Here is a 57,671-nt window from a genome sequence, read left to right on the forward strand (position 1 = left end):
GCCATGCGCAATCCCCCCTATTAGTACTCCACGCCGACCTCCTACCGCGTTCATGAAAATACCTGCTGTTCCACCAGCAAAGAAATTTGTCAACATACCGGGTAAAATCATTGCCAACCCAAACCACGGCAGAACAAACATGGCAATAACCGTTCCGATTGTTGTTGTCACGAAACCAGCCGTTACAGCGTTTGGTGCATATGGAAAGAGGACCGGGCAGTCTAAAGCAGGTTTGGCATCAGGGACAACCTTAAGCGCAATCCCTCTAAAAGCAGGTACAATCTCGCCTAATAACAGACGAACACCAGAAAGTAACACATAGACACCGACAACGAATTGAACAGCCTGCAAGAAAGCATATACGATGTAATTAACATCACCAGACAAAGCCGTGCCAAACTCTGATCCGGCGAAAGCAGCTGTGATGACATATAAAGGCATCATGACGATCGCAACGGAAAGATACGTATCAGATAGAAAGCCCAACCCCTTTGGAAATTTAATATTTTCTGTGGAATCTGAACCCTTACCGACTACTTTCGCTATACCCGCTGCAAACAAATAACCAATTGTACAGAAATGACCTAAGGCAATATCATCACCACCGGTAATTTTTTTGACGATCGGCTGTGCAATGGCAGGCATCGCTACTGCAAAGATACCGCCGACAAGTCCACCAACTAGAATAAGTCCTATTCCTCTAAAACCAGCCGCACTTCCAAAAACAGTAGTGATGGTCGCCATCCATAAAAGCGCTTGTCCAGTTAAGAAGATATATTTCCATTTAGTCAGCCTCGCCAATAATATGTTAAAGATGAAGATAGCTAGAAAGGTCAGTGCAATTTGATTAGCTAACCCTAACTCATTCATTGCCTGGCCATTAATTGCCTCAATTGAAGGAACAATTCCCTCCATGCCGAACCCTTCTGAGAAGATCTCTCCAAAATAAAGCAACGAGCCAACGATAATGGATGATCCAGCCGACAGCACGAGAAAACCAAGCATCGTTTTAAAGCTTCCAGACATTACCTCTCCAAAAGGCTTTCGTTGCAATAAGAGTCCAGCAAAAGCAATTAATGCAATCGTGATTGAAGCCTGTGTCAAGATACTATTAATAATAAAATCAATAAATCCCATTCCACTACCTCCTTATTTATAGTGCTCCTTTAGCCTTTAAAACCGGGACGAGCTTTTCTTCAATTTCCGCTTTATCCACTAGACGTTCCAGGAAAATCAGATCCATTGGCAAATCATAACGTTGAAATTGTGATTCAAAATTTTTGCCCGAAATAATAATGTCGGCTCTCGTTCCAGCTGCTGACGAAATATCTGAATGATCTAAATCGGCTTTCACACCGATATCTTGCAGGACGCTTTCTACACTCATCTGACAGGCAAAGCTACTCCCTAAGCCTGCTCCGCAGACAACTAATATTTTCAACACATTCTCACCTCCCTTCCATGATCACCTTATGATTATATTCAGCTACTTCAACCGTCTGTGGGTGAAGGGTGTTTAGTGAGGCTTTTAAATCCTGATAGGCTTTCGCTATAACTTGATCATTTGTCACGCCGATCATTTGACCAAATTGTTCCTCCATCATACATTGCACGGCCTTTGCCCCCATCTTGACAGCTAAAGAAGCATCTCTGAAAGATGGCCGACCAGCTCGGATATAAAAGCCGGCGATTGTTTTTCTTACCCGAATACCAGTTGCCTCTTCTATTGCATTTGCAATATCAAAAGACACACCCTGTTGTCCCGCTTTATAGTCCTTTTTCTCATAGGCAGATTCAGAGCAAACAATAATTAAGGATTTTTGATTGACAAGCTTTTGCTTCACGACACGGGTAATGTCACTCAATTTTGTTGAATATTCCGGGATAATAGCTAAATCTGCCGCCCCAGCAATGGTGCTTTCTAGTGCCAGATTACCTGATGATCCTCCCAGTACCTCAACTAAAAAAATTCTACCTGGCATGTTAGCCGCGGTATCATGAAACCCATATAATAGATCAAGCAATTTGTTAAGCGCGGTGTCATAGCCAATGCTATGCTCGCTGCCTATGACATCGTTATCGACTGTCATCGGAATAAACAAAGTGTCCATCCCTTCTTCATACAAAAGCTCAGCTGCTTTTTGCGAACCATTGCCACCGCATACAATTAAACATGAAAAGCCGGCTGACTGAAGCTTATTCTTGAGTTTATTTCTTCCTTCTGTTGTGTAGGGGAGATCACTTCTGCCCGTTTGTACATAGTGCACGCCCCCAAGTGCCTGATGCTGAATAACCGCTTTGGTAAGTAAAATCGGCTCACCTGTCAGAATGCCTTGGTAGCCACCATTAAAGCCATACAGGTTAATATCCGGATGCTCAGCGATGATATTAATGGCGGCATTTACACCTGCTCCATCCCCTCCACTGGTAATTAAAGCAACCTTTTTCATGGCTGTTCCTCCCTTATTAAATAATTTAGATCAGCTAGTGAATTTATTTGTGAAATTTGATCGATAAGTCCTTTCTCAACAATCTTAACGATGACTTTAATAATATTGAGGTGCTTCTCACTATCAGTCGCAGAGAAACTGATCATTACTTTAACGGGTTCTTGCGTATCTTTAAAAAACACAGGCGTCTTCAACGTGATGAGGCTCATCCCTACTTTTAGCGCCCCATTCTCTGGTCGCGTATGAGGAATGGCTATGCCTGGTGATAACACAATATATGGACCAAACTCATTTACATTGTTAACTACCGCTGTTGCATAATGCTCATTGACACATCCATTCTTCTTCAGCAATGCCACACCTTTGTATATGGCGTCCTCCCAATCTCTCGCTTCCACATTAAATGCAACATTTTCTTCGGTAAAATAGATTTCTTTCATAAACTCTTCTCCTTATACTTACTTAGGTTTCTTATGAAATCATCATAGGAATACGTCGATATTAATTTTGTAATCCCCAACTCTTCTATTAAAAAGAGATACAACTGTCTAAATAACGTCTCCCAAGTTTTCTGCTGATGTTTAGGTACACTTAAAACAATAACAACCTGAACTTTTTCTCGATCCCATCTGATTGGCTTTGCTAATACACACACCGCAATGCTAGACGCTGTCATACTGTTATCAAGCGGATGGGGAATAGCAAGTAGGTTGCCAAGCTCTGTTGAAGCCATCACTTCTCGCTCATAGATCGATTGCTTTGTATACGAATCAATGTAACCTTTTGCAGTCATTAAATCTGTTAAATAATGTAATACATCAGTTTTTGAAGACAGCTGTACATCTTTTATAAATAAGTCCTTTTTGAAAATAGAATGAAAATGAATGACTTTTGAATCATGCTTATCCCGAAAAATACTTTGCTTGAGTGCTCTTAGATCATGAGAGCTCAACACAGGGCTAATCGTGAGAATTTTATCGGATTCAATTGCGATAGGCACCGTCGTTACAATCATATCTACCTGATTAATCAGGTTCGCTTGAAATTCATTGAGACTTATCGTTTCTACCACACTCACCTGATCCCCATAGTGACTTAACAGCTTCTCTCTAATCAGAGAGGCCGTGGCTACTCCTGATCCACACACGATAATGATCTTTTTTACATCCTGCTTGTTTAACCCTTTTTGCTCTAAAGCAACGCCAAAATGAATCGCTAAAAACCCTATTTCATTTTCATCAACATTTAGCCCCGTTAGCTCGCTAATTTTGTTACTTGCAATAGCTGCAAGCTGAAAAGCCAATGGATAGTTGTTCTTAATACTGCTTAAAACATCATTCCGGCTGTTCATTTGGTATTCAATTCGCTTTAGTGCCACACTAAGGTGAACGATCAAGCCATCGATCAGTTTTGAGTCATTATACAAATGAAGTGACGTCTTTCTTTCTATTTCACCAAAAACCTCATTGAGTATGTCTGCTATTTTACTGTATTCCTCCTTCACAATATCCTTCATGTGGAGCCTGCTACTAGCAAGCAGGTGCTGCGTCAGATAGAAAATCTCACTTTCAATATCAATCGCCAAGACTTCCTTTATATGATCAACCATTTCGCGAGCAACTTTATACTCTTTTGTCTTCATCAAATTCTCGGTGACATGCACATGATAGTCAGACAATCTATTCTTCATAGCTCTTCTTATTGTAATTTCAATGTGAATAATTAAGTTTTCTAAGGCTACATCCGTTAATTGCAATTGGTGACGCAGGAGAATGCATAGCGTCAGATCCTTGAGGCGTTTTATTTCATTGTCAGGAAAAATATCATTATAGACCCCAATACTTTGATGATTGAAAAGGTATTGGGAAATACAGAACCTAATTTTGTCTTCACTACCCGTTACTTTAATGCCCGTTAATCGATCGGTGATGAGCACTAAATCATATGCGGCTATTTTTGCTTTAATTGAAGTTAAGTAGCTCTTCAAAGCCGAAAGACTAATAAACAGTTCTTCTGCCAATTCCTCCTGATAGATACTGGTATCTGTTAAACAATTCATCAGTATTTTCTTTATAATCTGTTCCTCTATCTCATTTTCAGATCTGACGCCTGTCATAATCTTGTGGTTTTTAATTAGTGATAAGTGACGACTATATAATTGGTGGAAAATATCACCCTCCCGTATCTCCAACTCATAACCCTTTCCTTTATAAGCTATGATTTCTGCGCCATATTTGGAGATCGTTGCATTTAACTTCTTAACATCATTCCTAATTGTCCGCGGCGTAACACCTAACAACAGGGCTAGGCTTTTTCCCGTTTGCAGCTCCTTACTGTTACGTAACAAATGAAGAATTTCTACTTCTCTTTTCGTTAGTAGCTCCATTTTCCATTTGCTCCTTTCTATTTATAGTATAAGAAAGCACTTACATTTTATTAAGCTGGATTTTTTCCTATGAAGCGGAAACCCTACCACAACTAATTATACGCTAATTAGCAAATACGACGATAACCAGAGATCATCACCGTTAACAAATGATGTTATGCATAAACCTTTACAAGTCAGGGAAATTCATTTACCATAATCACCATAAAATGAATAGCGAAAATTGCACTAGGGGTGCCGTACAAGATGGCTGAGAGGAACAATTATGTTCTAACCCTTTGGACCTGATCTAGATCATACTAGCGTGGGGAAGTGCAGTCGAACAGGTCTATAACTAAAAGGATAAATTCGACTGCATGCCCATGGGCGTGCAGTTTTTTTGCATTTAAGGAGGCAACCGTTATGAACAAGTTTATTTGTGGAAGTAACCGAATCGCAGGGTGTAGCTTTTCAATCCATCCCATGCGTGATGACTTTATTGAGATTATTATGGGTGCACTGAAAAATGTCGATACCTCGAAGGTTTGGATGCAGACCGATGAGGTGACCACCTTAGTGAGAGGAAGAATTCCACATGTTTTCGATGTGACTAAGGCGATTTTTCTCCATGCCGCAAAAACAGGAGCTCACGTCGCATTTGAAGCTACCTATTCAGTCGGCTGTACTGGCGATACGGCTGGTGATGTCTATATGGCAGAAGATGACAACGTGCTGAACAAGAAAAACGTTGACGTCATCAAACAAGAAGCAGCGACTAAATTCGCTTTATATCCATTAGGCGGTGGTGATTACATGGAGCAAATCTATACGCAAATTGAAGCGATGAAACAACATGGCGTTGAGGTTAGCGGGACCCATTATGCCACTCGGCTAGACGGTGAAGTTGTTAATATCTTTAATGGATTAGAGAAGGTGTTTATTGATATGGAAGAAAGCGGATCTTCACATACAGTGATGACAGTGTCAATGTCAGCAAATAGTCCTTCAGCAAAAAATTGAAACAGGAATGAATGACCGTAGTAACCATCCCTTCATGTTTAGCTCGTATAGCGCAGGGGTAAGACTGTAAGTTATCCCTGCCTATAAACTTATAACGCGTTTTCAATGCTGTTCAAGATAGGTAACAAACAAAAAGATGCATAGTCATTTTTATCTCCACCACTTAACGCTTTGTTCACTTTTTTCCATTGTATGTATTAAATCCTTTTCCACAATGGATTTTTCCATTTGCGTTTCGAAAATAACAACAGAAAACTGATACCAAACAGACATATACTTAGCTAATAAGTAAGCACAACTATGGAAAAAATAACTTTGTTTTTTCTAAATGTAGCAAAAGTATCTATAATTTCTCTAAAACCATAAAGAAAGCGCTTTAGTTTCCGATATATATTATGTGAACATGATTGTGAAGCGACAAACTTTCACTAATTGACAGCTAATCATCAGCTGAACAAAAGATAGGGTGGGGAATATGAAAAATATCTTTAAACGAACAAAAAAACTTAGTAACAAAAGGGCTAGACAGAAGAGGAGGAGAGGAAGTTTAAATAATATCCAATTAACATGGAAGTACGCATCCGTATTTAGTTTTATTATTTTATTATTCTTCTTATCATCGATGTTTGTATTTCTGACGTTAAGAAATGTGCAAAATGACTTAAAAAATCAGGAACAAAGTGTTGATCGCTCTATTATGCTGTCACAAATGAATTATCTTTTTGAGGAGAAATATAGCATTGTCATGCAATCATTAGCGGAACCTACTGAAGAACTAGCACTTTCTTTCGCCGAAAACGAAAGCGCTTTCGATGAAATGTTGGATACGGTTGAACCTCATTTTAATACTGAGGAAATGAACAACCTATTAGATATCATAAGAACCCATAGTGAGGAACTAAACCATATGTTTCACGACCTTGAACAGCCCCTTTTAGGTCAACAAGAAAATGTTGATAATCAATTTAGGTATTTTCGAAGGGTGATAGCATCAGCAGAGAGTCTAAGAAATCGGACTAATTTCGCCTTAGACCAGTTACTTCTTAATGTGAATAACGAACGTCAACAGGCAGTAAGTGCTACCAACGATAGTTTGCAATCTTCTTCTAATACATTAGTTCTGTCCTTTATATTGTCTCTGGTCCTTGCCATAATCATGTTATTAATCATTCATTTAGGTATCAAAAAAAGACTATCAAAAATAATTGAATTTAGTAAGCAATTAACATCTGGAAATTTACATATCACTAATATCGAGGATGTTGGAAAAGATGAGTTAGGCACCATCTCCAACACATTAAATGACATGAAAAATAGGCTATTAGAGACCATGAGCCAAATTTCGACCGTTTCTGAAACCGTTGGGGAGAAAACTGAGTTTCTATCTAAGTTCACTGAAAGAATAAGAGAAGGCAGTAATAGTGTGTTTGTTAATATGCAACACTTAATGGCTGGAATGGAGGAGCAATCTAGCACGCTAACCGGTGTTTCTGATTCCGTTAAAGACTTTACTGGCTATTTAGGTGAAATCAACAAAAGCAGCCAGACAATGAATGATTCTGCTTCCTTCATTCAGGAAATAACATATAAAGGCAATGAAAAAATGAATAGCTCGAAGAAAACGATTCGTCTATTAAGTCAAACAGTGACAGAATCAAATGAAAAAATTCTTTTACTTCACGAGAGGACAGATCAGATTACTCGATTCATACAAGTCATTAAAGAAATTGCCGAACAAACCAATTTATTAGCCTTGAATGCTTCCATTGAAGCGGCTAGGGCAGGTGAATATGGAAAAGGTTTTGCCGTTGTAGCTTCAGAAATACGAAAACTATCTGACCAGGTAGAGGAATCCGTTACACAAATTGCCCATATTGTCTCTAGTATAAACGATGAAACGAAGCGTGTGACAGAGACGTTGGAAAAAGGAAAATCAGAAGCAAAGGAAAGTGTTGCATCAATAAATGATTCCGGAGAATACTTTAGTGAAATATACAGTAATATTCATGAGATGACGGAAAAGGTGAAGGCTAATTCTGAATCTATCAACGAAATGGCTACTAAAAACGCCATGATACAAACGGCGATTCATGAAACAGCAGCAACTTCTGAAAGTGCAGTATTTAATGTAGAAGAAGTCACCTTAACAATAGAAAACCAGCAAAAACAAGTAGATGACTTAACTACAAAAACACAGGAGTTAAAGTCCATTACAACTCAACTGAATGCATTTGTGAAAAAATATTAAAATATAAATAGCAAACCACTTATTTAAATAACACCCAAACGTGAGTTAACACATGTTTGGGTGTCTGTATTCAGGGATAGCCTATGTATGCCATAAGTCAGAGAAATGGAGCTTACTTGCCGGTTCTGACTTATTTATATATCTATCACAGCTTACCGTCCCTAGAACGCCATTGATTGAAGGCTCGTTTTATGATCCCTTCCATTTTTTACAGGACTCTCTTTTGATCAGCGTTGCATTTTCCTTTTCTACAATCCCACGTTGTTGCTCTTGTTCTATTGATTCAATAAGAAGTGTTGTTGCTCTTTTAGCCATTTCAGAAAACGAGATGTCAATGGTTGTTAACGGTGGATTTAGATAAGGTGAAAAAAAAGAATTATCAAATCCAATAATTGATACATCTTCAGGAATACGTAACCCTAACTCAGTTATGGCTCTATATGCACCAACTACCATCGTATCATTACTTACAAAAATAGCTGTTGGCGGGTTAGCCGTTCTAAAAAAATACTTTATCCCATCGTAACCACTATTCTCTGTAAAATCACCTTGATAAATCATCTTGTCTGTCATCTCTATCCCATGTTGCATTAGCGTTGTTTCATAACCTGCTAATCTTTCTTGCGCAGACAATTTATTTAAATTTCCCGTAATAATACCAATAGAACGATGACCAAGTTCTAGTAAATAGGACACCGCCTTTACACTGCCCTCATAGTTATCTGCATTAATATATATCGCATTATGATTAGCGTTATTCACTTCACTCGTATCAATCATAGCAATCAAATGGTTTTGTTCAATGAGACTAAAGATAAGTTCATTTTCCGCTTCTTGTGTTCCTACAAAAATAGCTCCATCAATTAGCTTTTGTTGAAAAATACTTTGAACCTTTCTTAAATCATCTTTTGTATATGAAATTGAGACAAGGACGTAATGATCCATTTTATTCGCCTGGTCGATCACTGCGTTAACAATCGGAGAAAAAAAAGGATTATCATGTATTAATGTATGCTCTGATACTTTTATATGATGACCTTCCTCATTATCTTTTACATCTAATAAAATGAGGGCAATCATTTTATTTTTCACTCCAGCTAACTTTCGCGCTGAGGCATTGGGCGCATAATTATATTCTTCAATTGCTTTCCAAACCTTATCTCTTGTTGTTTGGGGTATATCTGGATAATTATTTATAACTCTTGATATCGTACTTCTGGATAACCCTAAAAGTTTAGCTAAATCCTCACTACGCATAAAGTCTCCACCTATTAAATGATATTTATACTATTATATCAGAAAACGCAGAACGTTATATGTTTGAATTTTTATTATCTTTCCTCTCATAGAAAGCGGCTGTCTCTTGGGCATCGTAGCCTTTTCGACAACCGCTTTTATACCACAATCCACCTATTACTTAAAGGTCGGAGTGCTTTTGCTTTGTACAACTTTGCTTTTATTCGAAACGCTTTCGATAAGATACCACCGCGAAGCAAACCGCCCCAACAAGTAAAGTTAGGAATCCAATTAACAGCATGGTATGGATGTTTGTTGCTGTACTTGGAAGTTTTTCTCCATCTCTATCATCCTCTTCACGATCTTCATCTTCTAAATGGTCTTGATCTTCGCTTTCATCTGGATCTGTTATTGGACTTTGATCTTCGTCTGGATCTGTTTCTGGTATGACTATTTCTGGATCGTCTAATTCTGAAAGTGGTGTATACCTCACCCAATCGTATTCTGCAACTAACGGAATATCGTCATCATCGAATGCTCCTGTCCAGTCATCAACACCAATTCCAGGCCATAGATTCATCATGATTTTTTGTGGTGTTTGTGGAATGTTTTCTGTTGCTGTGTAAACAGCTTCACCGTTTACATACCATGTAATAGAGTCTTCTCGCCAATCAAATCCATATGTGTTAAATGATTGAGATGCATCAAAGCCTAAATCATGATAATACTCATTACCGCCGACACCATCAGTGAAATAGTTGAATTGTATTCTTGTTGTATCCTTACCTAAAAATTCGATATCAATTTCATCCCAAGGATCATTGTCCCAATCCCATTCACCTGTGTACGTAAAGAAAGATGAGACAGTTCCCTCTGACGCTACAGGCCTCATACTTACTTCGTAAAAACCATAGTGATAGAAATCATTTGTACGGAGTTCACCAGACTTATATGGTATACCCGTTTCCGAAGCGTTCTCGTCATGATCAAGCGTTAATTGCATTTTATCATCATCGAACGTTACTTGTTCAGGATACCACGTTGTATTAAACATATCCCCGTTTGTCCAAACGCCTGCCATTGACCATCTTTCTTCATCATGGAAATGAAATTCTTCAAAGAACGACTCACCCATTGGTCTCTCTGCCGGCGTATCTGGATCTTCATTGTCTGGATCGTCTGGATCTGGATCTTCATTACCCGGATCATCTAAGTCCGGATCCCCAACCTCGACCTTTCTGACAATAACATTGTCAATAAATATATCATGTTCTTCATCAGGAGTTAGCCCATCCGCATCTTTTCCTAAAGCAAAACCAAACTTAGCTATAGGGTCAGATGGTTCTGTCATTTCAAAAGAATAATTAAACGTTTGCAATTGATCGGTTAGCGATGCGGTTTCATCAAAGTATTCAGTCCATACATCATCTTCTTCACCGTTGCGTTGAATTTGAACACGTAATGGTCGGTCCACTGTTGATCTTGCATCAAAAGAAACCTCATAAGTAGCACCTTGTTCCATTTCAATCCCGTGTTGGAATAATTGAATATTCCAATCCGATTCACCACTATTAGTAATAGAAACTTTAGCTTGTCCATCCTCTTCAGAGAAAGTTGCTTCTCCTGGACTATAGGCTTCTCTTCTCCAACCTGATAAAGAATCGAAGGTACCGTTTTCTAGAAGATTCTCTGATTCTATATCTAATTGAAGTCTCTCTAAAAATACATTGTCAATGTAAACATCATTGTTATTTCCACCCATGTTAAATTGAAGCATAGCATTATTATCATGTTCAGCTTCCATAGTAAATTGTACAGTATACTTTTCTGTATCTGTTGTTAAGCCAATTGTTTCTTCATAAACAACGTCAGCATGTGAGTTTGTAAAAGCGACTTGAATATCTCTCTCAGCTTCTGAACTTGCCTCAAAAGTTAATTCGTATATTCTGCCATTCTCTAACCTAAAATCACTTTGTGTTAACTGGACAGCATTTACATTAGCGCCACCATTGGTAATTAATGCGTCGAATCTACGTTCATTTATTGCACTTCCAATATAATAAGTGGCATCCGCCGTTGCATCGGTATGGAATTCCCAGAATCCCATTCTCCCTTCCCCTTGATCAAACGTACCATTATAAATGTAATTTCCAGTTGGAAGGGGACCTCTTATCGTATCAGCAGGGTCTGGTTCAGCAATTTTCTCTAATTTAACATCTGTAAGTGAAACATTGCTATCGTCTAATCCCATATTAAATTCATATCTTGCTTTTACATCCGTTAAGTCTTCCATCTTAAACTCAAATTGATAATCTTCCCAAGAAGTAGAAAGAGTAAAGGGCTCTTTTCCGGCATAATCAGCCCAACCAGCATCGCCATCTCCCCCTATTTTTACTTTTAACGGCCTTTCATTCTCCGCTTTTGCACGAAAAGAAGCTCTATACATTGCACCTTCTACGAGATGTATTGGGGATTGAAGCACCTGAATACCGTGTTCGACCGTTCCACCTGATTCGATTTGAACATCTAACACACCGTCATTAACTTCAAGGGTAGCATCACCGCCATCAGCTTGTAGAAATGTCCAATAATCTGTATGCGGCACACCCTCTATTCCATCGATTTCAGGATCATTACTGCCAAAGTTCCCATTATATACGTAGTTCCCATCTTCTAAAGGTGCTCTTCCTTCACCTGCTTCCGCACTTTCAGGCTTTTCATGGACTGGATATTCATCTTTCTCGTAGAACCTTACATAATCAACAGCCATTTGTTGTGGAAATACAGTTGTTTCATCAGGATTTCCAGGCCATCCACCACCAACAGAAATATTTAAAATTAACATAAATGGTTGATCGAAAGGAGCAGGGTAAGTGTAGTCATCTGCATGATCAGGATGTTTAGTGAACCAATCATTTGCCGTGTGATAATGAACATCATTGACATACCACCTTATTTCTCCAGGTTCCCATTCTATACTAAACACATGATAATCTTCAGCAAAGGTCGTACCATCTTCCAATCTATATGTCCCTTCTATTGAGCGATGTGGTGCACCGAAGTGGACAGCCCCATGAACCGTATCAGGTTCATGACCTAACAACTCCATAATATCAATTTCTCCACTTACTGGCCACGTTCCATAGAATGGCTCATCATTTGGCATCATCCAAATTGCTGGCCACATGCCTTGTCCCTCTGGTAATTTGGCTCTTACATCCACTCTACCATAAGTCAATGTTTGCTTATCTTGGGTCCATAGCTTAGAAGAAGAGTAATGATATACTTGACCATCTTCCTCTGTAATATCTTCTTCTCTAGCCTCAATAATTAAAGAACCATCTTCAACCCATGCATTATCCTCTGTATATGATTGTATTTCATCATTCCATCTCCCATTTGTTGGTTCATCAAAGCTCCAATTATCCATATTTATTTCGTCACCATCAAATTCGTCTGACCACGTTAACTTCCAACCATCTGATTCTGGATCTGAGCTTCTGTCAACATTTGAACTACCTTCTGCGAAAACACTACCTATACCTAAATAACTAAAGTTGGAACTAACTAGAATTACTGCGATTAAAACAATCAATGCCTTCCTAAACTTCATACTAAATAACCTCCATTTTTTTATGAATAGTGTTGTAAATGTAACGACGTATCACCCTCCTAAAAGTAGCTGATAGCGATTGTGAAGTGAGATAATGTAAAATACTGCGATTAATTCCTTCTCTTTCATCACCACTTACTAGCACTCAAACTAACGCGCGTTAGTAAGTGATTAAAAAAAATAGATTTCACCATCATATACCTTATTAGATGCCGTATACGACCTTCTGTTGTAATCATTATATAGAAAGCGCTTTCAAAGACATTTTAAATGATCTTTGTAAATAAATCAATCTTTTATAAGAAGGGATTTTCTTAAACTGACATTCGTATGCTTTTCATTCGACTTTTATGTAGATACAATACGTAACGATGTTTACACTGCCCAACATTAATGGTAGTATACCGCTAAAAGAAGTAGGATACTTTTATTCAATTTATGAAAACCCATACAAAAAAATCCCATTTTACGGTCGATTATCAGTGATTAAAGTAGATAAGGAGTATTTTATGAAGAAAATATATGAAAATATAAGTATTGATAGAAATACACAAATGAATCTTTTTAAGTTTAAAGCTACAGACATTGACCGAATCATACCGATGCATTTTCATAATGAAATAGAATTAATATATTGTGTTAAGGGTCAATTAAAAATTTGGCACGAAGGTAAGAACAGTATTATGTCGAAAGGTGACCTCCTTTTTATCAATAGTGGAATGCCTCATTTGAGTCAAAGTACGTCAAAAAATGAAGTGATTGTCATTCATTTACCCGAAACATTATTTATACAAGAAAAATTATATATAAAGCTTGATACTGTCAATGAGGATATACCAGAGCGTATAAAAAAACAGATCACAAATATAATGACTTCACTGTATGAACTTCACTGTTCTTATGGGGAATTCTCTTTTTTAAAAGAGCAGAGTCTTGTTTTAGATTTAGAATATATCTTAGTCACCCAGCTTGCTTGCCAATTGAAAAACGAAAAAGAATTTTATTCAAATCAACAAAAAAAGATTAAAGAAATCATCCATATCGTTAAAGAACATTATCGGGATAATATTAGCTTAAAAGAAGTAGCGTCACTATGTGGGTATTCACCAGCTTATTTATCTAGAATGTTTCATCAGCATGTCGGACAATCTTTTGTTGAGTTCAAACAAATATTAAGTTTGGAAAAAGCCATCGAATTGATGGAAACCACCGATAAGACTTTTGAACAAATTTCTATGGAAACAGGGTTTTCAAATGAGAAGTCTTTTAGAAAGGTGTTCAAACAAGTGATTGGTAAAACACCACGCGAATATAAAAGCAGTAAAAAAACGACCGAAATTAAGTAAAATAAAACCTCTTATTGTAACCGCAAACATGATACGCTTACACTACGTTAATCATTTATACAAATACAGAAAGGATGTAGGATTATGAGTATTGATAAAGCATACACTTCCATCGTTCAACAATTGATAGAAGCAGTCGGAGGAAAAGATAACATTATTTCAATGGCTCATTGTGCGACACGATTAAGGTTGATTGTCAAAAATAGAGATATTATTGATGATGACAAAGTAGACAATATTGATAAAGTAAAAGGCTTCTTTTTTACATCGGGACAATATCAGATTATTTTTGGAACAGGTACTGTAAATAGAGTTTATGAAGAAATGGTGAATCAGGGGGTATCAGCCACGTCAAAGTCTGACTTAAAAGAGCTTGCTTCAGAGGAAGAAGACAACGCGTTCAAAAGAATTATTCGTATATTTGGCGATGTGTTTGTTCCGATTATTCCAGCATTAGTAGCTACCGGATTATTTATGGGTTTAAGGGGCTTAATTACGCAACCAGAAATACTCTCTTGGTTCGGTTTAACGCCAGCTGACATTTCACCAAATTTTATAATGCTAACACAAATTTTGACCGATACTGCTTTTGCATTCCTACCAGCTTTGGTTTGCTGGTCAGCATTTAAAGTATTTGGCGGATCACCACTTCTAGGAATTTTGCTAGGATTAATGCTCGTTAGCCCGTTGTTACCGACTTCATGGGATGTTGCACAAGGTAACGATGAGCCGTTATTATTCTTTGGTTTTATAAAAGTCTCTGGTTATCAAGGATCTGTTTTACCAGCATTTATTGTTGGGGCAGTTGGAGCCACATTAGAAAAAAGAATAAGAAAGATAGTACCAGAAGCACTAGACCTTATTTTAACGCCTTTACTTTCCCTTCTGATCATGATGTTACTCGCTTTCTTTATTATTGGACCGGTTTTTCATGAGGTAGAAGGATGGATGCTAGCACTGGTAAATGTATTAATAGGCCTTCCTTTCGGTATTGGTGGACTTATATATGGAGCAATCAATCAGGTTATTGTCATTTCGGGGCTTCATCATGCGCTAAACTTAATTGAAATTGACATGTTAGCGGATACAGGATGGAATTTGGTTAACCCAATAAGTTCGGCTTCTATTTGCGCTCAAGCAGGCGCTGCATTAGCAGTAGGTATGAAAGCCAAACGCACAAAAATTAAAGCAATCGCATATCCATCTGCAATGTCCGCATTACTTGGTATTACTGAACCTGCAATTTTTGGTGTTAATATTCGTTATGGTAAACCCTTTATTATGGGTTTAATAGGCGGGGGCGCAGGTGGATTCCTAGCAACTCTGTTCAATGTTAAAGCGACTGGTATGTCAATTACGGCAATTCCAGGGGCTCTATTGTACTTAAATAACCAATTATTACTGTATGTACTCGTTTCCTTTGTCGGATTTGCTGTCGCCTTTGCATTAACTTATGCTTTTGGCTATAAAGATCAAAGTGAGTAACACATATATTTAATTTCACCTAGAATGTATGACTTCATAATCGCACAGTTGATAAGCAGCTTACAAACAGGGCGAAAAGGCATAATCAATATGCCTAATTGCCCTTTGCTTATCTTGAGCGATGTTACTCATATCCATCGCAAACACAGAGGGATATCCTTCATTTTAATCAACCAGATAAATAGATTGGAGCTTTTCACATGAATAATGAAATGTTAAGAAAGAAAGTGGATCAGTTAACCATTCAAGAAAAAATTGGACAGTTAATTCAGTTAACAGGTAACTTTTTCGACACACACAATGACAGTGTGGTTACCGGACCCCAAAAAAAGATTGGTTTAAGTCGATCTTATCAAATTAATAATACAGGATCGATCCTGAACACAGTTGATAAGCAACAAATTAGAGAGATGCAAAGGACTCACCTGCTTAAATCAACTCATAAAATCCCGTTGCTCTTTATGGCTGACATTATTTACGGCTTTAAAACCATCTTTCCCATTCCCCTAGCACAGACATGCAGTTGGAATTTCCCTTTAATTGAAGAGTCAGCAACTGTACTTGCCAAAGAATGCTATGAGGCAGGTATTCATGTCACCTTTGCACCTATGGTTGATTTAGTGCGTGACCCGAGGTGGGGACGCGTGATGGAGGCACCTGGTGAAGATACCTTACTTGGAGAATGTTATGCAGAGAGTATGGTAAATGGGATTCAAGGTAACGGTGATGCTCAGCATATTCCAAAAGGAAAACTTGCCGCCTGCATTAAACACTTCGCTGCATACGGCGCTGCGGTTGCGGGTAGAGAATATAATTCTGTCGATATGTCTGAAAGCATGCTAAGAAATTTTTTCCTACCAAGTTATGCTAAAGGCATTGAAGCTGGCGCTAAATTAGTCATGACTGCTTTCAACACACTTAACGGCATCCCTTGCACGGGGAACAAATGGCTTAATAGAGATATGTTAAGAGATACACTTCATTTTGATGGTGTCCTTATTTCTGATTATGCTGCTATTGATGAACTAATAACTCACGGCTATGCCGAAAACCAAACTTCCGCTGCAAAGCAAGCGTTGTTAGCTGGTGTTGATATCGATATGAAAACCGCCGTATATGCCAACAAATTAGAAAAATTAGTTAAACAAAATCAAGACTTACACGCCTTATTAGATGAGGCGGTCTTAAGAGTGTTAATGCTAAAAAATGATTTAGGTTTATTTGATGACCCTTACCGAGGGATTCAAACAGAAGAAGACATCACAAACACCATACTATCGAAGGAGCATAAAGAAACAGCACTTAAATTAGCAGAAGAGTCGATTGTTTTATTAAAAAATAACAATCATACTTTACCATTAAGTAGAAACCAAAAAGTTGCATTAATAGGCCCGTATGCAGAGGAAAAAGCCACTTTAGGATTTTGGGCAATTACGGGAGACGAAGCAGACACGATTACATTAAAAGACGGCTTACACGCCTTATTAGATACTAGCTGTTTATCAGTCGCAAGAGGCGCTTACCTTTTAGATAAACATACAGAAAACCTATATGACAAATATAATGACAAACTACCTGTTGAGAGCGAAGATGAAGAAACGTTACTTGAAGAAGCAATTGCTATCGCTAAAACTTCTGACATTATTGTGTTAGCAGTAGGGGAAAACACTTACCAAAGTGGAGAAGGCGGCTCACGTACAAATCCTGTGTTACCTGCTACTCAGCTACGACTCATCAATGCGTTAAGTACGTTGGCTAAACCGATTGTACTCGTAGTTTATGGTGGCAGACCTCTGATCCTCACTGAAGTTGAGGAAAAGGTATCCGCGATTCTTTATGCATGGTTCCCAGGGACAATGAACGGGCTTGCAGTCGCTAACCTTCTGACAGGGAAGGCAAATCCATCTGCAAAGCTATCAATGACATTCCCCCGATCTGTCGGCCAAATTCCAATCTATTATAATGAACTTCGTACAGGGAGACCACAATTGGATGAAGAGAATACGCACCGATTTGCTTCGAGATATATCGATCAATCCAATCTTCCACTATATCCATTTGGATTTGGTAAAAGCTATACACACTTTCAATACAGTGATTTTCGTTTAAATCAAGAAGAGATGACAAAAAACGAGCAAATAAAAGTAACCCTTACAGTGAAAAACACCGGCTCTTATTCCGGAAAAGAAATTGTCCAACTATATATTTGTGATAAAGTGGCTAGCATCACAAGACCCGTAAAATTATTAAAAGCATTTAAGAAAATAGACCTTAAAGTAGGCGAATCACAAAGGATCGAATTTGAAATAGATAATAATATGTTGAAATTTTATCACCCTGATGGAAGTTTTGATAGTGAACATGGCGATTTTGATATCTTTATCGGTAAAGATTCTGCGGAGCATTTATTTAAAAGAAGGATTCGACTCGTTTCTAAACATAATACTTAAGTAGGCGTAACGCAAAATAGTGGTTAAAGCCTCCCACTACAAGTAGTTATCCCTATTAAGTGAACCTTCATTATCGTTAAAAAAGGAAAGCAGCAAGTATCTGTGATAGGGCAGGTACTTGCTGTGAAACGATTCCAGTAAGCCAATAGCTTTATAGGCTTACTTTTTTTGATCGGTAATTCTTTAATTTTAGAAAATATCGTTTTACATTTATAGAACTTGGTGATATTATAAAACAAATTAAAGTTATGAGGTGGTCAAGTGGATATTCTTCAATTAACCAGTAAGAAAAGAGAAACCTACAATGTGAAGCTCAACTATTCAACGCTATGGGAGTGTGCTTTAGGTATTGCCGCCATCACCAATACCAAACTAATTACCACACTCGATCAACCGAGCTCGTATTGGCAACAATTAAAGCAATCTATGACAACAGCACTACAAGATGAGTTAAAGTTCGTTGAAGAAAATAACACATGGAAAGCCTTGCTCCAACTGCTTCATCGCAAGACATTTACGAGCTTAGCTGAATTTGTTACATACATTGAAGATCTCGAGGCATACAACATACGCTATCAATGTCTACCTTTTATAGGTCATCAATACGAAACATATCGAGAAGGTAGTGCAAAGCAGGATAAGCATTTAACCGAACAGTTCGTCCGGCTAACAGAGAGCAATCCCTTCTTTCCACAATACATCACATTTATAAGTCAGGTTGACATATCGCTATTAAAGAAACACCTTGTCACTGTTATGTGCATGTGGTACGAAGAAATTATAGCAAAAAGCCTTGAAGAAACAGAGGCCATTTTAAAAAATGATTATCAAGCAAAAGAAATGATGAAGAAAAAGTTAACGCCAGAAGAATTGGTCCAGTGGGCTACTGGTGGTATTACCTATCTACCCGAACCTAGTGTTCATACTGTATTGTTAATCCCACAATATATCTATCGTCCGTGGACTATTGAAGCTGATATTGAGGGAATAAAGGTTTTCTATTATCCCGTTTCCAATGAAAGCATCTCGCCCGATGATAAATACACGCCGAATCATTTCTTAGTATTGAAACATAAAGCGTTAGGGGATGAAATTCGTCTCAAGATTACTAAAATGCTATCAGAGAAAAGCCGGACATTACAGGATATCACTGAACGGCTTGATGTTGGAAAATCTACTATTCATCACCATCTAAAAATACTAAGAGCAGCTAAACTAGTAGAGATAATTGATTCAAAATATGTACTAAAAAAGGATGCACTTGAACTTTTGTTTAAAGAATTAGCATTCTATCTGGACAAATAAAGGAGAAACGAAAGATGGCATCCATATTAGAAAATAAGTCCTTCACCTCCATCTGGATTGGGAGCGGAATTTCCGAATTAGGAGGGGCATTTGGGACCTTCTGCAATTCTGTTTTAATCTTTCAATTAACAGGTTCGACAATGGCATTGGGGGGTATGTGGTTATTATACTTCATACCCTCGTTATTTCTTCAGTTATTTATCGGTCCTTTTATTGATCGCTGGAGCCGCAAATGGGTGATGATCTTTTCCCAGTGGTTAAGAAGCATTATTTTTCTCATTCCACTCTTCTCTTTATTTACAGCGACACTTTCACCCTGGCATATCTACACGGTGCAAATCGTGGTAGGGTTAATTACACCGCTTTATGTTCCAGCTAATCAAGCCATCACCCCTACCGTTGTTTCTAAGGAGCATTTAGAGACAGCGAATGCCTACGTAGACGGGACAGTAAAATTAATGTCATTTACGGCACCCCTGCTTGCCGGAATCGTCGTTGAATCTATTGGTGTCACAAACACGCTCCTCTTAGTTAGTTCCCTACTTATGCTAAGTGGTTTTACATTACTATTTATTCATGAGCCTAGAGCCATTCAGCAGATTAGAAAACCATGGTTAAAAGAATTTGGATCTGGGATAATGTATTTCTTTACAAAGCCCATTATTGTTTGGCTAGGTATTTTTTTAAGTTTCGTGCAGTTTGGTGTCGGAGTAACAATGGTGACAACACTTCCTTACATAACAGAAGAACTGGGAGGAAGCTATGCGCAGTATGGCTATTTTATGGCTGGCTTCCCAATCGGATATATTATAGGAGCTTTGCTCGTTGGAAGAATCGTTTATAAAAGCCGAAGACGCTTAATGCTCGGATCGTTATTTATCGGCGGACTGACTTTTATCGCCCTATTCTTTAACACAAGTATTGGATTAGGGATCACAACTGAGGTTTTAGGCGGCATGGTTATGGCCTTTTTCAGTGTTCATAATACAACTCTCTGCCAAAAAATCATTCCTCAGCATCTCATGGGGAAAATTTTCTCAGTAAGGCTATTGATTATTAGGGGAAGTATGCCTTTAGGCGTCCTAGCTGGTGGCGCTTTAAGTAATGCCTGGGGTATTCGGCCACTATATTTATTGATCGGATCAATGATTTGTACAGTTTCGCTATTAGGTATTGTTTTGCCTTACTTTAAGTTTCTTGATACATCTAATATTAAAGAAGCTAGTCTAAAGAATGTTACCCTTTAGAAATTATACTGTGCGCAAATACTTTTAAAACCATCTAAAACTCCTGGGCACCACTAGTTGCTGTTACCCGGGATTTTTGATTAAGTAAGACATGTCGCCCACTTATAAATGCTGTTTACTCATTTAATTCTCAAAGCTAAACGACATCGCTATAAAATCAAAGGGTAAGGATTATCAATTAATAACCCTTATTTCTATAAATAAAATAACGAAGGACTGTGATGCCAAATATATTTTGTAATATGGCATGGTGAGTTTATAATTTGGAGGTATCTGTGTGGCATTTAAAAATGGCGTCTCTTGTTGACTTGCTTCATACAATCTGCAACACCCATTTAGTTACTGTGAAAAAAGGATTAATGGATAATGACAAATTAGAGTTACTCATGAAAGGTGATTAAAAAAGGGTGTTCATCTTGATTCAAACATGTTAACAGTTCTTGCTTAAACTCATCATAGCTAATCAATTGTAAAGCTTCTTCAACATCAAAAAAGGCAACTTCTAGACTTTCTGAACTTGTTTGAGGCTTGCCACTAATCGGTACGGCTAACCACCACATGTTACAAATCCCTTTCGCTACTTCTTGTGAAACACCGCAAAATTTTATCAGTTTTATATCTATTCCAGTTTCTTCTTTTACCTCCCTTAAAACCGCTTCTTTAAACGTTTCATCTCGTTCCACATGGCCACCGGGGAGCTCCCATCCACGCTTCGGATCTAACTTTAACAGTATTTTATTTTGTTGATTAACAACAACAGCTCCCGACGTGATTGTGTATGCACATGTCATTTTCATCCCTACTTTTCTATCAGAGGTAAACGCTCTTTTTTTTCATGACTTTCAAGAAAAACTATAAACATCATCAAAGTAATGCCGTAGATCTGGATTTAAATGATGGGTGACAAAAATCACCGTCAAATCTTCATGGGATAGAATATTTTGTTCAACTAAAAAGGACGTTTTTGGATCCTAGCTACTGGTACCCTCGTCAATAATAAGCATGTCCTTCATCCCTATCGATCCCTTAGGCTGTAAACAATAAAATCCCTAATATAGCTACAATTATAAAGTTAATGATAATCTGTTTCTTTGAGTCTTCCTTAAACGTAATAATTGAAGTGACTAAAGCAATAGTAAGGTAAATTGCTAGCGCAATTCTTACATCTAAATTAAATATATAAACAGCAAGAAAGACCCCTAAAAATACAATTGACCAGCTCATTTTATCATTTATTTCTCTAATTCTTTTCATGTTCTCTCCTTTTTCTACCTTATATCTTAGTTTACAAAAGTCCGTCACTTCATTTTTTTACCAACTCTAACTTAATACATTATACTATCAACAAACCACATTTGGGAGTACCTTTTTAAATCATGGGAAGTTAGTTTTTTTCTCCTATAGCCACATTTTTATTATGAATTGGTGACATAATCTGCTTTTTACATACGGTAATACAGCTCTCGATAGATGTCTATTATGAGATTTCCATTCGTAAATTCAGTAAGCTTTGTTTATAATTCCATAATAATACGTCAAAAATAGAGAAGAAATCTTGATTTGATTAAATTGTGGATTATGTAGGTTACTCTCTCGCGATAAAGGTAAATATCACCTCTTTATCACTTATAACCGGAATACATTTAGAGAATTTCAGAAGATAACGTTTTAGAAAGAAGTGCTGCTATAGGCATATTTAAAACGATATAGCGTAAATTCCCCATTACTGTTCCCTCCAAAATTATGCTATGATAGTCTTGACAATACTTGGTTAGGAGCTTTCAATCATGTCAGACATCATTTTTAAAGAACAGCCATTTACGCAAGAAGCGATGGATAGGATTAAGGGCACATTTATTGATGATTATCCCGTTGTCTACATTATTTATAACAATGATCAAAAACCAATGGCTTATATTGGCCAAACCGTGCATGCGAAGCAACGGATTCAGCAGCACCTGAAGGATCAACAACGAAAAAAACTGAATGCTACGTTAATTATTGGCTATCAGAAATTCAACCAATCCGCTACCTATAATATTGAGACAAATCTGATTAACTATTTTATTGCTGACAGTAAGTATCAGCTGCAAAACATGAGTCAAACAACCAATAGCCAAGTACATAATTATTTCGATAAACACTATTACCACCGAGAAGTATTTAAAGAAATTTGGGCTGGACTCAAGAGCAGAAACATTGTTAAAGAGGATATAGACATTCTTGAAAACAAGGATGTTTTTAAACTATCGCCCTACAAGTCACTCTCAACCAGCCAGCTAAAGGTTAAAGAGGATATTCTCGACTATTGCACTAAGCAAATTCATAAAGACGGGCAGCATGTCTTTTTAATAAAAGGTGAGGCAGGTACAGGAAAAAGTGTTGTACTTAGCTCGTTATTTAATACATTACAAGATTATTCGAAAGACACAAGTTCGTCATTATATAAAACAAATAACTATCTATTAGTTAATCATGGAGAAATGATTAAAACCTATCAAAGCATTGCAAGTAGCTTGCCGAATCTCAAAAAGAACAACTTTTTAAAGCCGACATCTTTTATTAACAAAGTTGACAAAGGGACAATTAAAGCTGCAGATGTTGTCCTAGTTGATGAAGCACACCTGTTGCTGAGCAAGGAAGACACATATAACAATTTTAATTATCAAAATCATCTAGAAGAGATTATTAAACGCAGTAAAATTACTGTCATTATTTTCGATCCAAAGCAGTTTCTTAAAATTAAAAGCTATTGGAATGAAGCGACCATTAGGGATATGACGAAGCAGCATAAAACAACCGTTTATCACTTAACCGATCAATTCAGAATTCAGGCTAGTGAGGCTGTCCCCGCTTGGATTGATGCATTTGTGGAGAACCGGTTGTTACCGATTCCTAACGAGTTAGAGGGGTTCGAGTTAAAAGTGTTTGAAAGTAGCCAAGCTATTAAAGAAGCTATTTTTAAGCAAAATGAAGCACATGGCTTATCAAGACTTGTTTCTACTTTTGATTACTTGCACAAAAAAGACGGTAATAGCTATCTCGTTGATGAAGGTGGTATTCATTTGCCTTGGAACACGACCAGCACAAAAACGACTTGGGCAGAGGAAGCTTCAACAATTAGAGAGGTCGGTTCGATCTACACGGTACAGGGTTTTGATTTGAATTACGTTGGTGTGATTATAGGTCCATCGATAAGCTATGACCCACGCACAGATCAGCTTGTGATTGATACTCAGAAATATAAGGATACAGAAGCCTATCGCAAAAGACAAGACTTATCAGAACAGGAAAATGAGCAGCTAAAGGTTGAAATTATTTTAAATTCGCTTAATGTGTTAATGAAGCGTGGTATTCATGGTCTATACATTTACGCAACCGACGATAATCTAAGGGAAAGATTACTTGAACTTCAAGAGGAGGGCCAATATGTCTGACATCGATGCATTAATTGCAGAGGTAAATAGATTTAGAGAAGCACGAGATTGGCGGCAATTTCATAACCCAAAGGATCTTGCTCTTTCCTTATCACTAGAAGCAGCAGAATTACTGGAGAACTTTCAATGGAAAACGAGCGAGGAGGCCGTGGCGAGTAATTTATCTGGAATGAAGGATGAGCTTGCAGATGTTCTTATTTATGCACTTATGCTTTGTTCAGATCTAGAACTCGACTAGAAGCCATTATTAAAGCAAAACTGGAGAAAAATAATCAGAAGTATCCGATTGATAGAGCTAAAGGGAGAAAAGAAAAATATAGTGATCTATCTTGATTTGGAAAGGACACAGCCATGAAAACCATTATCTTTGATGTTGACGATACCTTGTACGATCAAGCACTATCATTTCACGAGACGTTTAAAAGTCTAATTGAATCGTCTTGGAGCTATAACGAGATAGATACTATCTACCGAACGAGTCGAAAATACAGTGAAATCCTTTTTGATCAGAGTGAAGCTGGAGAAATTTCAGTTTTAGAGTGGCAGATAGGGCGCATTGCCAAAGCGTTAGCCGATTATGGCATTCAGATTAATGATGAACAAGCACTTGCCTTTCATGAAAGCTACAAGCAGGCTCAAGCTAATATTCGCTTGTTTCCTGAGGTGGAGGAGCTGCTTAATCATCTTGCCCAACTAGACGTACAGCTCGCTGTCCTAACAAATGGCGAAGAATCACATCAACTAATGAAAATAAAACAACTTGAATTAACCAATTGGATTCCAGAAGAAAATATCTTTGTCTCAGGAACATATGGCATTGCAAAGCCCAAATCAGGTATTTTTAAGATGGTTGAAGAAAAACTAAATTGTGATCCCAAACAAACCGTATACGTCGGTGACTCGTTTGAGAAGGACATTGTTGGCGCAAAGCAAGTTGGGTGGAAAGCCGTGTGGATCAATCATAGAAAGCATGAACAAGCGCCTAATAGCACTATTAATCCTGATAAAGTTGTGTATAGTGCTGCTGAATTATTTAAGTTTTTTAGAGCTCGTATTAACTAGCATGTTTTATGGTTGTTATAGGACTATAATTATACCATTTTAAAAAGAGAAGGCTCAATTTACCCGATTAGTAACGTTCAAGGACAAAAGATAAAAACATCTCATCTTGATAACATTATGATTGTGCTGAAGCAACTAAAAAAGAAGGACACTAAAAATTATTTAGATGTCCTTCATACTATTAATCTATTAATAAATAGAGTAATTAAAACTCATTTCAACGTATTTCCGGAAGTAATTAGTGGATCCTGATGAACCACCTATTGAAAAACCTGCCGCAGACCAACCAGCATTGAAGCTCTGGGTCGTTGCAATTTGAATGGTTGCATCTCCAAGGACTCTAATTCCGATTGAAGGGAAGGTGCCGCTAGTTGAAATTGTATCAGCAGTAGCAGATTCTATTGTATGGCTACCTGATCCACATAATCAAGATATCGTTTTACGCGTTTTTAATAATAAACGTATTAAATGAACATTCATTTTATGGTATATTGAAATTATATATAGGAGGTATATATCTAATGTTTGAAATTTCAACAGAAAACTGGAATGGTTTAGTTAATAGTGTTGCAGATTTAGCTGATAAAACCCAACGACAATTAGTGGATGTAAATAGTTACTTAAGTGAATTAAATCGCACATTAATCTACACGAATATTATCTTAACGGTTATTGCTTTGACATTTATAGCCTCATTAATTATTAAAGTGACTAAATATAAAAGAGATAAATAGCAACGTATTAATGCACGTTTAAATATATAGTTATAAAAAAATTATCTTTTCACTATTTTCTGCTTATCTCGCATAAATGCAGCATAAATTGATTTTAACCCTGTAGTATCTAAGTCAATATTATTTTCATAGGCATATTTAATAGAGTGTCCTAATCCTAACGTCATACTTCCAGCAAGACTAGCGCCCGCTATGGTGTCCGCACCCGGAATAAGTTTAGCTACGATGTTACCCGTTAAAGTCGCAATCGTTAATTCCTGCGCGCGATCCTTTGTGATTGGCTTTTCGTATAATGTGGCTAAGCGTTACCAATTAGCCGGACTTGAATGCCTACAGTAGAATGATATCAGCAACCAATAAAATAATTAATAAACTCAGAAACACGATTAAATGAGATATGTGGCTCTATCGAAAATGCAGAGGTTTGATAATCCGGTAACCATTGAACACCCACTGTAAGAACATTTGCTTGAATGCCTGCGTACATATCTGCATCACTATCCCCAATAAACATTGCTTCTTTATGTTGTAATTGTAATATAGATAACGCCTTATTTATCCCTTCTGGATTTGGTTTCGGTTCAATGACATCATCACCTGTTATAATAACATCAAAGATATTTTCCATTTGAAGTGCTTCTAAAGAAATATCCAAACTCCTTTTTGCTTTTCCAGTCACTATTCCTAATTTAAAACCTCTTTCTTTTAAAAGCTTTATTAAATTAACAATGTCATTATTAGGCTCGACTAACGCATGATGATGTTCTGCATATTTTTCATAATACCATTCAATTGCCTGCTCTTTATTAGCATTTAATAGGTTTTCTTTTATAATGCCTGTTTCAGACGGACCAAACATCGCCTTAACGGCTTCAGGAGAAAGGTCTTTATTATCAAATTTTTGAAAAACATTTTGAAAAGCATAAAAACAAAGGGGTAAAGTATTCGCTAACGTTCCATCAAAATCAAAAATAATTGCTTTCATAACAGACGCTCCCTTAAAATTTGTCTTCCTCTTTCTCCCAACATTATCAAAATTATATTCAAAACTGGGGGCATTCTCGATAAAACGAACCTTTAATAATTAAACATCTATCTAATATTTTTTTAACAAATACCTTAGCGGAATAATGGATATTAGTATAATAATTAAAGCCGCCGGCGCCGCTAAATAGTAAAACGATTCATTGGCTTCTACATAGACTCTGACCGCTAACGTATCAAAACCTGGGGGGCGTAGCATAAGTGTTGCCGGCAGCTCTTTGATCGAACTCACAAAGACAAGCGCTCCACCTGCCAATACCCCTGGCAAAATCGAGGGTAGAATCACTTTAATCATAACTTTCCAAGGGGGGTGTCCTAAACTTCGTGCCGCTTCATCAATACGAGGTGATACAAGGCTTAACGATGCTTCTCCGGCTTGCATTGCCTGTGGTAAAAAACGGATAACCAGGGCAATAGCCACCATATAAAACGTATTATATAAAGCAGGCAGATGGTTATTAAAGACAAAGATCATCCCTAAAGCAACAATAACACCCGGTAGCGCATAGCCTGCGTAACTTAACTTATCTATTGAGCTTGATATGACAGATGGGTATCTTGATTTCAAATAAATAATTGGCATAGAAAGTACCATACACAGTAAAGAAGCAAATAAAGATACGCGCAAACTGTTCCAAGCAAATCCAAAGAAGCGTGCATCTAGTGCACCCCTACCTATTCCAATAGCAGACCAGTAAACAAGCACAATTATCGGTAATACCACCGAAACAAAGAAAATAACACAAACATAAATAAGTGCTGGTATTTTCCACTTACCAAGTGATAAAATATCAGGTTCTTTAAAAGTATTGGCTGTTTGGTAATACTTACTCTTCCTCCTTGTTTTCACCTCTACCCATAGAATAACAATCGTTAGCAACATAAGGACTAAGCTTAAGATAGAGGCCGAAGCCGTGTCAAAACTTGCTCGTTGAAAATAAATAGCTGCTGTAAATGTAACATAGCGCATCATTGCAATGACACCAAAGTCAGATAAGACATATAAAGCGATGAGGATAGCTCCCGCACCAATTGCCGGTCGCAAAAAAGGTAAGTTAACCTTCCAAAAGATTTGTCTCGTATTCATCCCCTGCGAGCGAGCAATTTCTTCAAAGTTACGATTCATCTTGCGCAGCGAAGCACTTGCTATTAAGAATACATAAGGATATGTAAACATGGTTAATACAAAAAACACACCCCAAAAAGAATAGATATCTATCGGATACTCGCCAAACATATTTACTAACCAGGATACCTCTCGCCAAGCATTTTGCACCCAACCACTTGGTCCAAGGACAATAATATATGTCATCGCTCCTACATAGGGTGGAATAACTAATGGGAGTGCCAACAGCCACTGCCATATTTTCCGACCAGGTATATCCGTACGCACAACAATCCAAGATAATGTGACACCAATCAAGACAGCACACAAAGTAACCGCAACGGTTAGCGAGAACGTATTCAATAAAAGTTGTGGAATCCGATCATCTAGTAGACGCCTCCAGCGATCAACACCCGCGAATAATGATTGCCAGATAACATAAATGATTGGTATAGACATTATGAGTCCAGTTAACAAGCCAAGTAAAAACAATACTTTACCGGGCGGGTTTCCATGCCAACTGTCCATCCACTTTCTCCTTAAGAAACGGAGAACGGCTAGAGAAGTATCTTCTCCAGCCTTGGCATTGTTATCATTATTTAATTGGTGATAATTTTGATCGTCTTCACTCATATATACTCTCTCCTAAGCCGCAAAACCAAAATCGAAGTTACCTCAATTCAAGGTCTAAACCAGATTGTTCAATAAGTTCTTTCGTATCTTCAAAGTATTTCCCGAGATCTTTTAACGGCATTTGTTGAACTTTTAAATCTGCAAATCTAACTGCATGTTCATATGGAGGCTCTAAATCAGCATTGATAGGGATTTCTAAAGACTCTCCAACAAATTCTAATTGATTTTCTGGTAAAAGTAACCACTCAATAAATGCTTTGGCATCCTCTTCATTCGGCGCACCGTTTACAAGGCCCACACCTGCAGCATTAGCAATAACGCCCATATCCCCTTCTCCTTGATCAGGATAAATGAAACCAACGTTATTATTGTTCGGTTCTTCTAACTGTTGGTGATAGTAGTAGTTGTTTACTAAACCAAATGGATGCTCACCTGCACCAACGGCCTGCCGAATGTCACCATGACCACTGTAGATGCCACCTGCATTATCTTTAATGGCTTCGACCCACTCAGCTGTTCTTTCATCTCCCCACTCATTACGCAAAGCAGAGACATTACCAATCATACCGCCATTGCCACCGCGAGTAATAGCAAATTGCCCCTCAAATTCTGCATCCATTAATGCTTCCATCGTTTTTGGCATTTCCTCTTCAGTGATCATATCTTTATTGTAAATGAAACCACGGGATCTTGCTGATATAGCAATCCAAGAATTGTCATCTGCACGATATGGCGCATCGATGGTTTCAACACCTTCTCCATCAAAGCTTGCTAATAAGTCTTCCATACGTAAATATTCTAATGCACCAATATCATTTGAAATAAAAATATCAGCTTGCACATTACCCGTTTCTTCTTTTAATTGGAGTGCATCTGCTTCATGTAAAGTTCTAACCGTTATCCCTGTTTCTTCAGAAAATTTATCAAGTAACGGTTGTACAAATCTTTCGTTACGGCTTGAGTAAACGACAAGCTCGTCTTCATCCCCTTGACCACATGCAGTTACTAAGATTACTAACAACATTAACGATGCTATAAACATCAAAGATTTAATTGATTTCTTCATGGCTATGTTTCCCCTCATTAAATATATTTTACTGATCGACAATGACATTCATTCTCATTTAAAAACTGTGCTTAGTTTATCTTGAATGATAATCGTTGTCAATAAGGTTTTGGTCTTTTCGTTTCTAACCCCTTACATGCTTAAAGTTAAGGAAATGACACTTCTCTATGTGAATTTCGATTGAAATCGATTCATTTTATTTTTGAAAAAAGCGCGGCTTTCTTCATATGATTACACCTTTTATATTGATAAGGTGCGAAGAAAGCCATGCACTTATAAGATAATTATTTAATTTTAATTAACTAGGGCAACCAATTCAGGCGTTATATTAAATGTAACAGCACGACCGATTTCAATCTCTTGTTCAACCGGTGCATAGATAACCATTGGTTGATTAGAATGATCACCTGATTGTAATCGAACATGAAGTTCTTGGTATTCACCACTGTATGTAGCGCGTTCAACTATACCAGAGTAACGGCCATATTCCGCAAGGCGACAACCTTCTGGGCGAATAGACACGACAACATTTTCCAGTTCTTTATTTGTTTGTTGAGGTACACAAACGCGACCAAAATGCGTCTCAACGTGCTTCAAGTCTGGACATAACCTTCCAGATACTAAGTTGGTTTTCCCAACAAATTGAGCAACAAAACAATTAACAGGGCAACGATAAATCTCTTTAGGCGATGCAATTTGTTGAATAATTCCTTCATTCATGACGACAACACGATCAGATACTGAAAACGCGTCTTTCTGATCATGGGTCACAATAATTGCAGTTGCGTTAGCTTTTCTAAGGATATTCGTGACATCCAAACGCATCTTTTCTCTTAGTCCTGCATCTAAATTGCTAAACGGCTCATCCATTAAGATAACTTTGGGATTGGGTGCTAATGCACGCGCTAATGCAACCCGTTGCTGCTGACCTCCAGATAGTTCATTCGGTAAACGGGTACCAAAACCAACTAAACCAACTAACTCAAGGACTTCACGAACACGTTTTTTCTTATCTCGAAGTTTCCATTTATTTAAGCCAAACATTATATTTTTTTCAATTGTTAAAAATGGAAATAGGGCATAATCTTGAAACACCATGCCTATTCCCCTTTTTTCAGAGGGTAAAGAGCGACGATCATCACAAACGATTTCGTCACCAATTCGAATGCTGCCACCTGTAGGCTTTTCAAACCCTGCTAACATTCTGAGTGTTGTTGTTTTACCACAACCACTCGGTCCTAATAAAGTTATAATTTCACCCTCTGATATTTCAAGGGTTAATTGATCGACTGCAGGTGTAGCTGCTCGATTATAATACTTCGTTACGTGATCCAATTGAATATAACTCATAATTAAGCAATCCCCTTTGTTTTTTCATCGATTGAATGAGAATGAGATTCACTATCAAATTTTAGCATAGGCAAGCCTTTAGTGCAATAACGTACTCCAGAGTTTTACCGTGTACCGTGATACAGAAGAACTCATTTAAGCGCACACTAACAATGACGCGCTCCGCTAAACTAAGCGATCGAATATTCTGAGAGTATCTTTCTTTGAACGATTTTTCAATTTATTGTAGCCACCTATTATACAGACTATGCTAAAATAAATTTAATTAATAAATTGTGAAGATAAGGGAGCGGTCATTATATGCGTAAAGAAACATTCACTGAGAAGCTTGCAAATTATTTAAGAGCTCGATTTTCGTTTCTTTCTATATCAACATGGGAAGAAGATCGTGTCATACGTGACATTCAGAACATTTGTTCCAATGCTCAGTTAATTAAAACCGTACGTAAAGTATACACGTGGACAGTTACAGAAGGATTAACAGATGAAGACCACCTAACAATTAATAATACCACTCAACCGTTGCGTGCATTAGAACAAATTGAACGTGTGGAAGAGCCCTCAGTATTCATTCTAAAAGATTTCCATATTTATCTGGGAGGAGAAAATAGACAACCTGATTATACCATTATTCGCCGAATACGAGACTTGGTTTCTGTTATTGAGAATAGTCCCTTTCATAAAAATGTTATTTTTATATCACCAAGCTTTCCAATTCCTATGGAGTTACAGAAGGACATTATGATCGTTGATTATGGACTCCCAACCTATATTGAAATTAAAAAAGTGCTCCACCAAATGATTCAAATGAACAAAGGAAATGATAGGATCACAGTTGACTTGGATCAAGCTGATGAAGAAAAGTTAGTTAAAGCTGCCCTTGGACTAACCATGCAGGAAGCCGAAAATGCCTTTGCCTTATCTATGGTTACTGATGGGAGATTGGATATCAACAGTGTAGATCACGTTTTAGAAGAAAAGCAGCAGATCATTCAAAAGAATGGTTTGTTAGAATATATCCCCCACGAACCTAGCATGAAGGATGTTGGTGGACTCGAAAACATCAAACGCTGGCTTTCGCGCAGGAACAATTCTTGGATGGAGTCAGCATCTGAGTATGGACTACCTGCTCCAAAGGGGATCTTACTAACTGGGATACCTGGGTGTGGGAAAAGTCTAATTGCAAAAGCTGTCAGTTCATTATGGAAACTCCCTTTACTGAAGCTAGATATAGGGAAAATTTATTCTGGTCTAGTCGGAAGTAGTGAGGAGAACATGCGAGAAGCTATTCATACAGCAGAAGCAATTTCCCCCTCTATTTTATGGATTGATGAACTTGAAAAAGGCCTTGGAGGGGCGAATGGATCGGGTGATAGCGGAACCTCGTCTCGTATTTTCGGTACGTTACTTACTTGGATGCAAGAAAAAACAAATCCTGTTTTCGTTGTTGCGACAGCAAATAATATTCAGTCCCTGCCCCCCGAATTGCTTCGAAAGGGCCGATTTGATGAAATATTTTTTGTTGATTTACCTACTAAAAGAGAGAGAGAGGCTATCTTTAAAATTCATCTCACTAAACGGCTTACTTCAGAGAAAGTTAGCGGTGATTTAACAGCTGATGATGCTCTATTCTCCCATTTTTCTTCTTTATCTGAAGGCTTTATTGGCGCAGAGATTGAGCAAGCTATTATTTCTGGTTTATTTGAAGCATACGCTGAACAACGACATTTAAGAGTGGCGGATATTGAAAAAGCTATTGAGCAAACTGTACCGCTCTCCATCACTCAAGCAGAACAGATTCGTTCTTTAAGAGAATGGGCGAATGTTAGAGCAGTTGCTGCAACACCAAAAGATGATCGTGCAGATTATGGTAGTGATGCAGAAGAAAAGCAACTTCCAAGCCCTTCAAATGATATCCATACCTCTCGAGGTGGTCGAACACTTGATTTTTAATTTTCAAAAAGGAGAATCCATCAATGAGTTTATCACTTGTATTAGTTCCAATAGTTATCGGCATCAGCTCTGGCATTAAACTCGCTATGTCAGAAAAAGTAGAAGATGGTGCTTTTTATAAACTTCAAACAAATATGAAAGACAACGCGCTACTAGCAGAAACACTTCGAAACTATGGTTGCCAGGTCACCATGGATGAAGAACAGCTACAATCGTCTCTTGGAGATACACAACTTGGTTTTCAATTAGAAGAAGATGGTACATTTAGTGCGGTATTCTCAGCTGAAGTGGTCACCAAAGATGCTAAAGAATTGATGACTGATCTTCAAGAAGAATATAGCAGATTGGTCCAAAAACAGACCTATGAAAAATTATTACAGCGCGCTTCAAAAAAAGGACTTCTACTTGAATCTGAGAATACTAATCAAGAAGATACTATTGTCTTAACCTTTCAAGTAAAGGAGCAACGCAACTATGAGTAAAAAAATCCAGATTGAGATTACAGCAAATGGAGAGGTCAGAGCAAAAACACTAGGAATTAAAGGAGAAGCGTGCTTAAATTACGTAGAACTTATTGAAGAACTCGTCGATGCAGAGACCATTGACTCTGCCTTTACAGAAGAATATCAAGAAACAGCTATTCACAGCTATTCACAGCAACAGCATCACTTGAAAAAGGAGTAGATAAACATGAAAAATGCCATTACACCAATGGGAGTCAAATGGGAGTTATTAAAGTCCTTATGGATACTTTGGTTAGTCGTTCCCTTTGGTTTCACCAGTTATATTAGCTTTTTTTATATTAGTATGCGCGTAAAAAAACGCTCATGGTTTATAGCAGGCCTTATATATTCTTTTATTTTCATCCAATTTGTATTAGTTGATGAATTTAATCTGACCGATGGCTTTATTGGTGGCATATCCACAATGCTCTTGTTCGTAGGCTGGATCGCCGCATGGGTACATGCACTTAATGCAAGAAAACAATATTTACCGATGCTCCTGGAGAAAATTCAGTTAGACGCAAGAAGTATTCCTCAACCACAGGATGCGTTTGAAATGTCTCCTCCGGTAGTCTCTGCAACAGCAGTAGCACCATTAGATACTGAATTAACCAATGAAAACCTAACCGATCATCAAAGGCAACCTGAGACATTTGAGAAAAAAGTAAATATGAACATAGCGACCATTGAGGAAATAGCTTCAGTTCCTTCGATCGGAAACATTCTAGCTAGTCAAATTGTTGAAGTTCGCAAGCAGGAAGGGCCTTTTCATGACTTTGCGGATTTTGTAGAATTGGTGGCTATTAAACCGCATATTTTAGCTAAAGCAAAACCTTTTATGACTTTTGCAATTGACGATTTCGATAAGGGGAACGATAAACAACAACATAGTCAATCCAAACATTCTGCCGGAAGGGTTGTTGATTATTAATGCACTTACAGCTTCATCGATTTTTACCTTCAAGCTTAGCAGAAGGGCCTGGAAAACGAGCCTCGATTTGGGTTCAAGGATGTCCGATCCATTGTAAAGGGTGCGGCGTTCCTTGGACCTGGAACCCAAAGCTAGGGACTGCCTCAGATGTAGATACGCTATGGGAGCAAATCTTAAAAAGTAAAGAAGTGAATGACATTGAAGGCATTACCTTTTTAGGTGGAGAACCTTTTGAACAGGCTGAACCACTGGCTGTTCTAGCGGAGCGTGCACAAAACATCGATCTTAGCATTATGACTTTTAGTGGCTACTATTACGAAGAGCTTAAAACATTAAATAAACCCGGCTGGAAAGCACTTCTTGCACATACCGATATTTTTCTAGACGGTCCTTTCGAGTTAGACAAACCAGATCCTATCCGACCATGGATAGGATCAACCAACCAAGGTATTCATTTCTTAACAAACCGATACACGCATTTAAAAGATGAGCTAGAGAAGATCCCTGACAGGTTAGAAATTTATATAAAAAAAGATGGCACAATTGAAGCCAATGGAATGGTTCCATCGGAATCTTGGAAACAACTATTTAATGGCATATAAAACAAACCCCTTCAATCAGTGGGATTTCTGTTCGCGCCCACTGATTGTTAGTTGAGTGAAGCTATGCTCAACATCATTCATTCCTCAGCTACTTAGTTAGCTTTTTTGGAAATGTTGAAATGACTGCAAGTCGTTGTATAATGCTTGCTTTTCTTATTGACCGTCATCCCCTCACATTTCTACGACTACAAACTGACTCTATCATTCAACTCACCTTAAATGATTTTAAGCAATCTAAATAACAACAATTACTGACAGTAATTCCTCACTTCTTTTTGCTTCAGTATTATTCCCTATCACTTGATACTGCGAAATGTATAGCATTCCTTACTACCACCAAAGAATGGGTTCACTTTTTGTTGTAACCGCCCACAAAATTCAAACCTAACATAGATTGAAAGCGTTATCTATAGTGTTTATGATTAAGTTGTAAGTGATCTAGCAACAGAGAATGAGAGGAGGATGAGCGTGCTAAGTAGCATGATAGACAAAGCATTCATTCAACTAAACGTCAAAGCAACCGATTGGCAGGATGCAATTAAAGTATCTGCACAGCCTTTGTTAAAGGCAGGGAAAATTGCAGAGTCCTACATTGAAAAAATGATTGATATCGCACTTGAGACAGGTCCATATATCGTGATTGCGAAAAATGTCGCATTACCTCATGCCCCACCAGATGCCGGGGTTTATCAAACAGCGATGAGTATCACTGTTCTAGAGCATGATGTCCATTTTGGTAACCCGGATAACGATCCAGTTAAATATTTATTCTGTCTCAGTGCTACGGATAGCAATAGTCATTTAGAAGCACTTGCCGAACTAGTTGATTTGCTTGAAGATCAGAATTTTTTCCAGTTGTTGAACCAAGCTCGTAATCGCACTGAAGTGCTCGATTACGTGATTAACAAAACCAAAAATAGATAGGAGAGTCTTATATGTACAAAGCTTTAGTTGCCTGCCGAGCAGGTGTCGGTTCCAGTCTTATGCTAAAAATAAAAACCCAACAGGTTATAAAAGAAGAAAGCTTTCCAATCGAATTAGAGCATGCCTCCCTTGATGCCGTATCAAGCTTTAATGGCGAACTCTTGATCACACTAGTGGATGTCGCTAATGAACTTAAAGCAAGTGGCATTAAAAAAGACATCATCGGGATAACCAGCATTACCAATAAAGCAGAAATTAAAGAAAAACTAGCCGCTTACATCGAAAAAAACACTTAATGAGAAGGAGAGAATTGAATTGGATTTTATTGTTAGCTTATTAAGTAATCCAAGTATACTTTTAGGGATATTTGCATTTATTGGATTAATCGCCCAAGAAAAAAATGGTTCTGAAGTGCTCTCAGGTACGTTTAAAACCATTATTGGCTTTCTGATCTTTAGTGTCGGTGCAAGTACAATTACCGGTACACTGCAAAACTTTAACACCCTATTTCAAGACGGCTTTAACATACCTGGTGTGATCGCATCTCCAGAAGCAGCGACAGCACTTGCGCAAACACAGTATGGCTTCGTCGTTTCAAGCACGTTAATTCTTGGGTTTTTAATGAATCTCGTATTTGCGAAATTCACACCACTTAAGAATATTCTTTTCCACGGTGGACACATCTTGTTCTTTGCTTGTGTGTTAGCCTTGATCTTAAAATCGTATGGCTTTCAGGATATGACAGCGATTATCATTGGTGGAACAATTTTGGGGTTTGCATCAGCCGCCTTACCAAAGCTTTGTCAGCCATTTATGCGTAAGATCACAGGTGGGGACGATATTGCCATTGGGCACTTTAATATGATTGGTTATGCCTTTTCAGGGCTAATCGGCAAAACTTTTGCTAAACATGCCGATAAGACAACGGAAGATATTAAGTTTCCAAAATGGTTATCCTTCTTTAGAGATTTTTTAATGGGCATCTCCGTCATCATGTTAATACTATTTTATATTGCAACTTTCGCTGCGGGTCGTGCGGTTACGAGTGAACTGGCAGGAAATGTACATTGGCTTGTCTTTCCACTTATCCAAGCCTTCACCTTCGCTGCAGGTATGTCCATCTTAATGTCTGGGGTAAGAATGTTTTTAGCTGAGATCACGGCAGCCTTTGTCTCTATTTCGGAGCGATTCATTCCAAATTCGAAGCCTGCATTAGATGTCCCGACGATTTTCCCATTTGCACCTACCGCTGTTTTAGTCGGCTTTTTGACTTCTTATAGTGCTGGCTTAATCGCCATCGCTGTAATGGTAGCGGTTGGCTTTCCGGTGATTATTATTCCTGCTGCGCACATCTGCTTTTTCTCTGGTGGTACAGCTGGCGTATTTGGTAATTCAACTGGAGGTTGGCGTGGCGCAATAGCAGGTTCATTTATTATGGGGTTATTACTTGCCTTTTTACCCGTATTACTTTACCCATTATTTGCAGATATGGGCGTTGCCGGGTCAACCTTCCCAAACGTCGACTATAACATTTTCGGCATACTGTTAGATTGGATACTCGGTCTGTTCCTTTAAAACAAGGGACTACTATTATTAAAAAGGCGGTTTTAGACGATGAATTGCACTGGTATTATTACAGCAATGGTCACACCTCTTGATCAAGAAGAGCAAATTGACCATGACAAAACGAAACAATTAATTGATCATCTTATTAATAAACAAGTCCATGGTTTATTCATTTTAGGGACAAACGGGGAGGGACATGCTCTAAATAGAGATACAAAATGCACATTTACTAAGCTAGTTATGACACATGTTAATAGCAGAGTTCCCGTATATGTAGGTGTGGGTGAGAATTCAACGAAGGAAACGGTCATCATGGCAAAACAAGCAGAACAGCTTGGCGCAGATGCCCTATCAGTCATTACGCCCTACTTTATGCCACCAACGCAAACGGAACTTATTCATCATTACACAACAGTAGCACAAGCGGTGCAAATTCCGATTGTCCTTTATAATATGCCGAGTAAAACAGGGGTTAACATTGAGCCTGAAACAGTCAAGGTCCTTACTGAGATCAATAACATCATTGCCATCAAGGATAGTAGTGGCGATCTCGATAACATGGGAAAATATTTAGAAGCTACCAAAAAATGTACCGACTTTCATGTCCTATCAGGCTCAGACGCAAACATATTGAAGCTACTCCAAATGGGCGGGGCTGGGGCGGTTTCTGCTACGTCCAACCTACTAACTGACGCTGTTTTGAATATCTTTCAATATTGGCATAAAGCTGACTTGGAAAAAGCCTCTCATTATCAAGCGTCTATTGAACCCTTGCGTACCTTGTTAAAGCGAGGTACGGTTCCCAGTGTACTAAAAGCGACACTGAATGCATCAGGTTTACCAGTTGGTCAGACGTGCAAGCCCGTGCTGATGCCGAACGATGCCGTGCTAAATGCTATTGAAAACATGCTTGAATATTACCGAGACCATGCGATACTGTAAAGGAGGAATTGAAATTGAACCGTGCTGAAGTGGTTACCAAGATTAATCAAACGGGTATTATGGCAATTGTCAGAGTTCGTACTCACGCACGTGCTAAAGAGATCGCCCAAGCGTGCTTAGATGGTGGTGTGAACATTCTAGAGATCAGTTATACACACGCAAATGCTGGTGATATTATCGCTTATTTAAAAGAGGAATTCAATCATAGTCCATTAATTATTGGCGCAGGAACTGTGCTTGATAGTGAGACGGCTCGACACGCCATCCTGTCAGGCGCACAATTTGTTATTGCACCTAACTTCAAAAAAGAGGTGGCGTTGCTGTGCAATCGCTATCAGATCCCGTATGCACCTGGGTGCACCTCTACGAGTGAGATGGTTGAAGCACTTGAGTATGGGGCATCACATATTAAAGTTTTTCCAATTGCCGAGTATTTCGGGCCATCATTTATTAAAACCATTAAAACCCCGCTCCCATATGCACCTTTGCTCTCGTCGGGTGGTGTCACACTTGAAAACTGTCACACGTGGTTTGAAACAGGGGTTGAATGCTTAGGTGTCGGGTCACTATTAACAAAGGGTAGCTATGATGATATTTTAACGCATGCCCGCACGTTAATCGAAAAGCGTGATCTGGCGCGATCATTATAACGAAGCTTAGCGCACTGGAGGTGAAGGCGATTGTTAGATGAACGATCCATGCAAATCATTAAAATTTTATTAGCATCAACTTATGTGTTGAAACAAGAATTAATGCAAAAGTGTAAATTGACAAAGCGACAGCTTGAATACAGTATGGATAAAATTAATGATTGGGTAAAAAGTCAACACCTTCAGCCGATTCGCTTTAACGGTGATCAAGTCAGCGTCGACTCTGAAACCTATGCATTTCTTTTGAAAATGTTAAATACCAAGAAGAAAACCGTGATTGCGAACTACTTTCTTAGCAATCAAGAGCGGGTTGACTTTTTATATTTAATGATTTTCTCCCATTCTGGCTATCTATCTGTCGAGCATTTTATCTCTGGACTTCAGGTGAGTAAGTCGACTGTCTTTAAAGACATAAATGCTTTAAAAGCCTTGTTAACCGACTACGGAATAGCGCTTGAATATAACAGAAAGTCGGGCTACTATTTATCAGGTGAGGAAAAAACCATTCGTCACTACATGCTTTGCATTGTTTTGCGCTATTTTTCTGAAGAAACGAACAGACGATTTTTAGACTTTTTCATTGAGAGCAATCACATGATAAGTTTTCCTGAGATGCTGGAGGCTATCGTAGAGCTGTCAAAAAGCGTACAGCTCACTTTTGTAGAAAATCGAATGATTGAATTTACTTACATTTATATTTTTTTACGCGAGCGATTAAAGGATGACTCCACATTCATTCCGATAGCATTAGCAAACTATCACGAAATCAAAGATACACCAGAATACACGTTTGCTAAGCAGCTCTTAAAGCATTCTGATATTGAAAAAGAGGAAGCCGTCCTCTATATTTGTTCCTGTCTACTCGGGTTCTCCACTGGTGTTAAGGAAGCCCATAGTAAGAAACAACTTGAAATTTTACAGCTTGTTGAGCGAATGCTTGATCGCTTTGAAGCCTTATCAGGTATTGTGGTGGAAAATCATCAATTTGTCTGTTCACAAATTTATATACACTTTCAGCCGACTTATTATCGCTTGTTGTTTAATCTACCGGTGATTAATCCATTGAAGGAAGAAATCAGGAGGAAATATAATAGTCTGTTTTTGCTTGTCAAAGCTTCACTCAAGACGATCAGTGACCATTTAAATATGCCTATTCCAGATGATGAAATTGCGTTTCTAACATTGCATTTCGCTTCAATCATTGATAATTTCGAACAAAAATATCATCGTAAAAAAACGGCCATTATTATTTGTCCAAATGGAATTGGCAGCTCAATGCTACTGTATTCACAACTAAAGGCAATTTTTCCAGAGATTTTTTTCTTAGAGCCGATCGACTATTTAAAGCTTGATGATGTGTTGGATCAAGTTGATGTTATCTTTACCACCTCTACTGAGGGACACTACTTCAATGTGAAAAAGCCATTTTTCTTTGTTAGTCCAATCATGACGGATATTGATGCCATGCGCTTAAAACAGGAAGTATACTATAAATTACATCAAATAGCCTATCATTATCCGAATTATACACATGTATTTAATATTATTAAAAGATACGTGCCTGAAGCAGATTTAGAAGCAGCTGAAGATGAGCTAAAGCAGTCATTTATTGAGACACCTATTGTTGACAAACCAAGCAAAGAAAAATTGACACTGACTGACCTCATTCAACCCGACTACTTGCAGCTTGATGTCTTAGCTAAAAACAAGTGGGAGGCTGTTGAAAAGGCAGCGCAACCCCTTCTGCAATCAGGAACAATTACGGAAGCTTATATCGGAAAAATGATGGAATCCTTAGCGTTAGACAGTTCCTACCTGGTCATCGCACCAAATATCGCCATGCCCCATGCTAAATCGGAATACGGTGTCAATAAGCCCTGTATGAGCTTAACGGTATTGGCGGAACCAGTGATCTTTGGCAATGAAAAGAATGATCCCGTCAACTATATTTTTTGCCTAGCTGCTAAAGACAAGGAATCTCACTTAACCGCCATGTCGTCATTTGTGCAACTCATTTCCTCTGAAGAATTTATTAGCACCTTAGCAACCGCACACTCGACAGAAGAGGTTTTACAATATATTAAAAATTTCGAAGCAACGCTTGAGCTCTATTAAAAAGGGGGACCAAAAATGGACATTATTGAGGAAGCACGACGCGTTTTAGATATTGAATCACAAGCGGTAAGGACACTAGCAAGTCAACTCAACCATACCTTTATCAAAGTCGTAGAGGTGCTCGCCCAAACAAAAGGTAAAGTGATTGTTACCGGAATAGGCAAATCCGGTCATGTGGGGAAGAAAATAGCCGCATCTTTATCCAGCATGGGTACGCCTGCATTTTTTGTCCACGCATCAGAGGGTGTACACGGTGATTTAGGCATGGTTGAATCACAAGATATCGTTATCTTAATTTCAAATAGTGGCGAAACAAAAGAAGTACTCGCATTACTACCCTCATTGAAGCGGATTGGGGCGAAACGAATTGCTTTTACTTCCAAGCAAGCATCAGCTTTAGCTGTCAGCTGTGATTACCTCCTGCTTTATCAGTATGAACAGGAAGCCGATCACCTTAACCTCGCACCGACAACCAGTGCAACACTTGCGTTAGCACTAGGTGATGCGCTGGCGGCAACCTTATCAAAGCTAAAGGAATTTAAGCATGCAGACTTTCACCTCTATCACCCTGGTGGTAGTCTCGGTGAACAATTGAAAGAAATGAAGTAACAGATCATGTGAAAGAAGACCACTAAAACAATGCAAGTGGTCTTCTTGGCGCTGTTCGCTTATGACAAGATTACTTTATTCACTAGCGAATCAACAGCTCTCCTGTTAGTTAATTCATCTTTACTTGTCCTTGCATCAGCTGAATCGCCAAAGTAACATTTCTAATACAAGATGATACGAGGAGTCGCCTTCACCTATTGAAGCGCCCACGCCAGCGCCTTTTCAATGTAGGTATTCCAAAATGTCCAACTATGTTCACCAGGTGCTTCAACATAGGTAAAATCACTATTTTCACTATTTAGAAAATCACGCAATTTATGGTTGACATCTAAGAGAAAATCTTCACTTCCACATGCCATATAAATGTGTGGGATCGTTTTATTTTCTTTCTTTAATTGAGAGAATAACGCCTCAGGGTCTTTATCGCTACCTTTAAGTTTCGTAAGATCACCGAAGACTCTTGTGAAGTATTGATAATCAGCGACACCATCAGCATAATCAGGGCTAGCATTTTGTATATTATATGTGATCAGGGCTGAGGAAAGCGCAATAATTTTCCCGAAATTTTCTGGATATTTTAATCCATTTCGAATCGCACCATAGCCGCCCATTGATAAACCACCAATAAAGGTATCTTCCTTTTGATCAGAGATCGGAAACATACCTCTCGTGTATTCAACTAATTCCGCTCCGATGTATTCGCCATACAAATTCTTTTTATCGGTATCGTCGATATAGAAGTGATTTTCACCCGAAGGCATAAATATAGCAATCTGGTACCTCTCCGACAGTTCTCTGACATTTGCATAAGTTAACCAATCTGTGAAGCTACCAGAATAACCATGTAAAAGATATAGAGACTTCATTGCATGATGGTCGTTCACTTTCTGCCCAGCTTCTTTTCTCATATCCTTTGGAATAAGTGCATTAAAGGTAACTTCTCTTTGCATAGCATCTGAAAAATAACTTACTTGTAGTAAAGCCATGTTTAAAACACTCCTTATTCATTTAAGTTAATAACATCAATAGCACCAGCGATCACACAATTAATGTCACGTTCTGATTGTTTTCATCAATGTAATTTATTTGCGTTTTATATGTCTTAAGATCAATTAGTAACGTACAGAAGCTATCCCCTTGTTCCCAAGAAAGCTGAACCCAATCGTTTTCGACATCCATCATGCTAAATGTCCCATTAAATGCGGGATATTCATTTCTAAACCTTATTAGTTTCAATAACCGTTGCACAACTTCTTTCTCTAATGCTTGTTCTATGTCTACCGTGGTAAAATTATGCCTATTAATCTCTCGCCCTTCACCAGTTTGCGCTACTTTCTCAGTGTCATTTTCTTCGGCCAATAATGTCACATAATAAACTTGAGGAATACCTGGCACAAAAAATTGAATAGCTCGTGCAGCTAAATATGCGTCATCATCGCTATTCAATAACGAGTAGTACGACCCTCTAATTTGATGGACATCAAAACCATCATCAGCTTTATGCTCATCTGATAAAATATAACTTAAATTCGCGCCTTTAGCTAAACAGTGATCGACTAACGTCTTTGCCTCTTTGGTATCAATCAAGTCATCCATGTCAGGCTTAACGGGGACACCATCATGACAATCTAACATCGTAAATTGATTAGCTGGACGATCTTTCAAATAATCGTACAGTCCTTCACTATTGCGGTTAATTAAAGTATCAAGTACCGTGTAAGGTAATATAAAATCGTAAATCCAAAAGCCGTGTTTAGCCAGTTTATACTGAATTGAATAATGCGCATGTACTTCAGGCAATAAAGCAATATCTAATGAATCTGCTAATTGTTTTATCCAATCTAAAAATGTATAGATTTCTGGTTCAACAAAAAAGCCACTTGTGCCTATTTTTTTAATAATATAGCCGATCGCATCTAATCTTACTATCTTGACATTATGCTTACTAAAATTTTCAAAGAATGTTTTTATCAAGCTTTTAAATATCTCAGAATGCACATCCAAATCAATTTGTTCAGATGGTGTTTCGCGACCAAATGTGGTCCAAACCTTAACATCCTCACCAGTCGATTTAATTTGAAATGTGGAATAAGGTACTTTCCTTCTAAGGAACATTTTATCAATGTCTTCTTTTCTCGGCTGACCATCTTCCCATAACTTATCTAAAGTAATAAATAAATTGGCGTAGTCTGATTGATCACCTTTTTCCAAGAAATCTTGAAAGTAGGCTGATTTTTGTGATATATGATTAACCATTAGATCAAGTAAAACATCGAAGTTCTTTCCAATTTCCTTTATATCTTTCCACCCACCGAATGTTTTATCAATCTCCAAATAGGTCAGAGGTGCAAAACCTCTATCACCTGAAGAAGGATATGGGGGTAAAATATGGACACCGCCTTTAAAAATATCCGAGAAATAGGTTGTTAACAACTGATTTAATGTTGGCAAATCCCCTCCAAATGAATCTGGATAAGTAATTAATTGCACTTGATTTTTTAATGCCATTCCAAGTCCCTCCTTTTATAATTTATAGATTTCTTTAATAGCTTCTAGTTTAGGCAAGTCAACCACTCCACCAACAGCCTTTAATTTATATGCACTAACAGCATGCCCAAATTCTAGCGCTTCTTTTAATAAATAACCTTTGATTAAAGCAGCATAGAAACCCGACCAAAAAGCATCTCCTGCACCTGTTGCATCCACGACATTTGAAGCATAACTACTAAACTTAACCGTCTCTCTTCCGTTTGAGACAAGTGCACCCTCTTTCCCTAAAGTCATAATGACCAATTTCGCCCCTAAATCTAGAAATTTTCTAACTTGATTTTCATGTTTATCCTGACCAAACAGTCGCTCCGCATCATCCTCCGACGGTTTAATAATATCAACATGTTGGATAATCGATTTTACATATGCCGGACCATCTTCTTGCCTAGAGAACAGCTTAGGGTGATAATTCGGATCAAAACAAATCAAGAGACCGTTTTGCTTTGCAACTTTTATACATTTTTCGATGGTATGACGTGCTGGGTTTCTTGAAATCGGCCAACTGGAGAAGTGCAATATTTTTGAATCCTGGATTAACCTAGCCAATTGTTCACTATAGTCTAAATAGTAATCTGCCCCTCTGTAAAAGATAGGTACGGGCGTATCTTTGCTTTTGGTTATTAGCACCATACTTGTTGCGTGATTTACCTGTTGGATAAATGAAGGATCTAATTGTACTTCGGTTAAATAATTAATTAAAAAATCGCCAAGCCCGTCTTTCCCAACAGCCGCTACCGCAGTTGAATTAATGCCTAGTCTTCTCGTATTTATCGCAATATTAGATGGTGACCCACCAAAAAACCTACTGTATTGATTACTCTCAAAATTATCACCGTAGTCTGTAGAAATCATATCAACTAATAATTCACCAATCGCTAATACATCATTTTTTTTATTAGTAAAGTTAATTTTATCTTCAAAATTTAACATTTTTTCTCCTTATCATGCACTCAAATTATATTTAATTTTGCTAAAGGTGCTTAGTGTACCCTGCTTAATAACAATCTGAAAAATTAAGTTTATTTATCCTTAATCAACTACACGTGTATGTCTTTAACAGGTGTCTTTTTATGCCTATGAGAGAAAAACCAACAATGCACACAACCAAACATGTTAATCGTTACCACATGCACATGCGGAGAGTTACTGCTCCGTTGTAACACACTTTGCATAGCTTTACATAAAGCGCATTCATTATTTTCATGATTTGATCTAGTTAAGTAATACCTATGTGGTACTTCCTTTGATCAGTTCAACATTTACCACCTTATTCTGAATGGTGCTAACATCCTCGTTCTCCAAAATTAAATCAATCAAAGTCGAAGAGAGAACATGCCCAATTTGATCCGTTGGTTGACTAATTGTAGTGAGTTTTGGTGTTTGTAATAAACGCGTAAAGCCATGATAGTCATAGCCGACAATTTTTAGCTGATCGGGGATCGCAACACCATTATTTGTAGCCCACGCATACAATACATAGGCAAGCAAATCATCACTACAAAATACACCGTCAAATTCATTTATATAAGGTCCTACTTCTTTTTTAATAAACGCATACAAATCATCATATTTATATATTCCAAAGAAATTATTTTTATTTTCAATAATTTTATAGGGAATGTCATTTTCTTTACACGTTATACTGAATGCGCTTCCGCGACGATTCGATAACATATCCCTTTTAAACGGACCAGAAATATGCAACAGCCTCTTGCATCCTTTGTCTATTAGATGTCGCGTTGCCAATACACCACCAAGATAATTGTCCGAACCTACATAAGGGATATTCGATATAATTCTATCAAAGGTAACAATCGGAAAATTTAAGCTTTCGTAATGTGACACTTCTAGCGTTTGACCACACATAATTATTCCCGCAATCCGATTTGCTTTAAGCATATCAATATAGCTTTTTTCTTTTTCATAGTCATCTAGAGAATTACAAATGATTGTCTTAAACCCATTTTCATTTGCATTAATCTCAATATATTTTATGACTTCAGAAAAAAAGGGGTGGCTTGAATCCGGTACAATGACACCGATAAATGTCGTTTTACTGTTCTGTAACGATCTTGCTATTTGATTGGGTTGATAATTAAGGTTTTTCATAGCAGTTTCTACTTTTTTACGCGTTTCTTTTCCAATATAGCCTCGATTATTAATAACCCTAGAAACGGTTGTAACAGATACGCCTGCCTTCTTAGCTACATCCTTAATGCTCGTCATTGCCATTCTCCTCGTGTCTATTGATTACCATCATTTTTCACCAGGACGTGTCATACCCGGTGTATTATAATTTGTGTTGCTAGCCCATACTTAAGCTAACAAGAAAGGTTTTAATTATTATAATGCCAACATAGTTAGATAATGATAGACAAAACGATTATCATTTAACTAGATTGACTCACGTATTGTTGTTAACTTCAACGTTTTATTATAACATTTCTAATGAAAGATTAGAAATATATGGACAATAAGCACGTACTTTAAATTGGATATATTCTATTGCCTGTTTAATCAATACCACTCTGAAATCTCTAACACCATTTCTTTGCTAACCGAATGACACCCTTTCATTTTCAAATTCACATTTATTTAATTGCTCCTTCAACAACACCACGCACAATATGTTTTTGCAAGATAAGAAAGAATATAATGATCGGAATAATCGCAAGAACAAGACCCGCCATTGCTAATCCGTAATTGTTGGTATAGGTTCCAAAGAATGAAAATGTCGACAAAGGAATCGTTCGTTCCTCTGCTGAAACTAATACTAACGATGGCAATAAAAAGTCATTCCAAATCCATAACACATCTAGGATTAAAACCGTTGATGTAATCGGTTTTAAAATAGGGAAGATGACTTTCCAAAACACTTGTAATCTCGAGGCTCCGTCAATAATCGCGGCTTCTTCAAGTTCAAATGGAATATTTTTAATAAACCCATGATAGATAAATGTTGCTAGACTTAAACCAAAACCCAAGTAATAAAACATAAGCACATACTTACTATCCAGCAGCCCTAACCTTCCATAAATCGAAACAAAAGGAATCATTAAAGATTGAAACGGAATAATCATCGACATCACTAATAATAAGAAAATAAACCTATTTACCTTCCACTTCCATCGAACAAGAAAATAAGCCAACATCGATGAAAATACAATAATTAATAAAGATGATCCAATCGTTACAATTAATGAATTTTTTAATGCTGAAATAAAGTTCATTGCATTAAACGCTTGAATATAGTTACTAAAGCTAAACACTTCCGGTAATGCTAATGGATTTCTAACAACAGACAAATTATCCTTGAAAGAATTTATGATAATGATGATAAATGGAAAAACAAATGCTAAAAATAAAAAGAGGGATAACAAATAATAGAGTAGAGATTTAATTTTTTTCGATTTCATTAGGCTTCAACCTCCATTTTCTTCATAATCCCTACCTGTGTAACAGCTATTAACGCAACAATAATAAATAACACCAAAGCCTTCGCTTGACCTTCACCAAACCGTTGATAAGTAAAGGCCTCTTGATATATGTGCATAGCAATTAATTCAGTAGATCGGAAAGGTCCACCGTCTGTGAGCGATAAGTTTGTATCATAAACAAGGAAACTTCTCTGCAACGTCAAGAAGAGACTTATGGTAAAAGATGGGATCATTAATGGGATTTTCACTTTAACCAACTGTTTAAAAGCGCTCGCTCCATCTAATAGTGAAGCTTCCATCAATGACTTGTCGATTCCCATTAAACCAGCGATATAAATCAACATCATGTATCCCGAGCTTTGCCACACACTGACAATGATTAACGTCCATAAAGCTGTTTCGGGATTAGCTAGCCATGATACAGAAAAAATCCCCCAACCCAATTCAACTCCTACACTTACAAAAGCTCTAGAAAAAATAAACTGCCAAATAAAACCTAAAATAATTCCACCAATTAAATTAGGTGTGAAAAAGCTTAGTTTGAAAAACTCTTGCCCTTTTCTACCTTGTGTCACAAGCAAAGCAAGCCCGAACCCTAATACATTTGTTAACACTAACGTGTAAACAACATATTTAAATGTAGCGACTAAACTACTTCCAAAGTTAGGATCAGAAAAAGCGTTTATAAAATTTTTAAATCCAATAAATTCAAATAATGAGCCTGTCAAACCTGTCCACGTTGTTACTGTCATTAAGATACCTATAACAAAAGGAACAATCATAACAAGAAAGAATACTAATAATGGAATAAAACCAAAAAGCCCAAAAACTTTTAACCTTTCGGAAATTTTCTTTTCATGATACATAACACTTCCTCCAATAATTTTATAGTATTTATTTTTTTAACTTGAAATGATACCTCCAAAAGATTAATTTCTATTACGCTTTTAGCACCTTTACTACTGCTACTATTGCTACAAGTCATTGCACAATAGTCTGAACGACCATTTAAAACAGGAACATTGGGACAAGCCAAATGACGCTCACCCCAATGTTATATTTTATTCTGAATCTACCGAAGACCAATACGCCTCAAATTCTTCCGCTAAATCAGCTCTATCAATTCCATCAGCTAGATATTTTTCTAGACTAGCACCCATGACATTCATTGCATCTGAAGGATAATAGCTAACAATAAACTCTAGTGTATTATCATTATCCATATAATTTACTATATCTTGTGAAAGAGGATCTTCAGGTGCCATATCAAAATTATCTGATACTGGAATTAAATTTAATGTGTTCACATAATGATCTTTTCCGGTCTCTGAAGAAACTAACCAATTTAAAAATTCTTTAGCAGCTTCTTGCTCTTCTTCACTCGCTTGCTCAGCATCAACTGCCCAAAACGAAGGTGCACCTACTGAAATATGACTGTTTCCGAAATCAGATGCATCATTACTAATTGGCACAGGCAAAAATCCGAACTCCCCATCAGGATTAACTGCTTGTATTTGCGGATAAGCCCAGTTACCCATAAACCATAGACCTACGTCTCCACTTGCTAATTCTAACGGTGCATCATCATAAGACGGAGCCAATGGTGCACGCTTATGTTTATTAAATTCTTTCATGATATCGATGGTGTCTACCCAGCCATTAAAAATATCATTTTCAGTAAAAGTTATTTCTCCATTTAAAGTATCTTGTAAAAACTGATGCCGCTCATCTCTGTCAGATGACTGACTAGCAAACATCGCATTGGTGAGGTGCGCGCCTAATGACCAATCCATTGGTGACACAGTTAACGCATCCACACCGTCTAATGCATCTATTTGTTCAAATAAACCTTTAAGATCATCTGTCGTTTTGACAGTTTGTGGGTCAAAACCACCCGTTGCTTCATCTAGGACTTCTTTATTATAAATAAAACCAAAACCTTCAACGCCTAATGGTTGACCTAATACTTTACCATCATAATTTACACGTGCATAATAATCTTCATCTACCGTATCAATCCATGGCTCCTCTGATAAATCGAGCAGGCTATCTTTGAATTCGTCAATTTCCATATTAGCTAATGTAATGGTCGGAGCATTACCCGAGGCATACAATGTCGTCATTCTCTCCAGTACGACCTGGCCACCTAAAGGGATTACGGTAACCTTAACACCAGTTTCTTCAGTGAAATCAGCAACAACTTGATCAAACTGCTCAGTGATCTCGGGCTTCGTTAGTAAAATAGAAATTTCAACGTCACTACTTGCTGCTTGCTCTGTATCATCAGAAGAGCCTCCGTCATCATTTGAATCCCCACAAGCCACTAATAAAAGAACGAATAACAATCCTACAATCCAAATCATTTTTTTCTTCATATTAATTAAACCCTCCCTTTTGTAAGTGCTTACATAACGTATGTTAACCTACTTATTTTTTTATGTCAATCGTTTTCATAAAATTATTATGTCACTCCTTGTTTTCTATATTAAGTTGATTTTAAATATTATTGATCTTATACAAACATTTCTTAACATTGCTATTTTAACGGTTTTTTTAGTTTCTTTTAATATCCTGCTTAGTTAGTGAAAATAAGGTGGTAACGATACCACATTATACCCATACATTACTACATTACAGCGTTTTTGGTAATCAATCTTTCAAGAATGTTCTCTCATTAATTTAAAAAATAAAGAATAAGCCGATTTTTTTCTTACTTTCAAGTATAATAAGCTATATTCAGGTCATGTATAGAATCATTTGTGGACAACATCCTATGCATATAACTAAAACAAAAAAGAGGTTGAATAATGAGTGAAAAAAGTTTTGCCGATTATCAGGTAAGTGACGAGATAAAACAAGCATTAATGTTGCTAAAGTACAACACCCCTACAGAAGTGCAAAGCCAGGTAATTCCTTTAGCATTAGAAAATAAAGACCTCGTCGTCAAAGCACAGACAGGGAGCGGAAAAACTGCAGCCTTTGGTATTCCTATTGCCGACAAGGTTGAATGGCTTGAAAATAAACCGCAGGTCTTAATCCTTACCCCGACACGAGAGCTTGCGGTACAAGTTCGTGAAGATATAACGAATATTGGCAGATTTAAGCGAGTGAAAGCATTGGCCATCTATGGAAGAGAACCTTTTAAACCCCAACAGGATGCGCTAAAACAAAAGACGCACGTTGTTGTTGGAACGCCCGGACGCGTGCTCGATCATATCGATCGCGACACGTTGCCACTAGAACACATAAAGTATTTGATCATTGACGAAGCAGATGAGATGCTTAATCGTGGGTTTATCGATCAAGTTGAAGCCATTATTAATGAGCTCCCCTCCAGTCGTGTGACGATGGTGTTTTCGGCAACCTTCCCTGAAGATATTAAAAAGCTATGCCATGACTATATGCATGAACCTTCCCATATCGAGATTGCATCAACAGGGATTACCGCTGATACGATTGAACACGCCTTGATTGAAGTGAAAGAAGGAGACAAGATTCCACTCCTTAAAGACTTGACGGTTATCGAAAATCCAGATAGTTGCTTAATTTTCTGTCGAACGAAAGAAAACGTTGATAGCGTCTATAGTGAATTGGATCAAGCTGGCTACGCTTGCCAGAAACTCCATGGTGGACTTGAGCAAGAAAAACGTTTTGCTGTTATGGATGGCTTCAAATCAGGAAGCTTTCGATATCTTATTGCAACAGATGTTGCTGCGAGAGGGATTGATGTTGATGATGTCTCCCTTGTGATTAACTATGATGTTCCATTGGAGACTGATGCCTATGTACACCGAACAGGCAGAACCGGACGAGCAGGCAACAAGGGAAGGGCAATCACGTTTGCCACCCCTTATGAAGGGAAATTTATTAGAGAGATTGAGAACTATATTAACTTTGCGCTTCCCACTATGGAGCCACCAGCTCATTCAGAAGTAGTGAGCAACAAGGATGCTTTTGAGGAAAAACAGCGTAGCAAGCGGATTGTAAAAAATAATAAAACAGCCCGAATGAATCAGGATATTTTGAAGTTGCATTTCAACGGAGGGAAAAAGAAAAAACTTCGTGCCGTTGATTTTGTCGGCACCATCGCAAAAATCCCTGGCATCACCGCAGAGGATATCGGGATTATAACCATCCATGAGCAAATGACCTATGTTGAGATCCTAAATGGAAAAGGGTCGATTGTTATGCAAGCAATGGAGAATACGACGATTAAAGGCAAAAAGTTGAGAGTGAGTAAGGCAAGAAAATAATCATATCGATAACGCCGTCCAAGTCCCCCGTTTGGGGTGACTTGGCATAGCCAGCGCTTTAATCCACTTAAACCTTCTAATATTCATAATATCTTCAAGAGTTTGAGAAGCATACATGGATAAGCCTATTACTATTGATATTTCACCAAATCGACCATGCCTTAATAGAGCTGGAAACGAGTCAAGCTACTGCTTTTTAAAAACCCGAAGGTTACTAAACATCTAGACAATTGACCTCGACTTTTCAAAGTAAGCACAGATAAACTTTTTCAAGTACTTCATGGCAGCTATGAACACAATGCAAACCATTAATTATTGTACTGGTGGTTTGCATTGCAATTGAATACCCCCGTTACCCCGCCTAACTAAAATATCCATTAAAAGGGAAATGGCTGCACCCATTATGTGCTATGTAATCGTTATATTGACCGCATTACTCATCAAAAGCTTAATAAAGCACCTCAATTTTATGGTGTTGAAGCTTCTCTAGCTCTGACTCCGATAATGAACGATCAATGATCATGTAATCTACATCCGCACAATTTAGGCTCTGATTTAAATATTTCTGGTTAAACTTATCACTTGTTACCATTAAAACGAGTTCCTTCGAGCGTTTATGAAAGGCTTGCTTAATCAGTGCTTCTCCTTCCGTAATTTCAGTTGCACCCACAGTAAAATCAAATCCCCGACATGAAACAAATGCAAGATCGACATGATAGCTTAAAGCATCGTTGAACGCTTTTGAGCCATTCACAGTGAAGCGCTTAGGTACGATGGAACCGCCAAGTATGTTGACATCTGCAGATGTGTACTCTGATAATAAACTAGCCGTAATTACACCATTTGTAATGACCTTTAGCCCGTTAAATCGATTTAATTGGTTAACAAGGTGCAAGGCTGTACTACTAGAATCAATAAATAAGCTCATGTCATCTTCTATTAATGTCTCAGCGATTTTTGCCATCCGCTCTTTATTCTTCTCATCATTAAACTTGTCTACTTTCATCAGATAGGGGATATCAATCTTCTGACGATCAATAATTACAGCTCCACCTCTAGTCCGTCGAATAAGCCCTTTATTCTCTAGCTCAATTAAGTCCCGTTTAATTGTTGCTTCACTATAATTAAGTAAATCAACTAAATCGATTGTCTTCATAAAATTCTCTGCCTTTAAGTGATTAACAATTTTATCTTGCCTTTCCCTTTGAATTGCTGTAACCATTCTAACCCCTCCAATTGATTAAAGGCATGGACATTTTGTCCACGCCTGATCTTATTTAATACAAATCTGCTTTACCAATCGTATTAAGAATTGTAAGCTTGTGTTTAACAACCTCTTTTACTTTATTATTTGCCGATGGATAGACTTGATTGGGCTCGTAAACACTAGGGTTTTCAAGCAATAAACGTCGTACTTCATCAAAAAATACACTTTTTAAATCAGATGACAGATTTACTTTACCTACCCCATATTTTACAGCCTCACTAACCTCAGCATCAGGATTTCCAGACCCTCCGTGTAAAACAAATGGAATATCTATACGTTCACTTAAATCTTTTAGTAACGTTAGGTTCAACTCCGGCTTAACCTCCTTCGGGTAAAGACCATGGGCCGTGCCAATAGCCACCGCAAGCGTATCGATGCCAGTTCGATTGACAAAATCAACAGCCTGGTCGGGATCAGTATAAATAATTGTATCAGATCCGCCTTCATAGGAGTCTCCGTTATTACCAATAGTACCCAATTCAGCTTCGACTGAAACACCTACCTTATGGGCAAGCTCGACAACCTGACTTGTCAAAGCTACGTTATCTTCATAGTCAGCAAGGGAGGCATCAATCATCACAGAGGTATAGCCATTACGAATGGCACGCATCACGTCACCAAGGGTACCACCATGATCCATATGAATAACAACCGGAACCTTACTTTGGTATGCATATGCTTTTACAGTGGCAACAAAAGCATCACCTAAATACTCTATTTCATCTGGATGGATTTCAAGAATCACTGGTGCATTTTGCGCCTCTACCTCCTCCATTATTGCTTTTAGCATATCATAGCTACAAATATTAAAGGCTGGCACTGCAAATTTATGAGCTTTAGCTACCTGTAGTAGTGCTTTCATTGTATATAGCAATTTAAACAATCCCTTCTTATTCTATATTGTATTTGTTAATGCTTCTTGCTTTATTGGTTTTTTAAGTAGCCCAATCATTACTGCTGTCACTAATGTACCTACAACTAAAGCTAACAGATACATAGGCAAGTTATTAATAACATTAGGTATGAACATCACCCACACACCACCATGTGGGGCCATAGACGTTACACCAGCAGCCATAGAAATAGAGGCTGCTACTGCTGAGCCTACCATTAAGCTAGGAATTACCCGAATTGGATCAGCTACTGCAAATGGGATAGCACCTTCTGTAATATATGAGGCACCTAATACCCAACAAGACTTACCAGATGTTTTTTCTTCCAATGTAAACTTGTTTTTAAATATTACTGTTGCTAAAGCAAGTCCTAGTGGCGGTGTCATACCCGCCATCATACACGCTGCAATAGGTGCATTAACACCAGCTGACATGAGTCCAATTGAAAAGGTCGAAATAGCCTTATTTATCGGCCCCCCCATATCCGCTGCCATCATAACCCCAATCAGTAAGCCAAACATCAATCCAGAAGTCTCGCCTAAACCATTTAAAAATTCAGTCAGCCCATTTAATACCCATGAAATTGGTGTGTCAATGAGGAAAACCATCGCCATTCCAACAATAGTAATCGAGATTAACGGCACAACAATTAATTGGAAAATAGCTGAGATTGATTGCTTAACATGTATTTTAGTTGCCGTAAAATCAGTTACATAGCCTGCTAGAATTCCACCGATCATCCCTCCCAGAAATCCCGATCCGCCAGCCGCTGCTAACGTTCCCGCTATTAAACCTGGAGCAAAGCCTGCTCGCCCAGCAATTGACGAAGCTATCCCCGCCGCTAGAGCAGGCACCATTAGGGCAAATGCTGTACCACCACCAATTTGTGATAGTGCACCGGCAATGACATTATATTTCCCGCTGTCGGGATCAGATGCTTCAATTCCAAAAGCAAAACTAATTGCAATAAGAATACCACCAGCAATTACAAATGGAAGCATGTAATTGACACCATTCATAAAATGACTATACAACCCCTTTTTATGACTAGATACTGAGCTATTCTCTTCCGTATCTTTACTGGATTGAAACGTGCCTTCCCCTCTGATCGCCTCTTCTAGAATAGTAATGGGATCTTTGATCGCTTTAGATGTTGACACCTTCTTAATCGTTTTCCCCGCAAAGCGACTTAGATCAATCCCTTTATCAACCGCGAGGATAACGACATCTGCTTCTTTAATTTCTTGCTCTGTCAATACATTCTCCGTTTTAGCGCCCTGAGTTTCAATTTTGACTTGATGTCCCTCCGCTTCTGCCGCTTTTTGCAACTTTTCTGCCGCCATATAAGTATGGGCGATACCGGTCGGACATGCCGTAACACCAATGATTTTCATCTTATTCGCCTCCTAAGCTTGTTAAAATAGAGCGTATTTCTTCTGCATCTTTGGCCATCTTGATGCTCGCCTTAAACTGATCATCCATTAACTTTCTTGCTAAGAAGCTAAGCAGCTCGAGATGCGTATTATTAGCCTGATCAGGAACAGCAATCATAAAAACACACTCAACACGTGATCCGTCTAAAGCCAAGTAGTCCGTCAGCTCATCTACATGAGCGAAAGCGATCGTTGGTTTTATTACAGCCTTTGATTTCGCATGTGGAATACCAAAGCCTTCCTCAACACCTGTAGAAGCTTCTTTTTCTCGCTTTTTTAAATCTTTTATAAAACGTCTTGCACTTGTTATACATCCATTATTTTCAAGGCTTAGAGCTAGATTATTAAACAATTCTTCCTTTGTCTTAATCGTTAAATCAAAGACAATATTTTGTTTATCTAACACCGATGATATTTGCATATCACCCCTCCTATCTCAATTTGGTAAGCGCTTACCATGACAATGTCATTGTAGCACCATGATCTATTTAGTTCAATGAAATGAACGAAAGTTTACATTTTGGATTTAATAGAGGCATATCATGCATTTTAATGAACGAAAACAGTCATTTAGTTTTTTAACTTGGGTGAGCGTTATATGGCAGACAAGGGGAGAAAATGAGATTAGTATTATTGCATTTATAGAATGGAAATACTTTGTTAGCAGAAGAAATGACGAAGACATGTTAGTAAGACAAAAATAAACTGATAACAGCATAAGATTATTGTTAGTACTACAATGATTCGAATCGTTTGTGGCAAATTGATTCTTAAACCTCAAAATAGAAAATCTATTGAGGTGGGTAGTAGCTCTATGGCATCCGTATAGCCAGAGGTTTTCAAAGACTAGCAGTAAAAAACGAGCTTGTGCTACAAGCTCGTTTAGTTTGATATTTAACAAGTAATGACATTAAAAACTAAAGTTTAATATATCCTCTTTCTGTTCAACATTAGCTATGCTATGCCATTCCTTACTGTTTATTTCATGATCAGATAACATAAATTCATACCCATTAAATTGATAGTTTTGACATCCCACCAACGCCTGTTGCTGCTGATGCTCATGATTAAATGGACCACTATTTGTTCTTTTATAATAAACAAAAAAGGGCACTTGATATTCCTTTAAAGCATGTAGTTTATTCTCAACGTCTTCTAAAAATTTTTCTCTTTCATTAAGCGTGTAATACTGTTTAATTTTACTGTTTTGGTCAATTTGATAGATGATTGGAGAAATATTTTTCGTTATGGTATCAATAAGTAAAACTTCCTCTTCCTTTAAACTATCTTTGGCTTCTAACACAATTAAAAAACCAAAAGGCAGTGGATTATCTTCCATTACCATTGAATCGTCAAGGCCTTTAGATGTTAATATAGGTGATATGACTACGCAATTTGTTTCATTAACTAGCTTTTGCATCTCCTCATTGAAATACTTCTTGATAGCTCCCTCTGAAAAACCATATAACGTCTCTCCGCTAAAGGTATCTTCCCATTGATCATTGATCAGGAATAGCTGCTCATCAGCTTCTAACCCTATACTACTTGTTATTTTATACTGCCCTTCTTGTTGAAAAGCAAAAAACATTTTTTTAACCCCAAAGTAAAGTTGTAATGTCTTAGCTGTTAGGTGAGTTAATTCCTCGATCGTTCGGCAATGGTTAATATTTCTTACCAATTTGTTTAGACTAGATAAAACCTTAAACTTCCTATCAATCTTTTGTTTTTGAATGGCAAGCTCATCAAACATCATTGCATTATTAATTGCTATATAAGTAGAACCTGCTAATGATTCAATTAATTCAAACAGCGATGGATCGTAATCTTCTTTATTTAATGGTTGGCCT

48 protein-coding genes, 1 pseudogene and 1 riboswitch (2 of these 50 cut by a window edge) are annotated in these 57,671 nt (G+C 37.7%); of the genes and pseudogenes, 24 read left to right on the plus strand and 25 right to left on the minus strand.

The window, feature by feature from the left end:
- The 5 genes in view from B494_RS0105565 to B494_RS0105585 are tightly spaced (at most 16 nt apart) and all read right to left on the minus strand, a layout consistent with a single transcriptional unit that may run on beyond the window.
- Positions 1-1,137, minus strand: partial view of a PTS sugar transporter subunit IIC gene (locus tag B494_RS0105565; RefSeq protein ID WP_017471387.1) — the 5' portion only. The gene continues 147 nt to the left of window position 1, outside the view; only the first 1,137 of its 1,284 coding nucleotides appear in the window; it begins with the start codon at positions 1,135-1,137; its stop codon lies off the left edge, out of view.
- A 16-nt stretch (positions 1,138-1,153) separates the two neighbouring features.
- Positions 1,154-1,444, minus strand: a complete 291-nt coding sequence (locus B494_RS0105570) for a PTS sugar transporter subunit IIB (RefSeq protein WP_017471388.1) — start codon at positions 1,442-1,444, stop codon at positions 1,154-1,156.
- 4 nt (positions 1,445-1,448) lie between these two features.
- Positions 1,449-2,450 (minus strand): 6-phosphofructokinase, encoded by a 1,002-nt coding sequence (locus B494_RS0105575; protein ID WP_017471389.1) that lies wholly within the window; start codon positions 2,448-2,450, stop codon positions 1,449-1,451.
- Positions 2,447-2,890 carry a PTS sugar transporter subunit IIA gene (locus B494_RS0105580; protein WP_017471390.1) on the minus strand — a complete coding sequence of 148 codons (444 nt, stop codon included), beginning with the start codon at positions 2,888-2,890 and terminating at the stop codon, positions 2,447-2,449. The genes B494_RS0105575 and B494_RS0105580 overlap by 4 nt, the downstream gene beginning before the upstream one ends.
- On the minus strand, positions 2,887-4,836 hold the full coding sequence (locus tag B494_RS0105585) for a BglG family transcription antiterminator (RefSeq protein ID WP_017471391.1): 1,950 nt from the start codon (positions 4,834-4,836) through the stop codon (positions 2,887-2,889). Before B494_RS0105585 ends, B494_RS0105580 begins: the two co-directional genes overlap by 4 nt.
- A 220-nt stretch (positions 4,837-5,056) precedes the next feature.
- A riboswitch (TPP riboswitch) is annotated at positions 5,057-5,164 on the plus strand.
- Positions 5,165-5,238: 74 nt separating this feature from the next.
- Between B494_RS0105585 and B494_RS0105590 the strand changes: the two genes are divergently transcribed.
- Positions 5,239-5,835: a YkoF family thiamine/hydroxymethylpyrimidine-binding protein gene (locus B494_RS0105590; RefSeq protein WP_017471392.1), complete on the plus strand. Its 597-nt coding sequence runs from the start codon at positions 5,239-5,241 to the stop codon at positions 5,833-5,835.
- A gap of 475 nt (positions 5,836-6,310) precedes the next feature.
- Positions 6,311-8,083, plus strand: a complete 1,773-nt coding sequence (locus tag B494_RS0105595) for a methyl-accepting chemotaxis protein (protein ID WP_017471393.1) — start codon at positions 6,311-6,313, stop codon at positions 8,081-8,083.
- Between the two features lie 189 nt (positions 8,084-8,272).
- Here the strand turns inward: B494_RS0105595 and B494_RS0105600 are convergent, their stop codons facing one another.
- Together B494_RS0105600 and bglS are read right to left on the minus strand one after the other, a co-directional pair.
- Positions 8,273-9,340, minus strand: a complete 1,068-nt coding sequence (locus B494_RS0105600) for a LacI family DNA-binding transcriptional regulator (protein WP_017471394.1) — start codon at positions 9,338-9,340, stop codon at positions 8,273-8,275.
- A 199-nt stretch (positions 9,341-9,539) separates the two neighbouring features.
- Entirely contained in the window at positions 9,540-12,932 is a 3,393-nt protein-coding gene (bglS, locus tag B494_RS0105605) for a beta-glucanase (RefSeq protein WP_017471395.1), read from the minus strand.
- 509 nt (positions 12,933-13,441) lie between these two features.
- On the opposite strand from bglS, the gene B494_RS0105610 reads away from it, so the two are divergent.
- The 5 genes from B494_RS0105610 (at position 13,442) to B494_RS0105630 (ending at position 20,765) form a co-directional block, all read left to right on the plus strand.
- A complete protein-coding gene (locus B494_RS0105610; RefSeq protein ID WP_017471396.1) occupies positions 13,442-14,278 on the plus strand; it encodes an AraC family transcriptional regulator in 837 nt (278 codons plus the stop codon).
- A gap of 84 nt (positions 14,279-14,362) precedes the next feature.
- A complete protein-coding gene (locus B494_RS0105615; RefSeq protein ID WP_017471397.1) occupies positions 14,363-15,763 on the plus strand; it encodes a sucrose-specific PTS transporter subunit IIBC in 1,401 nt (466 codons plus the stop codon).
- Between the two features lie 200 nt (positions 15,764-15,963).
- A complete protein-coding gene (gene bglX / locus B494_RS0105620) occupies positions 15,964-18,213 on the plus strand; it encodes a beta-glucosidase BglX (protein WP_017471398.1) in 2,250 nt (749 codons plus the stop codon).
- 261 nt (positions 18,214-18,474) lie between these two features.
- Positions 18,475-19,518: an ArsR/SmtB family transcription factor gene (locus tag B494_RS0105625; protein ID WP_017471399.1), complete on the plus strand. Its 1,044-nt coding sequence runs from the start codon at positions 18,475-18,477 to the stop codon at positions 19,516-19,518.
- A gap of 14 nt (positions 19,519-19,532) precedes the next feature.
- Entirely contained in the window at positions 19,533-20,765 is a 1,233-nt protein-coding gene (locus B494_RS0105630; RefSeq protein WP_017471400.1) for an MFS transporter, read from the plus strand.
- A gap of 380 nt (positions 20,766-21,145) precedes the next feature.
- On the opposite strand, the gene B494_RS0105640 is transcribed toward B494_RS0105630, so the two are convergent.
- Together B494_RS0105640 and B494_RS0105645 are read right to left on the minus strand one after the other, a co-directional pair.
- Positions 21,146-21,556 carry an NUDIX hydrolase gene (locus tag B494_RS0105640; RefSeq protein ID WP_017471401.1) on the minus strand — a complete coding sequence of 137 codons (411 nt, stop codon included), beginning with the start codon at positions 21,554-21,556 and terminating at the stop codon, positions 21,146-21,148.
- A 235-nt stretch (positions 21,557-21,791) separates the two neighbouring features.
- Positions 21,792-22,019, minus strand: a complete 228-nt coding sequence (locus tag B494_RS0105645) for a hypothetical protein (RefSeq protein WP_017471402.1) — start codon at positions 22,017-22,019, stop codon at positions 21,792-21,794.
- A 533-nt stretch (positions 22,020-22,552) separates the two neighbouring features.
- Here B494_RS0105645 and B494_RS0105650 point away from each other — a divergent pair.
- The 4 genes and pseudogenes from B494_RS0105650 (at position 22,553) to B494_RS0105670 (ending at position 25,998) form a co-directional block, all read left to right on the plus strand.
- A complete protein-coding gene (locus B494_RS0105650) occupies positions 22,553-24,202 on the plus strand; it encodes a DUF2075 domain-containing protein (RefSeq protein ID WP_017471403.1) in 1,650 nt (549 codons plus the stop codon).
- Positions 24,195-24,535, plus strand: a pseudogene (locus B494_RS19870) (nucleotide pyrophosphohydrolase). Before B494_RS0105650 ends, B494_RS19870 begins: the two are co-directional and overlap by 8 nt.
- Before the next feature lie 18 nt (positions 24,536-24,553).
- The gene (locus tag B494_RS0105660) at positions 24,554-25,264 is read left to right on the plus strand and encodes an HAD family hydrolase (RefSeq protein ID WP_017471405.1); all 711 of its coding nucleotides are present in this window, start codon (positions 24,554-24,556) and stop codon (positions 25,262-25,264) included.
- 521 nt (positions 25,265-25,785) lie between these two features.
- Positions 25,786-25,998: a hypothetical protein gene (locus tag B494_RS0105670; RefSeq protein WP_017471407.1), complete on the plus strand. Its 213-nt coding sequence runs from the start codon at positions 25,786-25,788 to the stop codon at positions 25,996-25,998.
- Between the two features lie 346 nt (positions 25,999-26,344).
- Here the strand turns inward: B494_RS0105670 and B494_RS0105675 are convergent, their stop codons facing one another.
- From B494_RS0105675 to B494_RS0105690, 4 genes are all read right to left on the minus strand, one after another.
- Positions 26,345-26,983, minus strand: coding sequence for an HAD family hydrolase (locus tag B494_RS0105675; protein WP_017471408.1), 639 nt, complete (start codon positions 26,981-26,983; stop codon positions 26,345-26,347).
- Positions 26,984-27,094: 111 nt separating this feature from the next.
- Positions 27,095-28,780, minus strand: a complete 1,686-nt coding sequence (locus B494_RS0105680; RefSeq protein WP_017471409.1) for an ABC transporter permease — start codon at positions 28,778-28,780, stop codon at positions 27,095-27,097.
- A gap of 37 nt (positions 28,781-28,817) precedes the next feature.
- Positions 28,818-29,846, minus strand: a complete 1,029-nt coding sequence (locus tag B494_RS0105685) for an extracellular solute-binding protein (RefSeq protein ID WP_017471410.1) — start codon at positions 29,844-29,846, stop codon at positions 28,818-28,820.
- A 294-nt stretch (positions 29,847-30,140) separates the two neighbouring features.
- Positions 30,141-31,196 (minus strand): ABC transporter ATP-binding protein, encoded by a 1,056-nt coding sequence (locus tag B494_RS0105690; RefSeq protein WP_017471411.1) that lies wholly within the window; start codon positions 31,194-31,196, stop codon positions 30,141-30,143.
- Positions 31,197-31,496: 300 nt separating this feature from the next.
- On the opposite strand from B494_RS0105690, the gene B494_RS0105695 reads away from it, so the two are divergent.
- The 12 genes from B494_RS0105695 (at position 31,497) to B494_RS0105750 (ending at position 41,991) form a co-directional block, all read left to right on the plus strand.
- Positions 31,497-33,149, plus strand: coding sequence for an AAA family ATPase (locus B494_RS0105695; protein WP_017471412.1), 1,653 nt, complete (start codon positions 31,497-31,499; stop codon positions 33,147-33,149).
- A 23-nt stretch (positions 33,150-33,172) separates the two neighbouring features.
- A complete protein-coding gene (locus B494_RS0105700; RefSeq protein ID WP_017471413.1) occupies positions 33,173-33,631 on the plus strand; it encodes a DUF1257 domain-containing protein in 459 nt (152 codons plus the stop codon).
- Positions 33,624-33,833: a DUF2997 domain-containing protein gene (locus tag B494_RS0105705; protein ID WP_017471414.1), complete on the plus strand. Its 210-nt coding sequence runs from the start codon at positions 33,624-33,626 to the stop codon at positions 33,831-33,833. Before B494_RS0105700 ends, B494_RS0105705 begins: the two co-directional genes overlap by 8 nt.
- Before the next feature lie 6 nt (positions 33,834-33,839).
- Positions 33,840-34,583 carry a ComEA family DNA-binding protein gene (locus tag B494_RS20120; protein WP_017471415.1) on the plus strand — a complete coding sequence of 248 codons (744 nt, stop codon included), beginning with the start codon at positions 33,840-33,842 and terminating at the stop codon, positions 34,581-34,583.
- Entirely contained in the window at positions 34,583-35,185 is a 603-nt protein-coding gene (locus tag B494_RS0105715) for a 4Fe-4S single cluster domain-containing protein (RefSeq protein WP_017471416.1), read from the plus strand. Before B494_RS20120 ends, B494_RS0105715 begins: the two co-directional genes overlap by 1 nt.
- 462 nt (positions 35,186-35,647) lie before the next feature.
- Positions 35,648-36,109: a PTS sugar transporter subunit IIA gene (locus B494_RS0105720; protein WP_420884336.1), complete on the plus strand. Its 462-nt coding sequence runs from the start codon at positions 35,648-35,650 to the stop codon at positions 36,107-36,109.
- Between the two features lie 11 nt (positions 36,110-36,120).
- The gene (locus tag B494_RS0105725) at positions 36,121-36,405 is read left to right on the plus strand and encodes a PTS sugar transporter subunit IIB (protein ID WP_017471418.1); all 285 of its coding nucleotides are present in this window, start codon (positions 36,121-36,123) and stop codon (positions 36,403-36,405) included.
- Positions 36,406-36,424: 19 nt separating this feature from the next.
- Complete coding sequence (locus B494_RS0105730; protein ID WP_017471419.1) at positions 36,425-37,684, plus strand: PTS ascorbate transporter subunit IIC; 1,260 nt, start codon at positions 36,425-36,427, stop codon at positions 37,682-37,684.
- 39 nt (positions 37,685-37,723) lie between these two features.
- A complete protein-coding gene (gene dapA, locus B494_RS0105735; protein ID WP_017471420.1) occupies positions 37,724-38,617 on the plus strand; it encodes a 4-hydroxy-tetrahydrodipicolinate synthase in 894 nt (297 codons plus the stop codon).
- Positions 38,618-38,631: 14 nt separating this feature from the next.
- Positions 38,632-39,267: a beta/alpha barrel domain-containing protein gene (locus B494_RS0105740; RefSeq protein ID WP_017471421.1), complete on the plus strand. Its 636-nt coding sequence runs from the start codon at positions 38,632-38,634 to the stop codon at positions 39,265-39,267.
- Between the two features lie 30 nt (positions 39,268-39,297).
- Positions 39,298-41,382 (plus strand): BglG family transcription antiterminator, encoded by a 2,085-nt coding sequence (locus B494_RS0105745; protein ID WP_017471422.1) that lies wholly within the window; start codon positions 39,298-39,300, stop codon positions 41,380-41,382.
- 15 nt (positions 41,383-41,397) lie between these two features.
- A complete protein-coding gene (locus tag B494_RS0105750) occupies positions 41,398-41,991 on the plus strand; it encodes a KpsF/GutQ family sugar-phosphate isomerase (RefSeq protein WP_017471423.1) in 594 nt (197 codons plus the stop codon).
- A gap of 194 nt (positions 41,992-42,185) precedes the next feature.
- On the opposite strand, the gene B494_RS0105755 is transcribed toward B494_RS0105750, so the two are convergent.
- From B494_RS0105755 to B494_RS0105785, 7 genes are all read right to left on the minus strand, one after another.
- Positions 42,186-42,977 (minus strand): alpha/beta hydrolase, encoded by a 792-nt coding sequence (locus B494_RS0105755; RefSeq protein ID WP_017471424.1) that lies wholly within the window; start codon positions 42,975-42,977, stop codon positions 42,186-42,188.
- Between the two features lie 52 nt (positions 42,978-43,029).
- On the minus strand, positions 43,030-44,499 hold the full coding sequence (gene gtfA, locus B494_RS0105760) for a sucrose phosphorylase (protein ID WP_017471425.1): 1,470 nt from the start codon (positions 44,497-44,499) through the stop codon (positions 43,030-43,032).
- A 15-nt stretch (positions 44,500-44,514) separates the two neighbouring features.
- Positions 44,515-45,471 (minus strand): carbohydrate kinase family protein, encoded by a 957-nt coding sequence (locus tag B494_RS0105765; protein WP_017471426.1) that lies wholly within the window; start codon positions 45,469-45,471, stop codon positions 44,515-44,517.
- 297 nt (positions 45,472-45,768) lie between these two features.
- A complete protein-coding gene (locus B494_RS0105770; RefSeq protein WP_017471427.1) occupies positions 45,769-46,767 on the minus strand; it encodes a LacI family DNA-binding transcriptional regulator in 999 nt (332 codons plus the stop codon).
- A 365-nt stretch (positions 46,768-47,132) separates the two neighbouring features.
- The gene (locus tag B494_RS0105775; protein WP_017471428.1) at positions 47,133-47,957 is read right to left on the minus strand and encodes a carbohydrate ABC transporter permease; all 825 of its coding nucleotides are present in this window, start codon (positions 47,955-47,957) and stop codon (positions 47,133-47,135) included.
- Entirely contained in the window at positions 47,957-48,844 is an 888-nt protein-coding gene (locus B494_RS0105780; RefSeq protein ID WP_017471429.1) for a carbohydrate ABC transporter permease, read from the minus strand. Before B494_RS0105780 ends, B494_RS0105775 begins: the two co-directional genes overlap by 1 nt.
- Before the next feature lie 195 nt (positions 48,845-49,039).
- Positions 49,040-50,353, minus strand: a complete 1,314-nt coding sequence (locus tag B494_RS0105785; RefSeq protein ID WP_017471430.1) for an ABC transporter substrate-binding protein — start codon at positions 50,351-50,353, stop codon at positions 49,040-49,042.
- 432 nt (positions 50,354-50,785) lie between these two features.
- Between B494_RS0105785 and B494_RS0105790 the strand changes: the two genes are divergently transcribed.
- Positions 50,786-52,231: a DEAD/DEAH box helicase gene (locus tag B494_RS0105790; RefSeq protein WP_017471431.1), complete on the plus strand. Its 1,446-nt coding sequence runs from the start codon at positions 50,786-50,788 to the stop codon at positions 52,229-52,231.
- A gap of 448 nt (positions 52,232-52,679) precedes the next feature.
- Here B494_RS0105790 and B494_RS0105795 read toward each other — a convergent pair whose 3' ends face one another.
- The 5 genes from B494_RS0105795 to B494_RS0105820 all read right to left on the minus strand — a co-directional run.
- Positions 52,680-53,453: a DeoR/GlpR family DNA-binding transcription regulator gene (locus B494_RS0105795; protein WP_017471432.1), complete on the minus strand. Its 774-nt coding sequence runs from the start codon at positions 53,451-53,453 to the stop codon at positions 52,680-52,682.
- 55 nt (positions 53,454-53,508) lie between these two features.
- Positions 53,509-54,372 carry a ketose-bisphosphate aldolase gene (locus B494_RS0105800; protein WP_026065163.1) on the minus strand — a complete coding sequence of 288 codons (864 nt, stop codon included), beginning with the start codon at positions 54,370-54,372 and terminating at the stop codon, positions 53,509-53,511.
- Between the two features lie 21 nt (positions 54,373-54,393).
- Complete coding sequence (locus B494_RS0105805; protein WP_017471434.1) at positions 54,394-55,785, minus strand: PTS fructose transporter subunit IIC; 1,392 nt, start codon at positions 55,783-55,785, stop codon at positions 54,394-54,396.
- Between the two features lies 1 nt (position 55,786).
- Positions 55,787-56,245, minus strand: a complete 459-nt coding sequence (locus B494_RS0105810; RefSeq protein WP_017471435.1) for a PTS sugar transporter subunit IIA — start codon at positions 56,243-56,245, stop codon at positions 55,787-55,789.
- A gap of 489 nt (positions 56,246-56,734) precedes the next feature.
- Positions 56,735-57,671, minus strand: the 3' portion of a protein-coding gene (locus B494_RS0105820) for a GAF domain-containing protein (protein WP_017471437.1). It continues 884 nt past the right edge of the window; the window shows 937 of its 1,821 coding nt (coding positions 885-1,821); its start codon lies off the right edge, out of view; its stop codon occupies positions 56,735-56,737.

The sequence above is a fragment of the Amphibacillus jilinensis Y1 genome (assembly GCF_000306965.1).
GTDB classification, from domain to species: Bacteria; Bacillota; Bacilli; order Bacillales; family Amphibacillaceae; genus Amphibacillus_C; species Amphibacillus_C jilinensis.

Excerpts from the sequence above, each read along its gene's own strand:
- B494_RS20120 (WP_017471415.1), top strand. The coding sequence starts at position 33,840 with ATGAAAAATGCCATTACACCAATGGGAGTCAAATGGGAGTTATTAAAG.
- B494_RS0105670 (WP_017471407.1), top strand. The coding sequence starts at position 25,786 with ATGTTTGAAATTTCAACAGAAAACTGGAATGGTTTAGTTAATAGTGTT.
- B494_RS0105755 (WP_017471424.1), bottom strand. The coding sequence starts at position 42,977 with ATGGCTTTACTACAAGTAAGTTATTTTTCAGATGCTATGCAAAGAGAA.
- B494_RS0105770 (WP_017471427.1), bottom strand. The coding sequence starts at position 46,767 with ATGACGAGCATTAAGGATGTAGCTAAGAAGGCAGGCGTATCTGTTACA.
- B494_RS0105750 (WP_017471423.1), top strand. The coding sequence starts at position 41,398 with ATGGACATTATTGAGGAAGCACGACGCGTTTTAGATATTGAATCACAA.
- B494_RS0105600 (WP_017471394.1), bottom strand. The coding sequence starts at position 9,340 with ATGCGTAGTGAGGATTTAGCTAAACTTTTAGGGTTATCCAGAAGTACG.
- B494_RS0105700 (WP_017471413.1), top strand. The coding sequence starts at position 33,173 with ATGAGTTTATCACTTGTATTAGTTCCAATAGTTATCGGCATCAGCTCT.
- B494_RS0105705 (WP_017471414.1), top strand. The coding sequence starts at position 33,624 with ATGAGTAAAAAAATCCAGATTGAGATTACAGCAAATGGAGAGGTCAGA.
- dapA (WP_017471420.1), top strand. The coding sequence starts at position 37,724 with ATGAATTGCACTGGTATTATTACAGCAATGGTCACACCTCTTGATCAA.
- B494_RS0105810 (WP_017471435.1), bottom strand. The coding sequence starts at position 56,245 with ATGCAAATATCATCGGTGTTAGATAAACAAAATATTGTCTTTGATTTA.
- B494_RS0105780 (WP_017471429.1), bottom strand. The coding sequence starts at position 48,844 with ATGTATCATGAAAAGAAAATTTCCGAAAGGTTAAAAGTTTTTGGGCTT.
- B494_RS0105680 (WP_017471409.1), bottom strand. The coding sequence starts at position 28,780 with ATGAGTGAAGACGATCAAAATTATCACCAATTAAATAATGATAACAAT.
- B494_RS0105775 (WP_017471428.1), bottom strand. The coding sequence starts at position 47,957 with ATGAAATCGAAAAAAATTAAATCTCTACTCTATTATTTGTTATCCCTC.
- B494_RS0105640 (WP_017471401.1), bottom strand. The coding sequence starts at position 21,556 with ATGACATGTGCATACACAATCACGTCGGGAGCTGTTGTTGTTAATCAA.
- B494_RS0105610 (WP_017471396.1), top strand. The coding sequence starts at position 13,442 with ATGAAGAAAATATATGAAAATATAAGTATTGATAGAAATACACAAATG.
- bglX (WP_017471398.1), top strand. The coding sequence starts at position 15,964 with ATGAATAATGAAATGTTAAGAAAGAAAGTGGATCAGTTAACCATTCAA.
- B494_RS0105645 (WP_017471402.1), bottom strand. The coding sequence starts at position 22,019 with ATGAAAAGAATTAGAGAAATAAATGATAAAATGAGCTGGTCAATTGTA.
- B494_RS0105795 (WP_017471432.1), bottom strand. The coding sequence starts at position 53,453 with ATGGTTACAGCAATTCAAAGGGAAAGGCAAGATAAAATTGTTAATCAC.
- B494_RS0105590 (WP_017471392.1), top strand. The coding sequence starts at position 5,239 with ATGAACAAGTTTATTTGTGGAAGTAACCGAATCGCAGGGTGTAGCTTT.
- B494_RS0105805 (WP_017471434.1), bottom strand. The coding sequence starts at position 55,785 with ATGAAAATCATTGGTGTTACGGCATGTCCGACCGGTATCGCCCATACT.
- B494_RS0105630 (WP_017471400.1), top strand. The coding sequence starts at position 19,533 with ATGGCATCCATATTAGAAAATAAGTCCTTCACCTCCATCTGGATTGGG.
- B494_RS0105650 (WP_017471403.1), top strand. The coding sequence starts at position 22,553 with ATGTCAGACATCATTTTTAAAGAACAGCCATTTACGCAAGAAGCGATG.
- B494_RS0105675 (WP_017471408.1), bottom strand. The coding sequence starts at position 26,983 with ATGAAAGCAATTATTTTTGATTTTGATGGAACGTTAGCGAATACTTTA.
- B494_RS0105720 (WP_420884336.1), top strand. The coding sequence starts at position 35,648 with ATGAGCGTGCTAAGTAGCATGATAGACAAAGCATTCATTCAACTAAAC.
- B494_RS0105765 (WP_017471426.1), bottom strand. The coding sequence starts at position 45,471 with ATGTTAAATTTTGAAGATAAAATTAACTTTACTAATAAAAAAAATGAT.
- B494_RS0105685 (WP_017471410.1), bottom strand. The coding sequence starts at position 29,846 with ATGAAGAAATCAATTAAATCTTTGATGTTTATAGCATCGTTAATGTTG.
- B494_RS0105585 (WP_017471391.1), bottom strand. The coding sequence starts at position 4,836 with ATGGAGCTACTAACGAAAAGAGAAGTAGAAATTCTTCATTTGTTACGT.
- B494_RS0105725 (WP_017471418.1), top strand. The coding sequence starts at position 36,121 with ATGTACAAAGCTTTAGTTGCCTGCCGAGCAGGTGTCGGTTCCAGTCTT.
- B494_RS0105790 (WP_017471431.1), top strand. The coding sequence starts at position 50,786 with ATGAGTGAAAAAAGTTTTGCCGATTATCAGGTAAGTGACGAGATAAAA.
- B494_RS0105695 (WP_017471412.1), top strand. The coding sequence starts at position 31,497 with ATGCGTAAAGAAACATTCACTGAGAAGCTTGCAAATTATTTAAGAGCT.
- gtfA (WP_017471425.1), bottom strand. The coding sequence starts at position 44,499 with ATGGCATTAAAAAATCAAGTGCAATTAATTACTTATCCAGATTCATTT.
- B494_RS0105580 (WP_017471390.1), bottom strand. The coding sequence starts at position 2,890 with ATGAAAGAAATCTATTTTACCGAAGAAAATGTTGCATTTAATGTGGAA.
- B494_RS0105575 (WP_017471389.1), bottom strand. The coding sequence starts at position 2,450 with ATGAAAAAGGTTGCTTTAATTACCAGTGGAGGGGATGGAGCAGGTGTA.
- B494_RS0105595 (WP_017471393.1), top strand. The coding sequence starts at position 6,311 with ATGAAAAATATCTTTAAACGAACAAAAAAACTTAGTAACAAAAGGGCT.
- B494_RS0105660 (WP_017471405.1), top strand. The coding sequence starts at position 24,554 with ATGAAAACCATTATCTTTGATGTTGACGATACCTTGTACGATCAAGCA.
- B494_RS0105785 (WP_017471430.1), bottom strand. The coding sequence starts at position 50,353 with ATGAAGAAAAAAATGATTTGGATTGTAGGATTGTTATTCGTTCTTTTA.
- bglS (WP_017471395.1), bottom strand. The coding sequence starts at position 12,932 with ATGAAGTTTAGGAAGGCATTGATTGTTTTAATCGCAGTAATTCTAGTT.
- B494_RS0105715 (WP_017471416.1), top strand. The coding sequence starts at position 34,583 with ATGCACTTACAGCTTCATCGATTTTTACCTTCAAGCTTAGCAGAAGGG.
- B494_RS0105690 (WP_017471411.1), bottom strand. The coding sequence starts at position 31,196 with ATGAGTTATATTCAATTGGATCACGTAACGAAGTATTATAATCGAGCA.
- B494_RS0105615 (WP_017471397.1), top strand. The coding sequence starts at position 14,363 with ATGAGTATTGATAAAGCATACACTTCCATCGTTCAACAATTGATAGAA.